Below are 48,885 nucleotides of genomic sequence, written 5' to 3'. Positions count from 1 at the left end.
ATAAATCATTAATCAAATGGTATTGCATAAGCAATAACCGATAAAAGTCAGAATAATGAATTTATTTCTGGCTCTTTTAATCTAGGTATAATTTCTTTATGTTTGGTTTAATCATCAATTGTTAAATTGCGTGTCGTTAAATCAAATGGTGTTAATTGATAGACATAATAGTTAAGCCAATTGCTGAACAATAAATAAGCGTGACTACGCCATGTAGCTTTAGGGGTTAAGTCTGGATTATTATGAGGAAAATAATTTTCTGGGATAGTTGGCTGAATGCCAGCTTTAAGATCACGGAAATATTCATTGGCTAAAGTAAATGAGTCATATTCAGGATGCCCGGTAACAAATGCCATCCGTTTATCTGCTGTTGCCATTAAATAAGGGCCGGTAATATCAGAATCTGCCAGTATTGAAAGATCGGTATAATTTTTTATTTTTTCAATCGGAAAATCTGCATACCTTGAATGAGGTGCTAAAAAAGAGTCATCGAATCCTCGGGTTAAAATGGCATTAGGTTGCAAAATCTGATGCTGATAAACCCCAGATAATTTATGTGATCGTGTAAATTTTGGTAAATCATAAAGTACATTCAATGCGGCTTGTACTGCCCAACACACAAACATGGTTGAGGTGACATGTTCTTTTGCCCATGTGATAATTTCAACTAATTTTGACCAATAGACTACATCCGTAAAGGCCACTTTTCCTAACGGTGCGCCAGTGATAATAAGCCCATCAAAATTTTGTTCACGTATATCGTCAAAATCACAATAGAAACTATTTAAATGCTCGACTGGTGTATTTTTCGATTCACGCTGATCAATACGTAATAGTTGAATATCGACTTGTAATGAGGAGTTAGAAAGTAGTCGTAAAAATTGGTTTTCTGTCTCTATTTTTTTAGGCATAAGATTAAGAAAGAGCAGTTTTAGCGGACGAATTTCTTGTGTATTTGCACGAGAAGATGTCATGATAAAAATATTTTCTTTACGAAGTACATCAACGGCTGGTAATGAATCAGGAATACAAATAGGCATAGCAAAAACTCCTAATAATCAACAATCTTTTAAAACTTAAAATAGACGTCTAGAAATCTGTATAGCTAAATATAAGATGTTTTAGATTATTTGTCGAGGTTTTTATTTTGATTAGCTAAATCCAATATCTCAAATAAAATCATGATACTACTATAAAAGAATAACGTTAAATTCGCATTGGTTTTTTTTAGATTGGATAATTAACAACAGTAAGGAAACAGTTAAAAAGCCCGTGTATCGGTGCGCCATGAGTCAGCGGTTAACGCTTCGCCAAAATAGCTATTAACGAGTTTTTGCGTGATATCACTAAGTGGCGAGGCTAACACTTCGGCGGTATTCCCGTATTCAACAAGTTCGCCTTTGTGCATCACTAAGATTTGATCACTAATATGCTTCATCATCCCTATATCTTGAGTCACATAAATATAAGAGATGTTATGCTCGGCTTGTAATGACAACATCAAATTAACAATCTGTGAACGCATCGAGATATCTAATGCGGCTAACGCTTCGTCTAAAATAATAACTTTCGGTTTTAGAATTAATGCTCTCGCTAGGGCGACCCGTTGTTTTTGCCCCGATGCCATCACCGCTGGATAATAAGAAGCATGTTCAGGCAGTAACCCAACTTGCTTTAATACGTCGCTTATCATTTTTTCACGTTCAAACGCATCGTAATGTGTATTGTGTTTGAGTGGAATTTCAAGCAATTGACCAATGCGAAGTCTTGGATCAAAAGAGCTTTCAACATGTTGAAAAATCATGCGAATAAGTTGACAACGGTAACTATAATCGCCGTATTCGACTTTTGTGCCATCAATCCAAATATCACCACTATCCGGTTTGACCATTCCAACTAACATTTTAGCTAATGTTGATTTGCCCGATCCATTCTGACCAATAATTGCCAAGGTTTTTCCTTCATTGATCGAAAAAGATATTGGTTTAACAGCATCAATGTATAGATGCCCCAAAAATCCTTTAGGAATTTTAAATTGCTTTGACAAATTACGCACTTTTAAAATTGGGTTCATGGTTTAGTCCTGGTATTGATACTTTTACTCATCAGTATTTAAAGGAAAATGACAAGCAACAAAGTGATCTTTAATTTGGATTAATTCGGGTGCTTGAATACATTTTTTTTGTGCATAAGGACAACGTGGGCCCAATCGACAGCCAATAGGTAAATGTTCAAGTGACGGAATAACACCCGGTAAGGTATTTAATGGGCTTTTATGTGGCATTGCCTTACCAAAATCTGGAATGGCGTAAATGAGCGCCTGTGTATAAGGGTGATAAGGCGATTTAATTAAATCTTCGCTATCCGCCACTTCAACCGTCTGTCCACAATACAATACATTAATTCGATCTGTCCACCTTGTAATCATTTGTAAATCATGACTGATAAGTAAAATCGTGGTGCCCATATTTTGATTCATGCTAGCCAGTAGCCTAAAAATTTGGGCTTCTGTCGTGGCTTCCATGGCATTAGTCGGCTCATCGGCAATGAGTAATTTAGGTTGATTGGCCAATGCAATGGCTATCATGACTTTTTGACATTCACCTTCCGTCAGTTCAAACGGATAAGACTTTAATATTTCTTTATGCTCTTTGATTCCAACCCGATGCAATAGTTCAATCGCACGATTTTTACGCCAAAATAGCCGTTGCCACCAATGACCTTTAAAGGTGCGTCTAGGTATTGCCTCGATCAGTTGTTGCCCAATTTTCATTGATGGATCTAAACATGATTGTGGTTCTTGGAATATCATGGAAATATTCGCACTAATAACTTTACGGCGTTGTTTAGGCGTAAGTTTTAATAAATCAATATTATTAAAATGAAAGCGATCTGCCGAAATTTTCCAATTGTGATTGGTGATCCCTAAAATCGCTTTGGCAATTAAGCTTTTACCAGAACCGGATTCGCCTACTAATCCTCGAATTTCACCTTCTGATAATCTAAGGTTAACCCTGTCGATAGCACGTAACAGACCGTCAGGAGTAATAAACTCAATCGTTAAATTACGAATATCTAACAATGCCATGATTAATGCCCTGCTCGTCGACCATTTAATCCAAAGTTTAATAAATAAACAAAGATAATGGTAGCTGAAACCGCAATTCCGGGGGATAAAAAGGCTAAATAATTGGTACCAATAATGTCTTTCATTTTAAACATCATCATCCCTAAATCGGGTCTGGAGGTATCGTTAGCAAATCCTAAAAAGGTGATGCTGGTAATGGCTAAGATAATTGAACTAAATAACGATACAATTTCAGTTAAATAGACCGGCAGAATATTAGGCAAAATATAGTGATTTAAAATCGTTATTTTGGATAAACCATCAAGCCGATAAGCCGTGATATAAGTTTTATTCCACTCCTTAATCACTCGTTGATGGATATTGTATATAAATCGTGGTGAATAAGATAACCCAATGATTAACAACATATTGGTTATGTCATCTTCAAATAACATACTGACAACGATAACCCCCAATAAAGGTGGTACGACCATAAAAAATCGGAAAATCAATAAAATAAAAGATCGTAGAAATGGAATAAAGAACATTAAATAATTAATTAATCCTGCAATCACAACAACATAAAATACCGCTTTTAGTGTCATCGATAAGGTTGAGCGATAACCAATTAATAAGTAATCAAAAATATCTTGTCCTTTAGCATTGGTGCCTAAAATGTGATTAATATCGCCATTCATAAACCATGCTGGCGGTAAGGAACTTGCATAAATAGGATCTAAATGGGCATGAAAAAACCACTTTGTTGAAACAGCAACAAAGACAATTGCCACAATGCCATAAAAGCCAACAATTGAATAAAGATTACTATGTAGCTTATTAAAACACAATGCCACGCTATTTAATAACCTTGTTACCTTAGACATGATGTTCCTTATGACGTAATGGATAAATAGCCACAGCGGTAATTTCGCCCAATAGTGTTAAAAAGCTTATCACCGTTCCACAAGCAAAAATAGCAATTGAGATAATGAAATAATTATGATGATGATAAGCACCCATGACCCATTGCCCTAATCCAACACGGTTAAATAATATTCCGACAATCATTGTTGAAAACAACAATGTAGTCGTATTATAAGTCAATTGAGGAATAGTTGCTGGAATGGTATTGGGCAATAAATGTCGACGTAAAATTTTTAAAGGTGACCTTTCTCGAATTGCAGCCATTTTTATGTAGTTCTGGCGTGAGGTATTTTTGACATTTTGGCTAATAAGCTGAATAGTTATAATGCTAGGCTGTATCGCAAGAATGATTATCGGAAGTTTTAAATATTGAAACTGCTCAATCAATAAATCTATTTTATTCTGTTTGTCAGACAGTAAAATCTCTAATAACGATGTACCAATAGCGGAGGAAGAGGTATCAAAATGTATTGATACAGACCAATTTGGAGAGACCCAAAACATAACAATCACAATTAGCATCACAATAGGACATGAATATAGTAATAAGCACCCTAACCGAATTGTGCTATTTAACCAATTAATATTACTTAGCCCTAAAAAGATACCCAACGGTAAACCAACAATTAGTGCTACCGCTAAGGCTAGAATACACAGTTCAATCGTCGCAGATAAAGTATAAAGAAACGAGACCTTTTCCCCTGAGGTTAATGTAAATTGTCCTTGCAATAATTGCCTAAAGAAAGAACTGTAAGCATCAACAATATGAAGATGATTAAACATAGAATGGGGCGAAAAATAGACAAGGCAAAAGCTGATCTGAGCCAAAATGCAGATAATTAATACAAAAGTGACTATTTTTTTCAAAATATAAATAATCATGTTTATCTTATCGCTTTTATTTGTCTAAGTAGGAACAGAAGTGGTCTGATGACCACCCTGTTTATAAATATCAGTTTTGAAACTATTATTCTGAAGGATAGGAAGGTTTACTTGCTTTAGCAAAGGCATGGTTTTGAGAGCTTAAACCGCCCGCTTCTCCTTTCCCTTCAAAGTGATAGTCTGATTCTTCCCGTAGTTTGAAACCAATTTCAGAATCTACATACTCTGGTGCAGGGGCTTTAGTCATTACTGACGAAGCGTGACCCGTAGCTTGAGACACATCAGTATTCACATCGTTATCATGACTTTCTTGTTCACTGTCTTTTGCAGCATCATGAACTTGAGTTGATGCAGAATTGATGGATACATCATTCAAATCAGCTGTGTCAATTGTCGGTTCAGAACGGGCTTCTGTCACTTCATTTTTAACGATAACAGGTAATAAAAGTGAAGGAATAACAGGAACCACATTACTTGGTTCATCTTGTGTGATTTGACTATAATCAATCGCAACCCGACCTAATGCCAATTCAAGAGATGCAGCAGCAAATTGTAACGGCATAGGTGATTTTTTAAGATCGCCACTTCGTACCCGTCGTTTATTACGTTGTCCATTCATACGTAGATGTCTGGAAGTGCGTCGTTGACGTTTTGGTTGTGACTCTAAAACAGGTGTTGTCTCAGCCTGTTCAGGCACTATCACCGGTAATAATAACGATGGAATAACAACACGCTCTTCATTGACTTGAATCGGTGCTTCACTATTTTTCACACGTACGCTTTTTGTCAATGAACGTTGTTGACGTCTTGGTTTCACTTCTTTTTGTTTCGGTGTGACCACTTCATTACTATTCGCTGTTTTTTCAGCTTTAGTAGCGTTTACCGTCGCCGAATGACTATTATTTTGCTTAGTACGACGACTGTTACTACGAGTTGTCTCTTTCACATCTTCTGTTGCTGCGCTGCTATTAGCATTTGCACCATTGCCATTACGACTATTACGCTGACGGCGACTATTCGATCGATTATTTTCACGTCTTTTAGTCGGTTTTGGTTTAACTTCTGGTTCAGGTTCACTTTTTTCAGCAACAAATAATTTGCGTAACTTACTAAATAATCCACTAAACAAGCCCCCAGATTTTTCAACTTTAGGCTCGCTCTTTTCTTTCGATGTCGTGTTCGCTTCGACTTTTGGCCCTGATAATACCGCTTGTTCAACGATGATTTCAGCCGCTGCGTCTTCTTCCTCTTCTTCCAATTCTCGGATTAATTTCGGTAAGTTATAACTCAGTACATCAGTCTCTTCGCCAACACGTTTACGAATCACTTTATAAAGTGGCGTTTCCATCTCTTCATCACCCACAATGACAATTTTTACATCAGGGTGCATTCTTTCGATATTATTAATCGCGCGACGTTTTTCATTTAATAAATAGCTGGCAATTGGCACTGGCACGATAACATCAATTTGGACAGTGTTATCTTTCATCGCTTCTTCTTGAATTAATCGAAGAATAGAAAGCGATAATGAATTATTATCACGAATCGTTCCCGTTCCTTGACAACGTGGACAAATGTGATGAGTCGCTTCACGCAAAGACGGACTTAATCGTTGGCGTGACATTTCAAGTAGACCAAATCGAGAAATTCGTGTTGTTTGAATACGTGCTCGGTCTGTTTTCATCGCCTCTTTTAAGCGATTTTCAACTTCACGTTGGTTACGAATTGGTGTCATATCGATAAAATCGATAACAATTAGACCACCTAAGTCACGTAAACGTAGTTGACGAGCAATTTCTTCAGCGGCCTCAAGATTAGTGTTAAAGGCTGTTTCTTCAATGTCACTGCCCCGTATCGATTTAGCGGAGTTAATATCGATTGCTGTTAATGCTTCGGTCGCATCAATTACAATAGAACCGCCGGAAGGTAAACGCACTTCACGTTGAAACGCAGATTCAATTTGACCTTCAATTTGAAAATGGTTGAATAGAGGTACATCCCCCTCATAAAGTTTTAGTCGATTAACGTATTCAACACGCCCCAAATCAACTAATCGTTTTTTAGCGATCTCAAGGACTTTCGGATTATCGATTAATATATCACCCACATCATCACGTAAATAATCACGAAATGCTCGGGTAATAATATCACTTTCCTTGTGGATTAAACTTGGTGCTGGATGATTCTTAGCTTCATTTTGAATCGCTGCCCAATAATTGACTAACGCATCTAAATCTTGTTGTAACTCTTCTTGGCTTTTACCAACACCCGCCGTTCTGGCAATTACGCCCATGCCTTTAGGCTTTTCAATAGCGTCAATAATACGTTTTAAATCTGCACGATCTTCACCTTCAATTCGGCGAGACACACCACCAGCACGTGGATCATTGGGCATTAAAACTAAATAACTACCGGCAAGACTAATATAAGTCGTTAACGCAGCACCTTTTTTGCCTCGAATCTCTTTTTCAATTTGAATGAGAACTTCTTGACCTTCTTCAAGATGTTTAATGGTGCGACGACCGGTCATATTGGATGGAAAATAACTATCGGCAATCTCTTTTAATGGTAAAAAACCATCTCGCTCTCCACCATATGAAACAAAAGCCGCCTCTAAACTTGGATTGATTTTAGTAATTTTACCTTTATAGATATTGGCCTTTTTCTGCTCATGCCCAAGACTTTCGATATCTAAATCATATAAGCGTTGGCCATCAACAAGCGCAACTCGCAGCTCTTCTTGCTGGGTTGCATTGATTAGCATTCTTTTCATTATTCTACACTCTTCATTAATCTTAATTAATTGTAGGTAGAATCGTATTATTGATAAATGCTTATTTTTTAACAATGATAAAAAAAGTACTTAATTCGATATTTCTATACAGTGTGCATTATTTTATTTGTGTTATTTTTGTTATTATTTTATGTGACACCGATTTCACATTGACTACATTAAAATAATATTTTAGGGGGATAACCGCTAAATTCAAAAGTACAAATGACACGCCGAATTATTCCTAAATATATAATTTATTGATATTATTTCAATGGTTAATTTGCAAACCTTCATTTTATTGGTTTTAGCAAATAAACTAAATCTTTATATGATTGTTTAAAATAAACATATTATCTAATTATCTTGATTCTACTTACGCTATTTTGTTTTGACAAACTGTAATGTCTAACGCCATTGCTGCATTACAAGGATAAAAATATCCCCCCTTATTATTCACGTTTCGGCAAAGGATAGCAAGAAAATTAAACTTCATATTTCATCGATAGTTAGATTAATATTTTGAGTTATTTACAAATAATATTTATCATTTCAATAAAATCATATTAGATATATTAAAAATTTATATTAACAACACTAAAAAGCCAAAATTGCTTTACAATTTTTTCTCATTTTTAGAAAACAAAAAATGGGCACTTACTTAGTAGTACCTAAAGGTAAGTTAATTTGTATAATAATGGACGAAATATAAAATAAATTCAAAAAAGAGATTTAACTTATTTATGAAATCACCCGAAAAAACAGCCTTACTTGATTTTACTTCTCGTTGGATGACTCAATTTGATTATGCCCCTAAAAGTGAAGAATTACATGCCATTCCTTCACCTTGTATACTAAAAACAGCGCAACTTGCAGTATATTGGCAACCTTTTTTATTAGAGCCGGCAAGAGATCTAACTATTGTCGAACAAGTCGTTAACATCAATCTGTGTCAAAGTGCTCATGTTTTTTATGGCACACAATATGCCGGAAATATAAGCGCAAACTTTGCTGATACTCATTTAGTATTACTACAAGCATGGAATGATGACGATTTCTCAAATTTAGAGCAGAACTTAATTGCCCATTTGTCGCAACAAAAAAGATTAAAACGAATACCAACTATTTTTATTGCCTCTACCGATGAAAGTACCGAAATTATCGCCATAAATAATTTAACTGGCGAAGTGGTTAAAGAAGATCTCATTAGTGGAGAACTGACGATATTAGCTGAAAATTTAACATCTTTTTTTAATAATCTTTCAATTTAATGTAAAAAAATAATTCATAAAAATTAACAAGATTATCGTCTAAACATTTATTCACAAATTGTCTGTATCGAAATTGTGTATTATAAAATATTATGTATATAATGCGATGAAAGTGATTAGACGAAATAGGTGAATTATGTTTGAAAGTTTAACAGCAGCACCGGCCGACCCGATACTTGGATTAGCCGATCTTTATAATAAAGATGAACGCACCAGTAAGATTAATTTAAGTGTCGGTGTCTATAAAGATGAAACCACCCAAACACCTATTTTAGAAAGCGTCAAAAAAGCCGAACAATTTTTATTAAATAACGAAACCACAAAAAGTTACTTAACCATTGACGGAATTAAAGAATTTAATATCGCCACACAAATCTTATTATTTGGTAACGAAAATGAACGAGCCAAAACGGCACAAGCACCAGGAGGCACCGGCGCTTTACGAATCATGGCCGATTTTTTAGCTCGCCGAACCAAAGTAAAACGTATTTGGGTCAGTAATCCTTCATGGCCAAATCATCGAAGTGTCTTCCAAACTGCTGGTCTTGAAGTGCGAGAATACCGTTATTATGATGCACAAACCCATAGCTTAGACTTTGATGGACTGATGCAAGATTTAAGTAAAATTGCAGCAGGTGAGGCGGTACTTTTTCACGGTTGCTGTCACAATCCAACCGGTATCGATCCAACTCCTGAACAATGGCAAGCCATTTCAGATTTAGCCCTAAAAAATGGTTGGTTACCGTTGTTTGATTTAGCTTATCAAGGATTGGGTCAAGGTATAGAAGAAGATGTGTATGGATTACGACTATTCACCGATCATCACCCAGAATTATTAATTGCTAGCTCATACTCTAAAAACTTTGGGCTATATAATGAACGAGTTGGTGCTTTTACCTTAATCGCTGCTGATACGGAGATTGCGGATCGGGCTTTTAGCCAAGTTAAAACCATTATTCGTGCCAATTATTCTAATCCACCCGCTCACGGCGCCAAAATTGTATCTTATATTTTAAATAACAAGGAATTAAAAGAAGAGTGGATCGATGAATTGACAAGTATGCGTCAACGTATTCATCGTATGCGCCAATTATTTGTCAAAACATTACAAGATAAAGGTGCAAATCAAGATTTTAGCTTCATCGCTAAACAAAACGGCATGTTTTCTTTCAGTGGATTAACAGAACAACAAGTACTGAAACTGCGTAACGACTACGGTATTTACATTGTGAACTCGGGAAGAATCAATGTCGCTGGCATGACCCTTGATAATATGTCACGCCTGTGTGAATCGATAGTTGAGGTGTTATAAGCCTATTTTATGAAGTCAATTTTTAGGCATTATTGTTGATTAACTGTTGTGTTACTTTGATAATGACAGCATGAGGGATTGATAATCAATCCCTCTGCATATTAAGGATATCACGACTTATCTGGTAAATTTTTTAAATAATAAACAGGCAAATACAATATCTAACACACACAGTGAAATCAGCACTAAAAACGAGCCTAAAACACCGCTTGAATCTAATCCTAAACTAAACAGATACGGATAGCCAAACACGCCAATAAAGTAGCTTAAACTAAAAATAGTTAAATAGATACTTCGCTTTTCAGCATCGATATCTTTAACCATTTGAGTTTGAATTAACGGATAAACCAAACCATAACTTATGCCTAATAATGACGACGGTACAATATAAAAAATATTATTTGTCGTAACCAAAAACAGACACAAAGCGATCAACATAATGAATAACAAGCCGATCATGGCTAACTGCTGTGACAGTTTTAAAATAAATTTAGCCAGATAGAATCGGGCAAATAATAATGAAAAAGTATAAGAAATATAAAATATCGAAAAGTTTAAATTCTTCTCTTTCGCAAACACAAATTGAAAGTTCATCATTGAAATGTAAATACAGGCGCCTAAAAAAACCATTATCAACGGAATGACCGCATTTGAAGTAACAATGGTTTTCATTACTGGCAAAATCGATAATTTACTGCTATTTTGCTCATTGGATAAGGTTACATTAAAAAATATCCCACCGGCTAACAAACTCAACAACACAGCAAACATAAACATATATTCAATAGCAATATTATAATCGAGCAGTGTTTTGACTATCACTGGCGATAATCCGGCACCTAACATATTAAATGCCGAAATAAACATAAAATGACGACTTAATTCGGCAGTATTACTGGTTGACGACACCATAATCGGCCCCAACGTATAAATAATCCCCCACCCTGCACCAAGCAACAAACCTGCAATATAAAGAAAAACACCACCTGTATACAAAATCAATGCGATAGCAAAGGCATAAATTAACGCCCCCATTGCAGCAATAACATTAGTAGAAACAGATTTCAACACATAAGGAATCGACAAAATCGACGCCACCACCCCAATGATCCCCATTGAAATAATTTCACTCGACATCACCAACGAAAGCTTTAAAGTGTCGGTTAAAAATAACGGCAGCGTTAACATCACGCCATACGCAAAAGAGGTCAAAAAAGAGCCTAAGCAGACTAATTTAAATAATTTATTATTCATCACTATTTATTCCTTTTTATTAAGCAGGCTCACGTTGTCCCCACGATGATAACATTAAAGAAATCAAGTATCGTGCATAATACGAATAAAAAATAAGAAATTTTGAAAAAATTCCCCTAGTTGAGTCTATTCATCAAAACGAAATAAACATTCAACAATTAACTTCTTCAATCGCCTGTGATCAAAACCCAACAACCTTAATTCTTTTTAGTTATATCCATAGTCCAAGAGGATATTAGACGCTGTTTGAATAATCTTTAATAATTGAATAATAAAACATTAATTAATCTTTGAGGATATTTCGGTGGCGTCACATGTTATTGATTATTTGATTTTAGGTAATAATTTTAGTACCAGTGAAATGCGAGCAATTTGGTCAGAACAAAATCGCTTAGAAAAGCAAGTTGATGTAGAAGTCGCACTAGCAAAAGCACAAGGAGAACTAGGTGTCATTCCTTGCGATGCTGCTGATGCAATCGTTGCTAAAGCCGATGCTTCGAAACTGTCCATTGAACAAATTGCCAAACAAGCTGCAGAAGCCAAGCACTCTTTAATGTCAACGATCAATGCGCTACAAGATCAAGTTGGCGATGCTGGTCAATTTATTCATTATGGTGCAACCACGCAAGATATTGTCGATACGGCAACCGTTTTACAACTTAAGCAATCATTTGCCATTATTGAACGTGATACCAAACTGGTGGCATGTGAATTAAAAAAGTTAGCTAAACAGTATCAATATTTACCTATGGTTGGACGTACTCATGGTATGCAGGCACTTCCTACTACTTTTGGGTTTAAACTTGCCGTTTGGTTAGATGAGTTTGTTCGCCATTTACAACGGCTAAGTGAAATTAAACAGCGGGTTTTAGTGGGTAATATCAGTGGTGCAATTTGTACTTATGCCGCCATGGGCAAATTAGGGGTACAAGTTGAAGCCAGAACATTAACTTTATTAGACCTCAATACACCCAACATTGGTTGGCAAGCTGCACGTGATCGGTTTTCCGAATATGCATCCGTCATTGCATTAATCAGTGGAACGCTGGGTAAAATGGGTAATGAGTTTTATAATTTAATGCGCACTGAAATTAACGAAGTTGAAGAGCCCTTTTCTGACGGAAAAATCGGTTCAACCACTATGCCTCATAAACGAAATCCAGCCGCATTAGAAGGCTTAGCTAGCTTAACCGCACCATTATTAAAAAGTGTCGCTTTAATTCATGAATCCATGAAAGTTGAACATGAGCGAGACGCCATGAGTTGGCGAGCCGAGTGGATAGCTCTTCCTGAAATTAATCTCTACCTTTCTTCACAACTACAAACGGCATTAGCTGTACTGCAAGGGTTAAAAGTCAATGCTGAACGCATGTTAACTAACTTAACCTTACAAAATGGTTTACTGCTGTCTGAAAAAGTGATGTTTGAAATAGGCAAGCGATTAGGCAAACAGACCGCTCATCGTTTGGTTTATCAAAGCGCCATGCAAGCTTTTGAGCAAAATAAAACCTTTAAAGCAGTGTTATTAGCTGATCCTATCTTGAATAAAGAGTTTACCGAAGATGAACTCGATAGTTGGTTAGAACCCGTTAATTATGTTGGTTTAGCACCTGAAAAAGTGGAACAAGTAATCCGGTATGCTGATCAAAGTGGAGTCTTAGTATGACGTTCCGCCTAATGACGCAAAATGATATCCCAGCTTATCAAACGCTATTGCATAATGCTTATCAAGCAACCCTACAACTTGGTATCCATTTTGCTGCTGCGACAGTTAATCAAAAACAAATTGCCGATCATATTGAATCAAATGCTGTTTATCTCTATGAAAAACAGGGTAAATTAATTTCAACATTAACGATTCGTTTTCCATGGGGCAATAATCCCGGGCCTTATGGATTACCGCATTTAGGTTGGTTTGCCACTGACCCACAATATAAAGGTCAAGGCTACGGTCATGCGTTATGGGATTTTGTTGAACAACAAATCTTAATTAAACAATTAAGACTTCCTGCGGCGACATTAGGAACAGCCGCAAATCATCCATGGTTAGCCACACTTTACATCAACAAAGGTTATAAACCTATTGGGCAAGCCGATTTAACCCCTGATCACACCACACTCTATTTTGAAAAAATTTTTAATTATAAAAACTACACTGAATGGAAAAAAAGGAATCACAAACAATGAAAACAATCAGAACTATTTTCTCTGCGATACTACTCGCCAGTTTAACATTATTATTCGGATGCGATACAAATAGCCAAGATTCGACCACAAAGCAGCCGATCATAAGAGTCGGTTCAACCGGTCAAAGTTATCCAAATGGATATAAACAACAAGATAAATTAATCGGATTTGATGTTGAACTGACAGAAGCCATTGCCAATGAACTGGGTTATCAAGTCGAATGGGTGGTCGCTGAATTTGGAGGATTAATGGGACAGTTTGATTCTGGACGTTTAGATACCATTGCCAATGCCGTTGCAATCACACCTGCTCGCCAAGCTAAGTATGATTTTTCTCAGCCATATAGTTTTTACGGTAGCCAGATCGTTACCCATCAAGAAAATAACGATATTAATACGTTATCTGATTTTAAAGGTAAAACCATTGCTGGCGTGTTAGGTTCAAATCATATCAATAATTTGAAAAAAGCCTTTCCAAATAATGAAGTGACGATTAAAACTTACGAAACCCGTGACGGAGCCATGTATGATACCGAATATCAACGGGTTGAAGGTTATGTTAATTCAAAACCCATCTTACTGGCTGAAATCAAACGTAAAAATCTTCCATTTAAATTAGTGGGCGAGCCAATAACGATTGAGCAAGTTGCTTTTCCATTTAGTAAAGATGAAAAAGGTCAAGCATTGCGTCAAAAGTTTAATCAAGCTTTGGACAAGTTACGCAATAACGGCACGTTAAAAAATCTTTCGATTAAATATTTTGGTGAAGATATTACCTCATGAACTTTAATGTAAACTATTTTTTAAGTGTGTTTCCTCAGATATTACCGTATCTACCGGTCACACTTTTTATTGCAGTTGTGTCAATTTTATTTGCTATGGTGTTAGGTTTGACTATCGCATTGTTACGTAACAATAAAATCATCATTGTTGACGCAATTTTTTCGCTGTTTATTTCGCTATTTCGTGGGATTCCCTCGGTCGTATTGCTCTTTATTATTTATTACGGTTTACCGCAGATCTTTCCTGTATTAAAGCACATGGGAGCAACAACCGCCGCTATTGTCTGCTTTAGCTTAAAATATTCTGCTTATCTAGCCGAAATTTTCCGTGCTGGTCTGGCGTCAGTCGACCCAGGACAAAAAGAGGCAGGACTAACCTCGGGACTAAGTACGATTCAGGTTTACCGAAACATTATTTTGCCACAAGCATTGGTCAATGCTTTGCCTAATACCGGTAACATGTTTATTTCATTACTCAAAGACTCGTCTGTCGCTTTTTTTGTTGGCGTACAAGAACTGCTAGCAGCAGGCAAAATGCTAACGGCGAGCTCCTTTCTCTATTTTGAAACCTATTTAGCGGTCGGCATTGTTTATTGGCTAACGGTTGTTGCTTATTCATGGATACAAAAACAGTTAGAACGTAAATTAAGCAAACCGTATTACCGTTAAGGAGCAAGCTCATGATTTCTGTATCACATCTGTCTAAACGGTTTGGTCATCATCAAGTATTAAAAGAGATAAACCTTCATGTAAAACAAGGTGAAGTTGTCGCCATTATTGGGCCTTCAGGCTCAGGTAAATCCACGTTATTACGTTGTCTGAATTTATTAGAAAAACTCAATACGGGTACAATTCGAATAGGTGATGTCATTCTGGATAGTGAACATTATCGTCATAAAGAAGAAGTCCAATTACGCAAACAATCAGCGATGGTATTTCAACACTATAATTTATTTAAAAACAAAACGGCGTTAGAGAACATTACTTATCCCTTGATTCTGGGTAAAAAGATCAATAAAAACGAAGCCAAACAACAAGCATTAACGCTACTAAAACGGGTTGGCATGTTACCTTATGCAGACCAATATCCAATAACATTATCCGGCGGGCAACAACAACGGGTGGCTATTGCCAGAGCATTAGCGGTTAGACCTAAAGTTCTATTATTTGATGAACCGACATCGGCACTCGATCCAGAGCGTGTACACGAGGTGCTGCAAGTCATGTTACAGCTTGCTAAAGAAAATATCACGATGATCATTGTTACTCACGAAATGGAATTTGCTAAATATGTTGCTGACCGAATCATTTTTATGGCAAATGGCGTCATTGTAGAAGAAGGCTATGCTAAAACTCTTATCGATCATCCACAAAACGAGTTAACTCAACGTTTTTTGCGTCAGCTAACTGATGATATTAATTTCGAAATTTAATAAAGAAAAAATTGTTCGCTCACTGAGCGCTTATATCGAGACAAGAAATTGGGGGATTTTGCATCGTTCCCCCCTATTTAGAATTCACGCAAAATTAAAAAAACACCTTATTAACAAGCTTTAACTTTTATTCTTTTTAGTGAATCCAGACTTTTCTACTATAACTGAACAATATAACGCTTTATAAAATCGCTGACATCTAACCCTTTTGCAAATGCTTGGATATCTTGGCTTAGCGCTATTGCAGTTGGTTGATCATCAATAGCGTTTACGAGTTTTGCTGTCATTTCATTTTGGCTGTATGGATTCTTTGGTGATCCTTTGGGAAAGTCTATGCGTTGGCTGATTTTTTGACCGTTATTGAGTAATATCTCAACCACCACATAACGACCATTATAGGCTTGGGGATGTGGTGCTAGGGTGATGTGATAACTGCGATGCATTTTTTGCATCAGTTGTTGAATGTTGTCAGCGATTGGCGTTGCCGAAAATGCCTTAAAATCAGTGGGTAAACCTAATAAAATTAAGGCCAAAATATATTCAGCTGAAAAGCGCCCTTGCTCAGCAAGCGTTGGCTGTTGATAAATTAATGCAGCATCACTCTTAGGTGGCGCAAAGTAAAGGGTAATGTTAGCCACATTCTCAACACGAAATTGCGGATGTTGAGAAAGTAATTGTCCGGCATCCGCGATATAGGCTCCAGCGGAACAAAAACTATAAGTTTTAAACCACAATCCAGGGTCAATTATCTTCCAAGGCTTTGCCCAACTGGTTAAATTCAACGCCCTATTCCCTTGTCCATACATGGCGAGAAATCCTAAATTTTCATCTAAAAAATTTTGATCTGCTTGTAGTCCTGCTCTTAACCAATCAACAGTTTGGATGGCATGTTGCGCAGCCAGTCCTGCATGTAAAAATTTTATGGGTGTGCCCATTAACAAGCGCATACCCGAAGCTTGGGTTGCTGCAAGTGCTAATGCTTGCGATAAAAAAGGTTCATCATACAAATAACAAATTGCGGCTGTGGCTGCTATGCCACCAAGCGTAATAGTGGCATGCCATCCTTTTTCATAATGTTGTGGATTGACGCTTTTACCCAGCAACGCCATGACTTCAAGACCAATAACATAAGCCGTTAAAAATCGCCGTCCATCAATCTGGAATGGCATATGATCTAATCGAATACTGGCAAACAGTGCCGATAAAATCACCGCTGAAGGATGGCCTCGTATATCTGAATGAACATCATCATAATCTAAACAGTGGGCTTGAAAACCATTGAATAATGCCGCTTGACGTGGTGTAGCTAACTTTTTTTGACCAATCAGCCAAGACCGCTCATGCCCCCCTTCTTCTTTTATCCAAGCGAGTAATCTTTGAACATTCATATCCTGACGAGCTTGTAAACAACATGCAAAATAATCGACGATGCCATTAATCGCATTATTAATAACAGTCGAATCACTAAGAATAGGCGTATTTTTAATTAACAAGCATAATTGTTGGTTTAAGTTCATCATATATTTACTCATCAAACTATCATAAATAGACTTGACCAAAATAGCGTAAAATCAGCGTTAAGTTAAAGATTATCTAGTTATATTTTAATAACTAAACTTAATACTGTTGCATCATGCAGTCGTCTTTTTCCCTTCATATAACTATTTTTGACTCATCATTAGTATGCTAATATAGATAACAAATGATTAACCTAAACTTTCACTTATCTAATTATGTCAACTTGTTATATTGCGTTAGGAAGTAACCTTGACGATCCTTTTGCTCAAGCAAATCGAGCAATAGCCGCTTTAACTCAATTGCCTCATACTCAACTGATTGAAGTCTCACCTTTTTACCGCAGTAAACCTTTAGGGCCACAAGATCAAAATGATTATCTCAACGCTGTGATTAAGTTAACAACGAGCCTTTCACCAATTGAATTATTAGATGCCTTACAATCGATTGAAAAATCACAAGGGCGAGTTCGCAAAGATAATCGTTGGGGAGCAAGAACTTTAGATTTGGATATTCTTTTATATGATGATTTGATTATCAATAGTGAACGATTAACCATACCGCATTACCACATGAAAAACCGAGAGTTTGTCCTTTATCCTCTCTTTGATATTGAGCCAGAACTCGTCTTTCCCGATAATGACAAATTGTCAGATCTTGTTGCTAAGTGTCCTAAAAATGACATGAAACAGTGGATAGCATAATTATATACATTAATACATATAGTTATGTTAATTTGCTCTAATTATGTAAAAAAAATCATAAAAAAATTTTGCCAATGGCTAATTTATTGCTATAGTTTAGCGCTTGCAAATAATCTGTACTTAAGGGGATTGCTGTGAAAAAGGAACAAAAAGTTAATACATCTTCTCTTAGCCTGCTTTCAATTGCTGGGCTTGAGCCTTATAAAGAGGCGAAAGGCGAGGAGTATATGAACCCTAAGCAATTGAAACATTTCAAACTTATCTTAGAAGCATGGCTTGCGCAATTACAAGGCGAAATGGGCAAAACAGTCTCGCACATGCAAGATGAGGCTGCAAATTTTCCAGATCCAGCTGACCGAGCAACTCAAGAAGAGGAGTTCAGTCTAGAGTTAAGAGCACGCGATAGAGAACGTAAACTGATCAAAAAAATTGAAAAGACATTAAAGAAAATTGAAACTGATGATTTTGGTTTTTGTGAATCTTGTGGCGTTGAGATTGGTATTCGTCGCCTTGAAGCTAGACCTACGGCGGATCTATGTATCGATTGTAAAACGTTAGCGGAACTTCGCGAAAAACAAATGGGAATGTAATTTTAATTACTTTCCTCAAACATTACACTACCAGATAAGCCCATGTGCTATATTGGTCGTTTTGCTCCCTCACCATCCGGACCATTACATTTTGGTTCGTTGGTGACGGCTCTCGGTAGCTATTTACAAGCTAAAGCTTATCAAGGTAAATGGTTAGTCCGTATTGAAGATATCGATCCACCACGCGAAGTCAAAGGCGCTTCCTCACTCATTTTAAAAACATTAGAAATATTCAATCTGTTTTGGGATGATGATGTTCTATACCAATCAACATGTAGTGAACGTTATCAATCGGTATTGCAATCATTACTATCCAAACAGCAAGCCTACTATTGCGATTGCTCGAGACAACGAATCCATCATCTTACCAATCATATTTATGATGGCTTTTGCCGTCAGCGAAATTTAACCCCGAACCACCAGCAGCATTTAGCCATTCGGTTAAAGCAAACCCATCCAATCTTTGAATTTGAAGATAACATTCTTGGATTACAAACAGTTGAACCAGCAAGTGCGCAAGAAGATTTTATTATTCACCGAAAAGATGGACTATTTGCTTATAATTTGGTCGTCGTTCTGGATGATCATCAGCAAGGCATTACCGAAATAGTTCGTGGTGCTGATTTGCTACCGGTTACCGCAAAACAGATATCACTTTATCAACAGTTAGGCTTTACCGCTCCAACCTATTGCCATTTACCACTGGTCTTAGATCATAATGGTAATAAACTGTCTAAACAAAATCATGCTAAACCAATCGAATTGGATAATCCAACCTCACTAACCATTCAAGCTCTGCAATTTTTAGGGCAACAGATACCACAAGATTGGCAAGATGCAACCCAACAACAATTGTTAGATTGGGCAATAGCACATTGGCAGCTTTCAACTATTCCGAAACAAAATGCAGTATTAACCACCAATGTAAGATAAATTAGGCACCATACCCACTTGATTATCGTGTAATCGATGTTTTTCTGGTTTGACTACCAATGAGGCAAGAATGCGTGATTTAAGTTGTGCTTTTTGGTCTGCACTGACCAACAAATCACGCAAATCAATCGCCGAATCACCAAACAGACAATAGTGTAACTGCCCAATTGATGACACTCGCAATCGATTGCAACTTTTACAAAAATCTTTTGAATATGGCATGATAAGACCGATTTTACCTTGATAATCATCATGTGCATAAACTTTTGCCGGCCCTGATAGAGCTTGCTTTGGTTGTAACTGCCAACCTTGCTCAATTAATTGACGTTCAATTGATTGACCGGCTAAGTGATAACGATAAAATAGATTACGACTTTCATTGGTTTCCATAAGCTCGATAAAACGCAACTCAACCGGTCTGTATTTAATCCAAGATAAATAGTCTGATAAATGGCTATTGAGATCTTTCATTAAAACAGTATTAATCTTCACTTTCGGTATGCCAATTTCTAACGTTTTTTCAATGCCAGCAATCAGCTCTTTCAGCTTATCTTGACCTGTGATTAGTTTGAATATATGGGGGGAAAAACTATCTATACTAATGTTGATTGAATTTAGACCGGCTTGATGCCAATGGTTGATATTTTTTAATAACCGTGTGCCATTGGTCGTGATTGCAAGCTCACAAATACTGGGATAAGCCGAAATAACCGACAAAATTTCGGTAAAATCTCGACGCAATGTCGGCTCCCCGCCCGTAAGTCGAATTTTATGAACACCAAGCTCAGCAAATGTTGACACAATATTATCAATTTCATTAAGCGATAAAAACTGGTGAAGCTTATTTGGATGATAACCATTGGGTAAACAATACTGACATTTAAAATTACATAGTTCGGTAATCGACAAACGCAGATATTGAAATCGACGCTGATAATTATCCACTAATTGCATATAAAAAAACACCTTATCCAAATCGGGAAGCATAGCCATTTCTGCGCTATACCGCGGCTAATTCACCATATGAAACAGGCCAAGGCAACACTTAGGTAAAAAAGCTTCAGAGTTTGGTTTAGTCTAACATAGACAATATTTTTTGACTATAATCAATTAATCAATTCGAACATTCTGAATAAAATTCTAAGGTTAAGTTGATTCATCACTGTTTTCACCATTCTTAACTATTTAGAATAACAATTACTGCTTTCTCAACGATTATTCGCTTTAAATTAATCATTTAGCACAACAATATTAATTGATTGATTTATTTACATCCAAATAAAGTCAGAGGTATATTAATATCAAATAAATTTAATTATGATAAATCAATCCTTTTGCTGTATTTCAATTATTCAATAGGATAATTACGATAAAATTGAAAAAAGCTCATTTTATAAACTTTACTTATTCAATCTGTTTGAGTATATAATAACTCCTTTGTCGATAAAACCGTCAAATGGAGGTTGTGATGATTACCACCCATATAAGTCCATTAGGATCTATGGATTTACTCGCTCAAGCTGAAGTGGATATTCTAAAGAGATCAGCAAATAGTGAATTATATCAATTATTTCGAAATTGCTCATTGGCAACACTGAATGCGGGTAGTAAAACCGATAATACGAAAGAGCTATTAGATAGGTTTCAATCGTTCGAAATTAATGTGATTAGTAAAGAACGAGGCGTTAAGCTAGAGCTCATCGATGCGCCGGAAAGTGCTTTTGTAGATAAACGCATCATCCGTTCAATTCAAGCTAACCTTTTTGCGGTGTTGCGCGATATTCTTTTTTTAAATAGTCAAATCAGTGCTGTTAAACAATTAGTGTCGAATGTCAACCTTGATAAAGATCATTCCTATTATATTACTAATCTGGTTTTTTCGATTTTACGTAATGCTAATGCGCTACATGTCGGCGAAGAGCCTAATCTTGTGGTTTGCTGGGGTGGTCACTCAATTAATGAAAACGAATATTATTATGCCCGTCAAGTCGGCATGCAGTTAGGGCTACGTGAGCTTAATATCTGCACTGGCTGTGGCCCCGGCATTATGGAAGCTCCCATGAAAGGCGCCGCTGTTGGTCATGCTCAGCAACGCTATAAAGATAGCCGTTTTATTGGGATGACTGAACCTTCAATTATTGCCGCTGAACCACCTAATGCCTTGGTCAATGAGCTTATCATCATGCCAGATATTGAAAAACGGCTTGAAGCTTTTGTCCGTATGGCACACGGTATTATTATCTTCCCCGGTGGTCCGGGTACTGCTGAGGAACTGCTCTATATTTTAGGCATTATGTTAAACCCAGCAAATAAAGATCAGACATTGCCACTTATCTTAACTGGCCCTAAAGAATGCGAAGGCTATTTTGCTGCCATCGATGGCTTTATTCGTCAAACCTTAGGCGAAGAAGCCACCAAGCTTTATCAAATTATTATTGATTCCCCAGAACAAGTTGCGCGTATTATGAAAAAAGGGGTTAAACATGTAAAATCCTCACGCTTAAAAACAGGTGATGCTTACGGTTTTAACTGGCTCCTTAAAATTGATGGTTCGTTACAACAACCTTTTGAACCCATTCATGAGAATATGGCTTCATTGAATTTACACAAAGATCAGCCTGTGGAATTATTAGCCGCTGATTTACGTCGTGCATTTTCGGGAATTGTTGCCGGTAATGTGAAGGAGTTTGGTATGAAACAAATTGCTGAACGAGGCCCTTATAAGTTACAAGGCGATAAGGAAATAATGAAACAGTTGGATGATTTATTACGTAGCTTTGTTAAACAAGATCGGATGAAATTACCGGGTGGAACGGCTTATCAACCTTGTTATGAGATATGTTATTAACACATCATCTAAAATAGCTTATTCAACTGTTATTTTGCCGGTATTTTTTATCGGCAAAATAACAGACGCATCAACCAATTAGCTATAAATCATTCAAAATATCTAAAGCTTCAGAAACTTTTTTGACACCAAAAACTTGCATATTTTCAGGTCTCTTTTTAGGCATATTGGCAATCGGTACGATCGCTTTTTTAAAGCCATGTTTTGCCGCTTCAGAAATCCGCTCTTGACCACTTGGCACAGGGCGAATCTCGCCACCTAGGCCAATCTCGCCAAAAATAACCACATCTTGTGGCAGTGGACGATTTCGAAAACTTGATACTAAGGCGGCAATCAAAGCTAAATCGGCACTGGTTTCAGTAACTTTTACACCACCGACGACATTAACGAAAATGTCTTGGTCAGCCATTTGTAATCCACCATGCCGATGCAAGACCGCCAGTAAAAGGGCTAATCGATTCTGATCAAGCCCAACTGTTACGCGTCTTGGATTCCCATACATTGAATGGTCTACCAGCGCTTGAATCTCAACCAATAATGGACGTGTCCCTTCCCATAACACCATCACCGAGCTACCGGGTAGCATTTCATCCCCACGACTTAAAAAAATCGCTGATGGATTACTGACTTCTTTCAATCCTTGCTCGGTCATCGCAAAAACACCTAATTCATTTACTGCACCAAACCGGTTTTTATGGCTACGCAACGTCCTAAATCTGGAATCCGCATCACCATCTAATAAAATTGAACAATCGATGCAGTGTTCAAGGACTTTAGGACCGGCAAGTGACCCATCTTTAGTAACATGTCCAACCATAATAATGGCTATGCCTTTGGTTTTAGCAAAACGAGTTAAATAAGCAGCGGTTTCCCGCACTTGAGCGACACTCCCCGGCGATGATTGAATGTCGGCAAGATGCATAACTTGAATGGAATCAATAACCATGAGTTTAGGTTGTGATTGTTCAGCCAGCAAACAGATCTGCTCAATACTGGTTTCTGACAGCATATTAATATTATTGGTAGGTAGTCCTAAGCGATGAGCACGCATAGCTACTTGCTGTAAGGACTCTTCGCCCGTCACATAAAGGGTGTTCATTTGCGTTGAAAGCTTACTCATGGTTTGTAATAACAGGGTACTTTTACCGGCACCCGGATTACCCCCAATGAGAATTGCACTACCAGGGACAACACCGCCCCCTAACACTCGGTCAAATTCGGAAAAGCCGGTAGAGAATCTAGGTAACGCTTCTAAACTGATTTCAGACAGTTTTTGAATTTTTGCCTGTCCAACGCCACTACCTGCATAACCGGTTAACCGATCATTGCGTGATGATGCACTTGCCAGCCTAACTTCGGTAATGGTATTCCAAGCATGACATGCACTACATTGACCTTGCCAACGAGGATAATCTGCACCACAATCATTACAAACAAAAGCACGTTTAACGGTTTTTGCCAACTTAATCTCCTAACCTTCACTTAATAAACTGGTCGATAAGATACACCATAATCCAGTTAAATCTGCATAATTAATGCTAATTCGTGCCTTTTCAACCACTTTAGGTTTACCATGATAAGCCACGCCAAGACCTGCAATTCGAATCATCATTAAATCATTCGCACCATCGCCAATAGCAACCGTTTGTTCAATGGGTATATCTAACGATGCAGCTAAATTCTGTAATGTTCGAGCTTTAAATTTGGCATCGACTATTTGACCCGTCACTTTACCGGTTAATTTATCATTTTTGATTTCTAACTCATTTGCATAAGCATCGACCAATTTTAATTTTTGTTTTAAATGGTCGGCAAAATAGGTAAATCCCCCTGATGCGATAGCGACATACCAATTTCTTTTTTGTAATTCTTTAACTAGATAAGTCAGTCCCGATGTCAAAGGTAATCCATTTTTTACTTGCTGTAAGAGTTCTTGAGGAGCCCCTTTCAAGGTTGCAACTCGCTTACGTAAGCTGGTCGCAAAGTCTAACTCGCCCCGCATAGCTTGCTCGGTAACAGCCGCTACTTGATGTCCAACACCATATAATTTGGCAAGTTCATCGATGCATTCAATTTTAATCGCCGTGGAATCCATATCCATAACAAGCAAACCCGGTGAGTGTAAGGTTGGTAAATTATCAATAGGTGATACATCAATGCCTAATGCTAGGGAAATAGATTTTGCCTTTTTAGGCATAACGCCAGCAATCCGGACAATTTGGTAAGTTTTAATTTTCCAAGAAGAAACTATCACCATTGGCATCGCCAACTGATTTTGGAATTTTGACAGTATCGTTTTATTTAATTTTTTACCATAGATGATCCAACCTGTTTTACCTGCATTATAGTCAAGAGGAACCACTTCACAACCATTCAAAGATAATGGTAAACCTTGCCAGTTTTGAATATTTTCGGGGAGATCACTATAGGTGAGAGTATAAGCCATTACAAATATCTTTATAACACAAAATAAACCGAGAATTTACCACATCTACTAAAAATTGTCCAAGTGAGCAATAATTATCCTATAATTTAATTTTATACTAGTATATAGTATTGAATAACGTGCATTTTATTAACTAAAAGGAAAGGAAATTACTATGACATTAATGATTTTAGGCCATCCCAATATGGCGCAATCCATTGCTAACAAAACAATTATTGAGACATTACAGCAAACTGTTACCGATCTTGAAATCCGAAATATACATCAACTTTACCCTAATTATCAAATCGATGTAGAACAAGAACAAGCCGCATTATTGAGACATGATCTTATTATTCTTCAATATCCTATGTATTGGTTTAATATGCCAGCTATATTAAAGTTATGGTTTGATGAAGTGTTGACTTACCAATTTGCTTATGGCTCACAAGGTGATAAATTAAAAGGTAAAAAGTTATTGCAGAGTTTAACAATAGGGCAAAAAAGTTACCAAGAATACGGTGAAAATTTAATTGACCACTTTCTTGAATCAGTAAAATTTTCGTCTCTGTATATACAAATGGAATATCTTCCACCAGCATTATTATATGGTGTATCACCATTTGATGATAAAACAGAAATAAAAACCAAAGCCTTAAAACATGGACAGGAATTAGCTGAATTGATAAAAAGTTACTGCTAATGACAAAATGTGATGATATAGCGTGAGGCAGACATCATCACATTAAACGTTCTGTTAGCTATGTTTGGTTAAAACCGCATAAAAAAACCCATCACCGCCGTTGTCGGTAGGTAAAAACTGTTTAACCTCGCCTTGCAATTTTGCATCACTATTTTCATGTAAAAAACGCTCAATTTGCAATCTATTCTCTTCTGGAAGAATTGAACAAGTCGCATAGACTAAAGTACCACCTGTTTTTAAATAAGACCAAATATTCGTTAAGATCGCATGTTGTAACTCAGTGAGTTGGGCTATATCACTATCACGACGTAACCATTTTATATCTGGATGACGCCGAATAACGCCCGTAGCTGAACATGGGGCATCAAGTAAAATCCGGTCAAATTGACGCCCTGCGCACCATTTTTCTGGCGTTAATCCATCACCGACTTTCACTTCAGCACATTGTTTTAAACGCGTTAAATTGTCATTAATCCGTTTAGCACGACTCGCATCAACATCAACCGCTAATACTTGAGCATTTGGGGCGACTTCTAAAATATGTGTAGTTTTACCACCAGGTGCGGCACACATATCTAAAATTTGCTCGCCATTTTGCGGGGCAAGTAGATAAGCCGCATATTGTGCAGACAAGTCTTGTACGGTCACCGCACCTTCAGAAAAATAAGGTAATTTGGTCACATTAACGGGCTGTAATAACCTAATGGCAGAAGGTATATCGGTAAAAACTTGCGATTCAATGCCTGCTTCGGTAAGCAGTTGTTGGTACTCACTCACTGAATAGTGATTAAGATTCACTCGCAACCACATCGGAGGTTTTTGATTATTAGCCGCTACAATTGCTTGCCACTGCTGTGGATAGGCTTGCTTAAGACGAGTTAGTAACCACGTCGGATGAAGTGTTCGGGCGGTGTCTTGTTTACTGTCTTGCGAAAATTTGTTTGTCAAAACAGCTTGTTGACGCAAAAATTCCCGCAACACACCATTAATTAATCCTTTGAGAGCAATTTTTTTTAATTCCTTAACCGCGTTAACTGTTTCTCCTACTGCTGCATGCTCCGGAATACGGGTATAGAGAACTTGGTAAACACCCACTAACAATAAATAGTGTAAAACTCTATTTTTACCAGTAAGCACTTTGTTCATCAAGCTATGAATATAGAAATTCAGTTCAGGTAATACCCGCATTACCCCGAAACAGATTTCTTGAACTAACGCTTTATCTTTATCGGCAATTTTAGGATTTAAAGTCATCAATGCAGAACTAAGCGATTGCCCTTCTTCCAACACATTAAAAATAGCCTGAGCACAAACCGCTCGGATATTTTGATATAACTTGTTATTCATAAGCAATGACAGCCTTTATTAATGTTATTACAGAATTAACGATCCAACCCAACCCGCAATAAATAAAGGGATATTAAAATGGGTGAATGTTGGAATAACACTATCACGAATATGATCATGCTGACCATCACTATTAAGCCCAGCTGACGTTGCTAAAATAGTATCAGAAGGCGGAGAACCAGCATCACCAATCGCCCCAGAAGCACCAATTAAACAAACTGTTGCAATAGGTGAAAAGCCAAGCTGAATACAAAGTGGGACATAGATTGCCGCAATAATAGGCACCGTCGAGAATGACGAACCGATACCTAACGTGATAACCAATCCGACTAACATCATCATAAATGAAGCAATAACTTTATTACCCGCGAATAAAGCAGCACTGTTAATCACTAACGGTTCAATATCATTTGTTTGTTTTAGCACTTCGGCAAAGCCTTGGGCAGAAATCATAACAAAACCAATCATGGCCATCATTTTAATGCCATCGGTAAAAACGCCGTCTGCTTCACCCCATTTAATGGTTCCCGAAACAATAAAGCAAATAAAACCAATTAGCGCCCCTAAAATCATTGAACCTGTATAAAGTTGGATAGCAAAAGAGAGAACAATCGCCAATAAAGACACAATAAGTGAACGCTTATTTACACTATTTACCGTTTCTAAATTCGTCTCTTCACGAATAATTTTATATTCTCTAGGTTTACGGTAACTGACAAAAATTGCCCAAAGTAGTCCAACAAACATCCCTAGCGCTGGTATCGCCATAGCATGCATTACATTCACATGACTAACATCCATGCCGGACGCAGTGATATTTTTTAATAAAATTTGATTTAAAAAGATATTACCAAAACCAACCGGTAAGAACATATAAGGTGTAATGAGTCCAAATGTCATTATACAGGCAATCATTCGTCTATCTAACTGTAATCGAGACATCACATATAATAGTGGTGGGATTAACAGTGGAATAAAAGCAATATGGATAGGTATGATATTTTGTGAAGAAATACTGACCAAAGCAATAATAATAATTAATAACCATTTTATGCGTTTTTTAGCACTGCTCGTTGTCAGCTGTTTAACCGCTTTATCAGCTAATAATTCTGGCAATCCCGATTTTGAAATTGCAACTGCAAAAGCGCCAAGCATAGCATAAGAAAGAGCGATATTTGCACCATTGCTAATACCTGTATTGAATGCATCAATGGTTTGTTTTAACGTTAAATGGCTAAATAAACCACCAACAAAGGCACCAATAATTAAGCTAATTACCACATGAACACGGCAAAGAGATAAAATTAACATACAAATTACCGCAATAACCACAGCGTTTATTGACGATAAAAGCTCAAAAACTGTATTCATAGATATATTCTCTTAAATAAACAAAGTTAATTATTTTAGTGGATGACTATAGAAAGTGCAATTGATAGTAAATGCTGACTTTTAACCATGATTATTCTAAAAATAGTTGACGTTTAAATGGATTTTAAGTGACAGATTAAAATAAAAAGCAAAATCAACACATTGCTCAATAAACTCCCCATATTTTTTATAACTGTCTGATTAATTTTTTATTGATAAAGATCTCATTTTGATAAAAATCCTTTTTTTATCCTTGCTAATTACAGAATAAATGGCTATTTTAAATAATAGATATTTTTAATAGAAATCATTATATTTATAGAAATATAATAATGAATCATAATGTGGCTTATTTAAAAATTACACTAATTTTATGCTTTAGATGAATTAAATTTTTAATTAAGGAGAAAGATATGTCTAACCGTCCAATTGGATTGGCAGCGTTAACTGTCTTAGATGTTTCACCTGCTAACCAAGTCCTCGTTGCAGCAGAAGCGGGTTATACTCATGTCGGTTTGAGGCTTATACCGGCTACGCCAACTGAACCGGTATATGCGACCGTCGGCGATACGCCATTGGTTCGAGAAATTGAACGCCGTTTAAAAGAGACAGGAATTAAGGTATTAGATATAGAAATCTTCCGTTTAAAACCCGATACCCGTGTCATTAACTTTTTACCCGTACTGGAAACGGGCGCAAGATTAGGTGCCAGTCAGGTACTTTTGGCGGGTAACGATCCCGATCAAAATCGACTAGCCGATAATTTTGCCCAGCTTTGTGACATTGCCGCTCCCCTTGGCATTGCCATCAATATCGAACCGATGCCATGGACAAACATCCCTGGCGTCAATGCCGGTGTTGAACTGCTAAAAAAAGCGAATCAAAACAATCAAGGTATGATAATTGATCCCCTGCATTTTGATCGAGGTCCAAATACCCTTGACGATTTGAAAAAAGTACCTAAAGATTGTTGGCGTTATATGCAACTGTGTGATGGTACTAAAGAAAAACCTCAAGACACAGAAGGACTACTTTATCAAGCCCGTAACTATCGTTTATCGCCGGGGCGTGGTGGTATTGACCTTGTATCTTTGTTGAAAGCTTTACCTGAAATGCCGATTTCAATTGAATGTTGTAATGACGAATTAGCTTTATCTAAATCCCCAATTGAACGCGCTAAAATGTATATTGAAGATACACGTGCATTATTAAAACGTGTTGCTGAACAATCTTAATTGTTAACGCTTTATTGAAAAAAAGCGTGTAGTGGAGAATTTTTAATGAGAAATAATATTGACGGCCATTATTTATTGATTGGTTTAATGGCTTATCCAATACGTCACAGTTTATCACCGCAAATGCAAAACACTATTTATTCAAAACTAAATATTCCTTATGTTTATTTGGCTTTTGAAGTTGATCAAGAAAAATTACCCGATGCAATAAAAGGTCTTCGTGCCTTAGGTTTGCGAGGTAGTGCGGTATCGATGCCCAATAAACAATTGGTTTGCCAATATCTTGATAAGTTAACACCTGCGGTTGAAATGAGTGGGGCTTGCAATACAATTTCGAATGATAACGGCATATTAACCGGTTATAACACCGACGGCATTGGCTATATGCGCATGTTGAAAGAAGCAGGCATTGATGTCATAGGTAAAAAAATGACGATTCTTGGCGCAGGCGGTGCAGCAACAGCTATTGTAGTACAAGCTGCGCTTGATGGTGTGAAAGAGATCGCCATCTTCAATCAGAAAGATGACTGCTATGCAAAAATTGAAGCAATTGCAAAAAAATTAAATGAAAACACGCCATGTAAAGTCAGTGTGACCGACCTTGCTGATAAAGAGCAACTCCGTCAAGCCATTGCCACCAGTGAAGTACTTTGTAACGCTACAGGTGTTGGAATGAAACCATTAGAAGGGCAAAGTTTAATTACCGATCCAACGATGTTAAGACCGGATCTTGTCGTAACAGACTGTATTTATAGCCCACGTAAGACCAAATTGCTTGAAATCGCAGAACAGCAAGGTTGTAAAACCTTAAATGGGATTGGCATGATGCTTTGGCAAGGTGCAGCGCAAATCAAAATTTGGACGGGTGAAGATGCACCTATTGAGTATGTAAAAGAAAAAATGGGATTTAATGATTAGTCGATAAGTAATCTTTTTACCTAATAATTCAATTAAAAATAAGTTAGCAGATTATTTTATGTTATTGTCTGATTTGAATCACACAATATAAGATTAATCATTATCAATATAATCTTTTACCAACAGGATATAAAATGAAAACAGTTACAACCAAAAATCTAGTTATAGGATCGGGTGCGCCGAAAATTATTGTCCCAATTGTTGGGAAAACTGAAACCGAACTACTTGATGAAGTCACACTTTTACAATCGATAGATTTTGACGTTTTGGAGTGGCGAGTGGATCACTTCACCCAAGTTGATAATATTGATGCTGTGAAAACTGTTGCTAAAAAAATTGCAACCTTATTACCGAGCAAACCTATTTTATTTACCTTTCGTACCGCTAATGAAGGTGGAGTAAAACCGTGGCCACTAACCGATTATCTTGAATTAAACAAAGAAATAGCTAAGAGTGGACTGGTCGACCTGATCGATGTTGAAGTCTTTATCGGCGATCAATACGTAAAAGAAATTATTAATGTAGCGCATCAACATAATGTATTGGTTGTCACATCCAACCATGACTTTGAAAAAACACCTGCGAAAAACGATATCATTTCTCGATTACGTAAAATGCAAGATTTAGGTGCTGATATTCCCAAAATTGCGGTTATGCCACAGACCACAGATGACGTCCTTACCTTATTAGCGGCAACCACAGAAATGAATGAAAAATATGCAACCAGACCCATCATTACCATGTCAATGGCAGGGCTGGGGGCAATTAGCCGAGTGGCAGGAACAACATTTGGTTCAGCAATGACATTTGGAGCAGCTAAAAATGCCTCAGCACCGGGGCAATTAGATGTCAAACAGTTACGTTATATTTTAGATGTGTTGTATCAAAGTAAACAGTAGGTTAAATAATTTGGTACTTACTTTGACATTAAGATTTAATCAAATATAAAGATATGCGAAGAAAGTATAAATAAAAGTTATCAAGTTGAATAATAGGAGTTTTTATGAGCCAAAGTTGGTTAGGATTAGAAAATGATGTTTGTGTCATCACAGGTGCAATTGGTGGCATGGGCTCCGAAATTTGCCGTGAATTTGCCAAACAAAAAGCGAATCTTGTACTTATCGATTTAGATGAAACAAAATGTCAACAACTTGCTAAATCGTTAAGTAATGAATACGGTATAAAAGCAATCGGTCTTGCCTGTAATACCACTAACGAAGCACAAGTAGATGCAGCGGTCGCAAAAGTAAAACAAGAATTTGGACGTTGTGATGTACTGGTTAATACTGCAGCAATTTTACGTTTTTGTCCGATTGAAGACCTTCCTCTTGATGAATGGAATACTACCGTTAATATTAACCTAACAGGATATTTCCTTATGTCTCAACGTTTTGGGCGTTTAATGATTGAGCAAAAATCAGGTCGTATGGTGCATATCTCAACGGTGGCGTCGCACACGCCTGAAACTTACAGTGGTGCTTACAGTTCAACCAAAGCTGGGGTTTCGATGATGTCTAAACAATTTGCTGCTGAATGGGGACAATTTGGTATTCGCAGTAATGCAGTCTGTCCATGTTTTGTCAAAACACCTTTATCAAAAAAATTCTATGAAGATAAAGAAGTTGAACAAGGTCGTACCCGTATGATTGCCAGCCGTCGTATTGGTGAAACCATCGATATTGCTAATGCTGTTTTATATTTGGCAAGTAAACGTTCTGATTATTCAAATGGTACTGAGCTTGTGGTTGATGGTGGTTACGAAGTAATGCTTGGAGATTTAGTCCCACGTCCAGGTGGTCGTCGCCAATTTGCAGAACAACAACATGCGGCTTCGAAAGCATCGAACAAATAAAAAATATCAGTCAATTAGGCTTATAGCTCACGACCGTGATCATGGTGGTTAATTGGCTTTTTAGGATTTGAAAACCACAATCAAAATAGAGAATAACCATAAGGAATATCGATGTGTGAGCTAAATATTATTGCAATACATGAGGTAAAACCAGAGTGGGTAAAAGAATATCAACAAGCTGCCCTAAAAGTGCGGAATGAAAGCAGAAAAGAAGCTGGTTGCATTCGTTATGAACTCAGTCTGGATACCAATAACCAACATATTTTTATTTTCTCTGAAATATGGGCAAACCAAGCTGCCATTGAGTTTCATAATACGACGGCTCATTTTATGGAATTTAAACAATTCTTAGAGAATAAATTAGTCGATAGAAAATGGTATAAAACGAAAAAATTCTAATTAAATAGATAACGATTTCTCATAATGGCTCGCGCTTAGTATAACGCGAGCCATTCTAGTTTTCATCTATTTATAGACAAAATGAATAAATTAAACTTAATCTATAAAATATCAGCATGAGTTAGCAATGGATTTATTATTAACTTTAACACATTTAGAAGACTATTTTGCAATGTTTGATAGAGAAATTATTTAAATAAAAAGGAGACAAATATGCCCAATTTTTCAGCTATATTTGAACCGTTTGTAATTAATAAAACAACTATACGCAACAGAATTGTCATGCCACCGATAGGGACTAACTTTGCCACATTACATGGCGAAATGGTGGATGACCATATTCAATACTATGAACAACGAGCAAAAGGCGGAACTGGGCTTATTATCCTTGAAAACGTATGTGTTGATTTTCCTTATGGTACTAACGGTACCACACAACTGAGAATCGACAACGATCAATACATTCCCGGATTGTATAAATTTACTGAACGTATGCACAAGCATGGGGCATCGGTCGCAGTACAAATTAATCATGCAGGCGCATCCGCTTACCCCGGTCGCTTAAATGGCTTGCAACCTATTTCTTCATCCAATATACCATCTAAAACAGGTGGCAATATTCCCAGACCAGCAACGATTGAAGAGCTTCATGATATTGTTAAACAATATGGACTAGCAGCTCACAGAGCCCAAAGAGCCGGTTTTGATGCTGTTGAAATTCATGCCGGACACTCGTATTTGCTGAGTCAATTTTTATCACCGCTGTATAACAACCGTACAGATGAATTTGGAGGCAGTATCGAAAACCGAGCACGATTAATTCGTCTGGTTATTGATGAAATGCGTAGCAAAGTCGGCCCTTTCTTTCCAATCCTTTTACGGATTAGTGCGGTCGATTTTGTAGATGGAGGAAATACTTTAGACGATACCTTAGCTATTTTAGAACACCTGAGTGAGGGTGTGGATGTTTTTGATGTATCTGCCGCCCAAAATGATACTATCCAATTTCAGATTGATCAGATGAATCTCCCAGACGGTTGGCGTTCTTACATGGCAAAAGCTGTGCGAGATAAATTTAATAAACCGACCATTGCGTCTGGTAACTTTCGAGACCCATCAATCATCGCCAAAACAATTGAAGAAGGGATTGCTGATTTTGTCGTTTTAGGACGAGGGCTAATTGCCGAACCTTATTGGGTTGAAAAAGTACAAAATAACGAAATCGACACATTAAGAAAATGTATTTCATGTAATATTGGTTGTGCAGATCATCGCATTGCGAGATCTAAACCAATTCGCTGTACAGTTAATCCGGATATTATCAGTTATGAAGACTATAAACGCTATCAGATCTCAACCCCGCTTAATGTTGTTGTAGTGGGAGGCGGAACGGCTGGACTTGAAGCCGCCTGCACAGCAGCAGAAGTCGGATGTAATGTTACATTATATGAAGAAAAGCCTTTTTTGGGTGGTCTGTCAATGATGATTTCTCGATTTCCATACAAACAACGTATCGCCGATTTGCCTAAATTTCTTATCAACCGTGCCAAAAGTTTAAAAAATCTCACAATCAATCTTAATACACGAGCAACGCCTGAAATAATCGAAAAATTACAACCCGATTTAGTGATCAGTGCAACCGGTTCAAAACCTTTATTACCCCCTATTAAAGGATTACACGATCAGCTTAGTGCACCAAACAGACAAGTATTTTCGATTTTTGACATCATGGAAGACTTCAATCAATTTACCGATATTGCCAATAAAAAAGTGGTTGTCATCGGTGGGGGAGCTGTCGGGCTGGATGTCGTTGAATATTTTTCTGAAAACAACGCCAAGGCGGTTTCCATTGTTGAAATGAAGCCTGCTATGGCTGAAGATTTGGATTATATTGGTCGTATTTCTATGATGACCATGCTCAAACATAATCAGGTTGATGTTCATCTTTCTACAACTTTACTGGAAGTCGCTGAAAATCACTTTTTAGTTAAAGATAAAGATGGTCACCAATTTAAATTAGAATTCGATTATGGTTTTGTCTGTTTAGGAATGCTAAGTGAAAACACCTTTAGCCAAGCTTTTTCTGAACATGCAACTAAAAATAACTATGTTTATCATAAAATTGGCGATTGTAAACAAGCTCGTAAACTTATCGATGGCATGCGTGAAGGACGAGATGTTATTACCCTGATCCAACGATTGGAGAGGATAAAAAACAAAGAGATTCGTGGAGTTGATATCAATAAACCTTTATAATGCTTTCAACTATCGTTATAAATAGAGTTATTTAACTCAAACTATATCGACGAAAGATTGTGCAAATTAGCTAACGTTTAAATGATAACAAGTATATACTTAGTGTTTTCTCTCTTATTTAAACAATAAGAGAGATTCACTATTATGATTTAAATACTAATTTCTGTATTAGCTTGATTAAGTATATTTCATTATTTAAGCCTATAATTAGCGAAATACGATGAGGTTTATTTTTATGTTTTCGTGGTGGACTAAAGTTTCTTTTTCACTAATCCAAATCCCAATTAAATTATTTGTTAAAAGTAAACCTATACCAGCAGATCCGGTTTCTGAATTAGGTCTTGATACGAATAAACCCATATTATATGTTTTGCCCTATAATTCTAAGATTGATCTTATGGTTGTTCGTTCTTTATGTTCCAAGTTCGGCTTACCTGATCCGCTAGAAGGCATCGATATTAATGGTAATATGGTTCCTTCATATATTTTTATTGATAAAGGCCCGGGTATTTTTGCCTCTAATCAACAAAAAACAAAAGCAATTGACATTTTAAGAGAATATATTTCTGCTCATCAAGAAAATCCCGAGTTGGATATTCAAATGTTACCGGTTTCGGTGATGTTCGGACGCAGTCCAGATAAAGAAGGCAAAAAAAGCCCTTCTCTACAAGTGCTGGGAGCAACTTATAAATTATATAAAATCATTGTTTCAGGTCGAGATTGCTATACCCGTTTTTCAAGAACCGTGTCATTAAAAGATATTGAAATCAATAATCAACAAAATATTTCGGTCTTAGCCCATAAGCTTGCTCGTGTTGCACGTATTCATTTTACCAAACAAAGAATGGCATCAGTGGGTCCTAAACTGCCTGTACGGCAACAAATGCTGAATAAATTATTAACTAATCCTAGCCTTTCTGATGCAATTCAAGAAGAAGCCAAAAGTAAAAATATTAGTCTTGATAAAGCGAAAAAAAATGCACTGGCAATGTTAAACGAAATTGCCGCTAATTTTTCTTATCGAATGCTAAGAATTACCGATATTGTTTTAACTTGGGCATGGAACAGACTTTACCAAGGTTTAAAAGTAACCAATGCCGATCCAGTTCGAGAACTGGCGCAAAATGGACATGAAATTGTTTATGCACCGTGTCATCGCAGTCACATGGATTATCTTTTATTATCTTATGTTCTTTATCGACAAGGATTAGTACCACCTCATATTGCTGCTGGTATCAACTTGAACTTCTGGCCTGCTGGTCCGATTTTTAGACGACTAGGTGCCTTCTTTATTCGTCGTTCGTTTAGAGGAAATAAACTTTATACTTCCGTTTTTCGTGAATATTTAGCTGAGTTATTTATTCGAGGCTATGCTGTTGAATATTTTATCGAAGGTGGGCGTTCACGTACAGGTAGATTGCTCGATCCGAAAACAGGCATGCTCATGATGACCATCCAAACGTTATTGCGTGGCGATGCAAGACCTATCACCGTTGTACCGGTTTATATTGGTTATGAACACGTTTTAGAAGTGGCGACTTATGCCAATGAATTACGCGGAGCAAAAAAAGAAAAAGAGAGTTTATGGCGTACGCTAAAAGCCTTTTTAAAATTAAAAAAATTAGGTTTTGGCTATGTTAATTTTGGTCAACCTATCCCACTGAACCAATTTTTAAATCAACAAATACCAGAATGGCGTGATGCAATTGAACCAACTGGCACCGCTCGCCCAAATTGGTTGACACCCACTACCAATGTGCTGGCAAAACAGATCATGGAGCGTATCAATGCCTCAGCAGCTATTAACGCCATGAACTTATGTTGCTCTATCTTATTGGCGGCGGATCAACGGGCATTAACTAAAGTTAAACTTATAGAACATATTAATTATCTTCTTACATTATTAAAAAATATTCCTTATTCTGATTTGATAACGATTCCCGCTCAAAGCGCAGATGAACTATTTGAACATGCTAAACAGATGGGTAAATTTGTTATCACAACCGATGAGGCTGGCGAAATTGTCGGTTTAACCACTGAACAAGCGGTTTTAATGACTTATTATCGTAATAATATTCAACATTTGCTGATCATTCCTGCAATCGTTGCCAGAATTCTTGTGAAGAATAATCGCATCTCCTCAGAAGCGGTTTTAGAACAGGTAAAATTGCTTTTCCCATTAATTAAATCTGAACTGTTTTTATATCATAATGAAGCGCAGTTAGTTGAATATGTAAACCAAATTATCGCCACCTATTGTGACTTAAATTTAATTAGTTGTACGTCAGATAAATTAGTGCTCAATTATGCAAAAATGTCGGGGTTACAATTAATTGCTTCGTCATCAAAAGATACCTTACAACGTTATGCGATTGCTTTTTCGCTTTTGCAAAAAGACCCTTCAATTAGTCGAGCTAATTTAGAAAAAGAAGGTCGATTAATTGCGGAAAGATTATCAGTATTACATGGAATCAATGCGCCAGAATTTTTTGATAAAGGGGTTTTTTCAACACTGGTTGCATCACTACGAGAACAAGGTTATCTGGATGATCAAGATAGTGCCAGTTTTCAAAAAATTGAAAACATGAATAATATCTTAAAACCTCTCATTACTCATCGAGTCTTGCAAACAATTGAGGAAATTAATCCTTAATCACGAGTTAGTATCGATAGAGTTTGCCCTTTTATCAGTGGCAAGCTCTATCATTATTGTTGAATATAGCAAAATCCACAATACCAATCGATTCACTTGATAGCTTGTATATTGATAATTATTTTAAGTTTTGTTAGGATGAGCTTTACGCAATTATTGCAAAGTGCTGTTAACAATTTTAGATAAAATTTAATAAAAATTATCGGATCTTTTCTTCTGATTTTTTGATCAAAGTCAAATTTTAACCATTGATATCTGTTTTTTCCTTTATTTCCAATTAATAAACGATTATTATGAATTATTATCCAATAGGGATATTAGTACCTACCAATATTATAAATTAAAATGTAATGTCAGCTTTTAAGGAGTTCATATGCTATTTAACCGTAGACAGTTCTTTAAGATCTGCGCTGGTGGCATGGCAGGAACAACAGTTGCCACGCTTGGACTTGCTCCCAATGTGGCGCTCGCACAAACTCGCCAATTCAAATTATTAAAATCGAAAGAAACCCGCAATAACTGTACCTACTGTTCGGTTGGCTGTGGAATGTTACTTTATAGTCGAGGAGATGGAGCTAAGAATGCCGAATCTTCTATTTTTCATGTAGAAGGCGATCCTGATCATCCAGTTAGTCGTGGCTCACTCTGCCCAAAAGGTGCTGGGGTGCTAGACTATATCAAAAGTGAACAACGTGTTAAATATCCCGAATATCGTGCTCCTGGCTCTGATCAATGGCAACGTATCAGTTGGGATGAAGCGATTGATCGTATTGCTCGATTGATGAAAGAAGACCGAGATAAAAACTTTATCGAAAAAAATGAACAAGGTACAACCGTGAATCGCTGGACATCAACCGGTTGGTTGGTTACTTCAGCTGCGAGTAATGAAACGGGTTGGCTAGCGTTCAAAATAGCTCGCTCATTAGGTATGCTAAGTCTTGAAACTCAAGCAAGGGTTTGTCATGGCCCGTCGGTATCTAGTCTTGCAGCAACGTATGGGCGTGGTGCGATGACAAATAACTGGAATGACATTAAAAATGCCAATGTCGTCATCGTTATGGGTGGAAATGCCGCTGAAGCTCATCCGGTTGGTTTTAAGTGGGCGATTGAAGCTAAAATCACAAATGGCGCTGAACTTATCGCTATTGATCCTCGTTTTCACCGCACGGCTTCGGTTGCCGATAAATATGTTCCGATTCGTGCAGGTTCAGATATTGCCTTCTTACTAGGTATTATTAATTATCTCATTACCCATAACGAAGTTAATTTTGAATATTTAGTCACACACAGTAACGCTAGCTTAATTGTGAGTGATGACTTTAATTTTGATGAAACTAGTGGTCTATTTAGTGGCTATAACGCTGATAATCGCCAATATGATCAAGCCAGTTGGACATATCAAAAAGATGAAAAGGGTTATGCGCTTCGAGATAAAACACTCACGCATCCACGATGTGTTTGGAATCTGTTAAAACAACATGTAAGTCGATATACACCAGAAATGGTAAACAAAGTTACCGGAAGCCCGATAGACGGATTTTTACATGTTTGTCGCTCTCTTGCCAGTACGAAAACCAATGACCGAGCAGCAACATTTTTATATGCTTTAGGTTGGACACAACATACTTATGGTACTCAAATTATTCGTACTGCTGCCATGATTCAACTTATTTTAGGTAATGTGGGTGTCATGGGTGGGGGAATTAATGCCTTACGTGGACACTCAAATATTCAAGGTTTAACCGATGTCGGACTCTTATCCAATCGTTTACCTGCATATTTGGATTTACCTAAAGACTCGCAAGTTTCGCTTGAACAGTATCTGGATGAAAAAACCCCTAAACCATTAGGCGCCAATGAGGTGAACTTCTGGGGTAACTATCCCAAATTCTTTATCAGTTTTATGAAAGCGATGTATGGTGATAAAGCGACTAAAGACAATCAGTGGGGATTTGATTGGTTACCTAAATGGGATAAAACTTACGATATCTTACGCTTTAGTAAAATGATGCGTGACGGTCAAGCCAATGGCTTTATTTGTCAAGGATTCAACCCACTCGCTGCCTTACCTGATAAAAATAGTATTCGTGAAGGTTTATCTAAACTCAAATTCTTGGTGAGCATTGACCCATTACCCACTGAAACAGCCGAATTTTGGAAAAACCATGGTGAGTCAAACGATGTCGATTCAAGCAAAATTCAAACCGAAGTCTTTCGATTACCGACTAACTGTTTCGCTGAAGAAAACGGTACGATTGTCAATTCATCACGTTTATTACAATGGCATTGGGCAGCAGCAAAGCCTCCTTATGAATCGCTATATGACCCCGAAATCATTTCACGTATCTTTCTAAGAATCAAAGAACTTTATGCTGAAGAAGGCGGTGCTTATCATGAACCAATTAATAATCTTTCTTGGGATTACCAAGATCCAGAAGGACCAGCAGCAGAAGAATTAGCCCAAGAGTGTAATGGTCGTGCTCTTGCTGACCTTACGGATACCAACGGTAATGTGATTCTGAAAAAAGGTCAATTATTAAGTGGTTTTTCTCAGCTTAAAGATGATGGTACCACCTCTTCAGGTATCTGGATATTCTGTGGTTCGTGGACTGAACAAGGTAATTTAATGGCAAGACGTGATCCAACAGATCCATCTGGTAAAGGTATCCATGCTGGTTGGGCATGGTCATGGCCAATGAATCGACGTGTACTCTATAATCGGGCATCGGCAGATGAACACGGCAATCCATGGGATCCAAACCGAGTATTGATAAAATGGAATGGTTCTCATTGGGATGGCAATGATGTTGCTGACTTTACCGCTACCTTGTCTCCAAGTTCTGGTGCAGGCGCCTTTATTATGAATAACGATGGTTTAGGTGGATTATTCTGCTTAAATCGTCTGGTTGATGGGCCTTTCCCTGAGCACTACGAACCATTTGAAACGCCAATTACCAATAATCCGTTGCATCCAGAACAAATCAATAATCCGGTTGCTCGAGCATTTAAAGAAGATTTAGCGCGTTTAGGTTCAGCAGATGAATTTCCTTATGTGGGAACAACATACAGTATTACAGAGCATTTCCACTTTTGGACACAACACGCAAGATTGGCCTCAATTACGCAACCAGAACAATTTATCGAACTAAGCGAAAATCTTGCCAATAAAAAAGGAATCAAATTAGGCGACACCGTTAAAGTGACTTCGTATCGAGGCTATATAAAAGCGAAAGCGGTAGTAACTAAACGCTTGCCTACGTTAACGGTAGACGGTAAAGAGATCGAAACCATTGGAATCCCAATTGTTTGGGGATTCACTGGACAAACTAAGAAAGGATTTTTGGTCAATGAATTAACTCCTCATTTAGGTGATGCAAATTCACAAACGCCAGAATATAAATCATTCTTAGTTAACATCGAAAAAGTTACCACCGTGGCATAGGCAGGAGGATTAATTATGTCATTACAAACTCAAGATATTATTCGTCGTTCTGCAACTAATGATTTAACGCCTGCGCCGCGAGCACGTGATTATCAACAGGAGGTGGCCAAATTAATTGATGTCACCACCTGTATTGGTTGTAAAGCATGCCAAGTCGCCTGTAGCGAATGGAATGACCTGCGAGCAGAAGTAGGCAATACGGTCGGTGTTTACGATAATCCCGCTGATTTGGAGCCTAAAGCATGGACGGTAATGCGCTATTCTGAAGTTGAAATTAACGGAAAATTTGAATGGCTAATTCGCAAAGATGGGTGTATGCACTGTTCTGAGCCTGGCTGTTTAAAATCTTGCCCTTCTGAAGGTGCTATCATTCAATATGCTAACGGAATAGTCGATTTTCAGTCGGAACATTGTATTGGTTGTGGCTATTGTGTAGCAGGTTGTCCGTTTAACATTCCTCGTATCAGTAACGAAGATAATCGAGCCTATAAATGTACCTTATGTGTTGATCGTGTTTCGGTTGGACAAGAGCCGGCTTGCGTTAAAACTTGCCCGACTGGTGCTATTCATTTCGGGACTAAACAAGATATGATTCGACATGCTGAGCACCGAATAGCCGATTTAAAAAAACGGGGGTTTGAACATGCAGGGCTTTATAATCCTCAAGCGGTCAATGGAACGCATGTCATGTATGTATTACATCACGCTGATCAACCCGATCTGTATCACGGTTTGCCAGATGAACCCCATATCAGTGAACTGGTTAGATTCTGGAAAGGCCCTTGGAAACCACTTTCAGCTGCCGCCTTTATTGCTACTTTTGGAGGATTACTTTTCCATTACATGGGCGTCGGTGCAATTGAAGTAGACGAAGAAGATATCGAACAGGAAAAACAAGCGGATAAACAAGCAAGAAAACGATTAGGATTACCTATTTTTGGTCGTAAAAATAGTGCCGACATACCACAAAAGGAGGAACATCATGAATAAAAAAGGAATGATTCTTAGAACACCACTTATTGTACGTTTTTGCCATTGGTGTATGGTGTGTCTTTTCATCTTAACGGCATTATCTGGTTTATCGTTATTTTTTCCGTCCATTAAACTATTTGGGCTTTTTCTTGGAACCCCTCAACTGGTTAGAGCGTTACATCCCCTAATTGGATGCATCGTCTTTATACTGCTGATGTTCATGTTTGTAAAGCTTGCTCATCATAATATCCCTAATAAAAATGATCTGTTATGGATCAAGAATTTTAAACACGTCATCATGGGCAAAGAAGAAGGTATACCCATTGGCAAATATAATGTTGGTCAGAAATTTTTATTTTGGTGTATCATGAGTTTAATCACTGTGTTATTCGTAACCGGTATGATTATGTGGCGAAGATATGTTTCAGATTATTTTTCAATTGAAATTGTTCGTATCGCAATCTTTTTCCACTCGTTTGCAGCTATTTGCTTAATCTTGCTCGCCATTGGTCATGCTTATATGGCTATCTGGGTTAAAGGTTCAATTAAAGGGATGATTACAGGGTATGTATCTCGAGCTTGGGCTCGAAAAAACCACTCTTCATGGTATGAAGAAGAAATGCAAAAAATCTATCAACAGGAACTGGAAGCAGATAAACCTTTAGACATGAAGCAAACAACAAAAGTCGAACAAAAAACAGCTTTATAGTTGTTTCTAAAATATATCTATTTTATCCGCTGATATTTATCAGCGGAATTATCTCAATCACTAAATCGATTATGGATAAAATAATCATGAATGGTAACCAATAATGAGTATAAAAATCATCCCACAAGTCCAGCTTGAAGAACAAAATATCAATTCCGTTATCAGACAAATTCCCTTACTTTTTTATCCTTCACCAACAACGCTCTATTTGCATCGAGCTAACAGGCTAAAAGAATTAGCAAAAAATAGTCCATTTAGTGATTATCTCTGTTTTTGTGCTCAATTAGCGCAAACGCAAGCAGACTTAGTTAGCCAAAAACCACTAAATAAAGAGCTATTCGAGCCATTAAATAATGATTTACCGCCACTGAGTATAGAAAACTTTTCATTACCCTACTCTTGGCAGGATTATTTAAAGGCGTTATTAAAATCATCATCAAATTTAACCGATCAGATTTCAATCGTGATTGAACAACTGAATAAAAACAGTATTGAGCAATTACAAAATAAAGCTTTGCATTTACTTAAAGGCGAATTCCACGCAGTTGATGGTAATGAAGCCGTATTTATTTGGTCTGCACTCTCTGTTTACTATAGCCAGCTAGCTAGCCAAATAAAAGGTAAAGCAGTATCCGAAAATAGTGATAAAAATTGGCTATGTCCCGTTTGTAATAGCATGCCGGTTGCCAGCGTCATTCAACTGGGTGGTCATAATGGACTGCGTTATTTACATTGTAGTTTATGTGAGAGTGAATGGTATGTGCCAAGAGTAAAATGTACCAGCTGTGATAATATGAAAAATATTGAATATTTTTCGCTAGATAGTGAATTGTCAGCGACTAAAACAGAATGTTGTGATGCTTGCCACTGCTATTTAAAAATCTTTGATCAGGATAAAGATCCGCATATTGAAGTTATTGCTGATGATATTGCCTCTTTAATACTTGATATCAAAACCGAAGAAGAAGGTTTTGCAAAAAGTGGTATCAATCCCTTTGTATTTGCACAATAAGAATTTAGCTTCGAATAAATTTAGAATTAACCTTGAATAGGTAACTGAACAATATTAGCAGCTATTTTTAGCTTTTTTTCATGAAAAGCAGGATAAAAAACCAATAATCTGATTATTATATTCTTAATTTGTTTGAAATTTTAGCGTATTTTTATATTAATCAGATGATGCCTCATCCTTTTAAAAAATAAGAATGACAAAAAAGTCCAATTACACCTTAACATTTTGGTTGAATCAGTTTAGAATAATACTATTGTACTAGTTTGCGAGTTTATTTTTATGAAACGCTTTTTTTTATTCAGTTGTTTGATGTTAATTACCCCTTTTGTGTGTATAGCCAATACGGTAAAAAGTGTTGCTATAACAGCAATTGTTGAACATCCATCACTAGATCAAATCCGAGATGGTGTAAAAGATGAATTAACAAGCAGTGGTTATCTATTAAATGAAAATTTAACGGTTAAGTACAAAAGCGCCCAAGGCAGTAGCGCGACTGCAGCACAAATTGCCAGACAATTTATTGCCGATAAACCCGATGTTATCGTCGCTATTGCAACTCCAAGTGCACAAGCAACAGCCGCAGTAACTAAACAAATCCCACTCGTATTTGCAGGAATTACCGATCCCATTGCCGCAAAGCTAGTTAAAAATTGGGAACCAACCAATACCAATATTACGGGTGTATCTGATTTTCAAGAGATTGGGCCTCAAATCGACTTTATGAAAAAAATTGTCCCGAATGTAAAATCGGTAGGATACATCTACAGTCCAAGTGAAATCAATTCCACTGTGGTAATGAAAAATTTGAAAGCACAACTTGCAGAACAAAATATTTCATTGGTTGCAGTGCCCGCACAACGAACTGCGGATATTTCCACTGCGGCAAATTCATTAAAAGGCAAAGTTGACTTGATTTATACGACAACCGATAACAATGTTGTATCTGCTTATGAATCATTAGTGAAATTTGCTAATGAAAACAAAATTCCTTTATTAGCATCTTTTCCTGATGCAATTGAAAGAGGCGCCGTTGCGGCTTATGGCATGAGTTATTATGATGTTGGTCGTCAATCAGGCAAACTTGTTGTTCGCATTTTGAATGGAGAAAAACCCGGCAGTATTGCGCCAGAAATTGGACAAGCATTACGACTGGTTATCAATATTGAAGCTGCGAAAAAACAAGGCGCAACATTATCGCCTGAAGTTATTCAGTCCGCTTATAAAGTCATTGGTGAATAACATAATCCCATTTATGCTTTGCTGAATCAATCAGCAGAGCATACCCCTATTATCAACAGAACTCGCTTACTCTCGAACGAATGATTATTTTCGTTTTTTTTATCTATAAAAGAAGCAAAATATACCCAATTTTTGTCGATTAAAAGTGCTTTACAATCACTAATCATAACAGATTGTAATTAAAAATTTACAGCTAAATAAAGTGATATTCCTAGAAAATTATTTAAATATGATTTATAGTAAACACATATTTATCTAAGTTGTAAAAAAATTATTACAAAGGTACCTATATGCGTAATCGTATTTGTAAACTTATTATGCTACTCTGTTTATCAACCCTTACTTTTTCATCGTTTGCTGATACAGCAAAGGAACAAAAGTATGTTGCTATTACAGCCATTGTTGAACATCCTGCATTAGATAATGTTCGAAGAGGGGTGGAAGATGAATTAAAAGATAATGGTTATATCAACGGTGAAAACTTAAAATTACAGTATGCCAGCGCTCAAGGCAGTAGTGCTAATGCTGTTCAAATCGCTAAACAATTTGCTGCCAATAAACCCGATGTGATTGTTGGAATCGCAACACCTAGCTCACAAGCTTTATTAGCGACGACTAAACGTATTCCAATCATTTTCACTGCTGTAACAGATCCCGTTGCCGCAAGATTAACCCCTAGTTGGGAAGCGTCAAAAACCAATGTAACCGGTGTTTCTGATGCACTACCGTTAGATGCGCAAATAGATATGATGTTAAAAATCAAACCAGATGCGAAAAACATTGGTTATGTCTATAGTCCTAGCGAAGTCAATTCAACTATTGTACTTAAACAATTACAATCAGCACTGGAAAAACGTGGTATGCAAATTATCGCGGCCCCTGCTCAACGTACTTCAGATATTTCTACAGCAGCAAGAAGTTTAAAAGGTAAAGTTGATCTGATTTATACCACTACCGATAACAATGTCGTTTCGGCTTACGAGTCTTTAGCAAAAGTCGCTAATGAAAGTAAAATACCTTTGTTAGCCTCCGATCCTGACTCAGCCGAACGTGGAGCCATCGCGGCCTTGGGAATGAGTTATTATGACTTAGGACGCCAAGCTGGTAAAATCGTTATCCGCATTCTTAATGGTGAAAAACCTGGCGATATTCCGCCACAAATAGGTAGCATTACACAGCTAACAATCAATAAAAAAGCGGCTGAGCGACAAGGCGTCGTATTATCTGAAGATGTATTGAAATCAGCAACGAAGATTGTTGAATAGTTTTTTAATTTTATCACAATACCGCTAATTTTAGCGGTTAATTTTAATAGGTTTTTTTCATGTCTTTTGAATTTTTAATAGGCTCGCTGGGAATTGGACTTATTTATGCCATTGTGAGCTTAGGTGTTTTTATATCTTTCCGTTTACTCGATTTTCCAGATCTAACAGCCGATGCCAGCTTCCCGTTAGGTGGCGCAGTATGTGGTTTATGTATTTATATTGGTATTGACCCTTGGATTGCCACACTTTTAGGTATGTTTGCGGGGTGTATCGCCGGTAGTTTGACTGGATTGCTTTATGTTAAGCTCAATATTTTGCAATTATTATCCAGTATTATTGTCATGATAGGTTTGTATTCAATCAATTTAAGGATATTAGGTCTTGGACGTTATATTACTCACGAAACAACTGAATATTCAGGATCACCGAATCTTGCGTTATTGGATGCGAAAACTATTTTTTCACCCTTTATTTCAGAAGACTACAGTAACCAATATATTGTTCAATCCGTTATGGTTTTTGGCTTTGTTGTTGTGGTTTGGTTATTGCTACATTTATTTTTAAACACCCAAATGGGATTGGCATTAAGAGCTACCGGTACAAACCAAAGAATGGCTAGATCTCAAGGTGTCCCAACGGGCAGCATCACCATTTTAGGTATGGCTATTTCCAATGGCTTAATCGCATTAGGTGGTTCATTATTTGTGCAAACCCAAGGCAGTGCTGATATTACCATCGGTGTGGGGACAATCGTTATTGGTCTTGCTTCTATTATCATTGGTGAAAGTATCTTCCCAACAAAACGTATATGGGCAATTATGCTGGCAGTTATTCTAGGTGCTATTCTTTATCGTTTATTCATAGCTGTTGCACTTAGTAATGAGTTTTTACACAAAATAGGCGTAGGCACGGAAGACTTAAATCTTATTACCGCAATATTGGTTGTACTTGCTCTTGTACTACCTAAGCAATTAAAAAAATACTCGAAAAAAAGAGGAAATAAACATGCTTAACGTTGAACAATTGCAATTAACTTTTAACCAAGGTACACCTATTGAAAATCACGTATTACGTGGCTTAAATTTAAATATAAAAGAAGGTGAGTTTGTTACGATTATTGGTAGTAATGGTGCGGGTAAAAGTTCGTTACTTAATATTATTAGCGGAGATTTACTTTGTGACTCAGGGCATGTCATCATCAATGGCAAAGATGTAACACGAGTTCCTGCCTGGAAAAGAGCAGGAATGGTTGCCAGAGTGTTTCAAGATCCGATGGTGGGAACCTGTGAAAATTTAACCATCGAAGAAAATCTTGCTATTGCTTATAATCGTGGACGTTGTTTTACATTACGCCCTGCACTTAATCGCAAAATTCAGTCCATATTTAAGGAAAAGCTTGCGACTTTAAATTTAGGTCTCGAAAATCGTTTATCCGATATGATGGGGTTACTTTCAGGAGGACAAAGACAAGCAATAAGTTTATTGATGTCGACCTTACAACCATCTAAAATTTTGTTACTCGATGAACACACCGCTGCACTTGATCCAAAAACAGCTCAATTCGTTCTAGATCTGACTAATGAAATAGTGGGCAAAAACCACTTAACGACCATGATGGTAACACATTCAATGAAACAAGCTCTAGAATACGGAAACAGGACCGTAATGCTTCATCAGGGACAAGTCGTACTTGATGTTTCTGGTGAACAACGTGATAAGATGACGGTAAATGACTTATTAGCTATGTTTGAAAAAACACGCGGTGAAAAAGTTACCGACGATGCCTTACTTTTAGGTTAATATTAACAAACAAGCAATATTCCTTATTAGGAGTATTGCTTTCTCTTTTTGTCTTTCCAATCAAACTCTCCAAACTTTAAGCTTTTTCAATTACTCACACAATGTTATCAAAGCATACGCTACTCAAAGATCACTTTTCCATATTAATGAATGGTCAATAATAAAGTACCTTAGCTTATGCTTTTTTTTAAATATTTAATCTACAGACATTAACTTCGATTCAATATTTTTCCAATAAAGAGCATAAATTTGACTCATTGTTATTATAGAGAGCACTTAACTAGACTATTGGCTAGATAGGTGTCAAACATTTAATGGAATTTTATAATCAACAGTCTAGTCTAAATAACAGATATGTTATTAGCATCAAACAAATTTATCACTCATTGGGCAGGTTAAATCTACAGATTAATATTTTTCATGCTATGAAAATTGAACTACGACATTACACTGAGATAACAATAGATATTTAATGGAATTTTGTAATCGACGACTTAATCTAGATAATAGACATGTTATTAACATCAAACAAACTTATTAACATTTGTAATAAGTATTAGGTAGATCCAATCTGCTGTTTGATATTATTCATGAGATACCGCTTTAAATGGTTTATTAAAAGCGATTAATAAGCTCATTTCCAGACTATATCCCTCTCTGCTCTTCTATTACGTTGATTTTAATTTCTTAAATCATAGATAGCAAAAAAGCCCAGCATCTCTGCTGGGCTCTCGCTCTTATTTAAAAGTCTGGCGGCACCCTACTCTCACATGGGTAATACCCACACTACCATCGGCACTACGGCGTTTCACT

At 37.0% G+C, this 48,885-nt stretch carries 40 protein-coding genes and 1 riboswitch; of the genes, 27 read left to right on the top strand and 13 right to left on the bottom strand.

Annotation, left to right across the window (positions count from 1 at the left end):
* Positions 1 to 107 precede the first annotated feature (107 nt).
* The 6 genes from metA to rne all read right to left on the bottom strand — a co-directional run bounded on the left by metA (position 108) and on the right by rne (position 7,646).
* On the bottom strand, positions 108 to 1,040 hold the full coding sequence (gene metA / locus ACGH4F_RS08785) for a homoserine O-acetyltransferase MetA (protein ID WP_220216007.1): 933 nt from the start codon (positions 1,038 to 1,040) through the stop codon (positions 108 to 110).
* 221 nt (positions 1,041 to 1,261) lie between these two features.
* Entirely contained in the window at positions 1,262 to 2,074 is an 813-nt protein-coding gene (locus ACGH4F_RS08780) for an ATP-binding cassette domain-containing protein (protein ID WP_220216008.1), read from the bottom strand.
* A gap of 24 nt (positions 2,075 to 2,098) precedes the next feature.
* Positions 2,099 to 3,088 carry a putrescine export ABC transporter ATP-binding protein SapD gene (gene sapD / locus ACGH4F_RS08775; RefSeq protein WP_065559789.1) on the bottom strand — a complete coding sequence of 330 codons (990 nt, stop codon included), beginning with the start codon at positions 3,086 to 3,088 and terminating at the stop codon, positions 2,099 to 2,101.
* A 2-nt stretch (positions 3,089 to 3,090) separates the two neighbouring features.
* Positions 3,091 to 3,951, bottom strand: coding sequence for an ABC transporter permease subunit (locus ACGH4F_RS08770; RefSeq protein ID WP_411590910.1), 861 nt, complete (start codon positions 3,949 to 3,951; stop codon positions 3,091 to 3,093).
* Positions 3,944 to 4,774, bottom strand: coding sequence for an ABC transporter permease subunit (locus tag ACGH4F_RS08765; RefSeq protein ID WP_411590908.1), 831 nt, complete (start codon positions 4,772 to 4,774; stop codon positions 3,944 to 3,946). The genes ACGH4F_RS08770 and ACGH4F_RS08765 overlap by 8 nt, the downstream gene beginning before the upstream one ends.
* Before the next feature lie 184 nt (positions 4,775 to 4,958).
* On the bottom strand, positions 4,959 to 7,646 hold the full coding sequence (gene rne / locus ACGH4F_RS08760; protein WP_411590907.1) for a ribonuclease E: 2,688 nt from the start codon (positions 7,644 to 7,646) through the stop codon (positions 4,959 to 4,961).
* A 743-nt stretch (positions 7,647 to 8,389) separates the two neighbouring features.
* Between rne and syd the strand changes: the two genes are divergently transcribed.
* Together syd and ACGH4F_RS08750 are read left to right on the top strand one after the other, a co-directional pair.
* The gene (gene syd / locus ACGH4F_RS08755; protein ID WP_411590905.1) at positions 8,390 to 8,917 is read left to right on the top strand and encodes a SecY-interacting protein; all 528 of its coding nucleotides are present in this window, start codon (positions 8,390 to 8,392) and stop codon (positions 8,915 to 8,917) included.
* A 136-nt stretch (positions 8,918 to 9,053) separates the two neighbouring features.
* The gene (locus ACGH4F_RS08750) at positions 9,054 to 10,229 is read left to right on the top strand and encodes an aromatic amino acid transaminase (protein WP_411590904.1); all 1,176 of its coding nucleotides are present in this window, start codon (positions 9,054 to 9,056) and stop codon (positions 10,227 to 10,229) included.
* Positions 10,230 to 10,346: 117 nt separating this feature from the next.
* Here ACGH4F_RS08750 and ACGH4F_RS08745 read toward each other — a convergent pair whose 3' ends face one another.
* A complete protein-coding gene (locus ACGH4F_RS08745) occupies positions 10,347 to 11,483 on the bottom strand; it encodes an MFS transporter (protein ID WP_267349604.1) in 1,137 nt (378 codons plus the stop codon).
* A 304-nt stretch (positions 11,484 to 11,787) separates the two neighbouring features.
* Here ACGH4F_RS08745 and purB point away from each other — a divergent pair, with 304 nt between their 5' ends.
* From purB to ACGH4F_RS08720, 5 genes are read left to right on the top strand one after another with little or no spacing between them, the layout of a single operon-like run.
* Positions 11,788 to 13,149 (top strand): adenylosuccinate lyase, encoded by a 1,362-nt coding sequence (gene purB, locus ACGH4F_RS08740; RefSeq protein ID WP_411590903.1) that lies wholly within the window; start codon positions 11,788 to 11,790, stop codon positions 13,147 to 13,149.
* Entirely contained in the window at positions 13,146 to 13,670 is a 525-nt protein-coding gene (locus ACGH4F_RS08735; RefSeq protein WP_220216017.1) for a GNAT family N-acetyltransferase, read from the top strand. The genes purB and ACGH4F_RS08735 overlap by 4 nt, the downstream gene beginning before the upstream one ends.
* Positions 13,667 to 14,452, top strand: coding sequence for an amino acid ABC transporter substrate-binding protein (locus ACGH4F_RS08730; protein ID WP_411590902.1), 786 nt, complete (start codon positions 13,667 to 13,669; stop codon positions 14,450 to 14,452). The genes ACGH4F_RS08735 and ACGH4F_RS08730 overlap by 4 nt, the downstream gene beginning before the upstream one ends.
* Positions 14,449 to 15,120, top strand: a complete 672-nt coding sequence (locus ACGH4F_RS08725; protein ID WP_411590900.1) for an amino acid ABC transporter permease — start codon at positions 14,449 to 14,451, stop codon at positions 15,118 to 15,120. The genes ACGH4F_RS08730 and ACGH4F_RS08725 overlap by 4 nt, the downstream gene beginning before the upstream one ends.
* An 11-nt stretch (positions 15,121 to 15,131) precedes the next feature.
* Positions 15,132 to 15,884 (top strand): amino acid ABC transporter ATP-binding protein, encoded by a 753-nt coding sequence (locus ACGH4F_RS08720; RefSeq protein WP_411590898.1) that lies wholly within the window; start codon positions 15,132 to 15,134, stop codon positions 15,882 to 15,884.
* Positions 15,885 to 16,042: 158 nt separating this feature from the next.
* Here ACGH4F_RS08720 and ACGH4F_RS08715 read toward each other — a convergent pair whose 3' ends face one another.
* Positions 16,043 to 17,404, bottom strand: a complete 1,362-nt coding sequence (locus ACGH4F_RS08715) for an MmgE/PrpD family protein (protein ID WP_411590897.1) — start codon at positions 17,402 to 17,404, stop codon at positions 16,043 to 16,045.
* Positions 17,405 to 17,617: 213 nt separating this feature from the next.
* On the opposite strand from ACGH4F_RS08715, the gene folK reads away from it, so the two are divergent.
* From folK to gluQRS, 3 genes are all read left to right on the top strand, one after another.
* Positions 17,618 to 18,103, top strand: a complete 486-nt coding sequence (gene folK / locus ACGH4F_RS08710; RefSeq protein WP_411590895.1) for a 2-amino-4-hydroxy-6-hydroxymethyldihydropteridine diphosphokinase — start codon at positions 17,618 to 17,620, stop codon at positions 18,101 to 18,103.
* 134 nt (positions 18,104 to 18,237) lie between these two features.
* Positions 18,238 to 18,693 carry an RNA polymerase-binding protein DksA gene (gene dksA, locus ACGH4F_RS08705; protein WP_065559802.1) on the top strand — a complete coding sequence of 152 codons (456 nt, stop codon included), beginning with the start codon at positions 18,238 to 18,240 and terminating at the stop codon, positions 18,691 to 18,693.
* 42 nt (positions 18,694 to 18,735) lie between these two features.
* On the top strand, positions 18,736 to 19,626 hold the full coding sequence (gene gluQRS, locus ACGH4F_RS08700) for a tRNA glutamyl-Q(34) synthetase GluQRS (protein ID WP_411590893.1): 891 nt from the start codon (positions 18,736 to 18,738) through the stop codon (positions 19,624 to 19,626).
* On the opposite strand, the gene moaA is transcribed toward gluQRS, so the two are convergent.
* Positions 19,606 to 20,580, bottom strand: coding sequence for a GTP 3',8-cyclase MoaA (gene moaA, locus ACGH4F_RS08695; RefSeq protein ID WP_411590891.1), 975 nt, complete (start codon positions 20,578 to 20,580; stop codon positions 19,606 to 19,608). The two genes, gluQRS and moaA, sit on opposite strands and share 21 nt — an antisense overlap.
* A riboswitch (molybdenum cofactor riboswitch) is annotated at positions 20,574 to 20,703 on the bottom strand. (Overlaps the previous gene by 7 nt.)
* Before the next feature lie 394 nt (positions 20,704 to 21,097).
* On the opposite strand from moaA, the gene ppnN reads away from it, so the two are divergent.
* Complete coding sequence (gene ppnN / locus ACGH4F_RS08690; RefSeq protein ID WP_411590912.1) at positions 21,098 to 22,474, top strand: nucleotide 5'-monophosphate nucleosidase PpnN; 1,377 nt, start codon at positions 21,098 to 21,100, stop codon at positions 22,472 to 22,474.
* 82 nt (positions 22,475 to 22,556) lie between these two features.
* Here the strand turns inward: ppnN and radA are convergent, their stop codons facing one another.
* Positions 22,557 to 23,936, bottom strand: coding sequence for a DNA repair protein RadA (gene radA, locus ACGH4F_RS08685; RefSeq protein WP_411590889.1), 1,380 nt, complete (start codon positions 23,934 to 23,936; stop codon positions 22,557 to 22,559).
* Between the two features lie 9 nt (positions 23,937 to 23,945).
* A complete protein-coding gene (serB, locus tag ACGH4F_RS08680) occupies positions 23,946 to 24,920 on the bottom strand; it encodes a phosphoserine phosphatase (RefSeq protein WP_267349584.1) in 975 nt (324 codons plus the stop codon).
* 154 nt (positions 24,921 to 25,074) lie between these two features.
* Between serB and ACGH4F_RS08675 the strand changes: the two genes are divergently transcribed.
* The gene (locus ACGH4F_RS08675) at positions 25,075 to 25,602 is read left to right on the top strand and encodes an NAD(P)H-dependent oxidoreductase (RefSeq protein ID WP_411590887.1); all 528 of its coding nucleotides are present in this window, start codon (positions 25,075 to 25,077) and stop codon (positions 25,600 to 25,602) included.
* A 54-nt stretch (positions 25,603 to 25,656) separates the two neighbouring features.
* On the opposite strand, the gene rsmB is transcribed toward ACGH4F_RS08675, so the two are convergent.
* Positions 25,657 to 26,949, bottom strand: a complete 1,293-nt coding sequence (gene rsmB / locus ACGH4F_RS08670; RefSeq protein WP_411590885.1) for a 16S rRNA (cytosine(967)-C(5))-methyltransferase RsmB — start codon at positions 26,947 to 26,949, stop codon at positions 25,657 to 25,659.
* A 27-nt stretch (positions 26,950 to 26,976) separates the two neighbouring features.
* A complete protein-coding gene (locus ACGH4F_RS08665) occupies positions 26,977 to 28,320 on the bottom strand; it encodes a Na+/H+ antiporter family protein (RefSeq protein WP_220216029.1) in 1,344 nt (447 codons plus the stop codon).
* A gap of 413 nt (positions 28,321 to 28,733) precedes the next feature.
* On the opposite strand from ACGH4F_RS08665, the gene ACGH4F_RS08660 reads away from it, so the two are divergent.
* The 15 genes from ACGH4F_RS08660 (at position 28,734) to ACGH4F_RS08590 (ending at position 48,072) form a co-directional block, all read left to right on the top strand.
* A complete protein-coding gene (locus ACGH4F_RS08660; RefSeq protein ID WP_220216030.1) occupies positions 28,734 to 29,555 on the top strand; it encodes a sugar phosphate isomerase/epimerase family protein in 822 nt (273 codons plus the stop codon).
* Between the two features lie 45 nt (positions 29,556 to 29,600).
* Positions 29,601 to 30,473 carry a shikimate dehydrogenase gene (locus ACGH4F_RS08655; protein ID WP_220216031.1) on the top strand — a complete coding sequence of 291 codons (873 nt, stop codon included), beginning with the start codon at positions 29,601 to 29,603 and terminating at the stop codon, positions 30,471 to 30,473.
* Positions 30,474 to 30,607: 134 nt separating this feature from the next.
* Positions 30,608 to 31,372: a type I 3-dehydroquinate dehydratase gene (gene aroD / locus ACGH4F_RS08650; protein ID WP_411590883.1), complete on the top strand. Its 765-nt coding sequence runs from the start codon at positions 30,608 to 30,610 to the stop codon at positions 31,370 to 31,372.
* Positions 31,373 to 31,476: 104 nt separating this feature from the next.
* The gene (locus ACGH4F_RS08645; RefSeq protein ID WP_220216033.1) at positions 31,477 to 32,325 is read left to right on the top strand and encodes an SDR family NAD(P)-dependent oxidoreductase; all 849 of its coding nucleotides are present in this window, start codon (positions 31,477 to 31,479) and stop codon (positions 32,323 to 32,325) included.
* Positions 32,326 to 32,436: 111 nt separating this feature from the next.
* Complete coding sequence (locus ACGH4F_RS08640; protein ID WP_267349572.1) at positions 32,437 to 32,724, top strand: putative quinol monooxygenase; 288 nt, start codon at positions 32,437 to 32,439, stop codon at positions 32,722 to 32,724.
* Between the two features lie 213 nt (positions 32,725 to 32,937).
* On the top strand, positions 32,938 to 34,980 hold the full coding sequence (locus ACGH4F_RS08635) for an FAD-dependent oxidoreductase (protein ID WP_294825769.1): 2,043 nt from the start codon (positions 32,938 to 32,940) through the stop codon (positions 34,978 to 34,980).
* A gap of 235 nt (positions 34,981 to 35,215) precedes the next feature.
* Complete coding sequence (gene plsB / locus ACGH4F_RS08630; protein WP_267349568.1) at positions 35,216 to 37,633, top strand: glycerol-3-phosphate 1-O-acyltransferase PlsB; 2,418 nt, start codon at positions 35,216 to 35,218, stop codon at positions 37,631 to 37,633.
* A gap of 373 nt (positions 37,634 to 38,006) precedes the next feature.
* Complete coding sequence (gene fdnG, locus ACGH4F_RS08625; RefSeq protein WP_267378954.1) at positions 38,007 to 41,075, top strand: formate dehydrogenase-N subunit alpha; 3,069 nt, start codon at positions 38,007 to 38,009, stop codon at positions 41,073 to 41,075.
* Between the two features lie 15 nt (positions 41,076 to 41,090).
* On the top strand, positions 41,091 to 42,065 hold the full coding sequence (gene fdxH / locus ACGH4F_RS08620) for a formate dehydrogenase subunit beta (protein ID WP_294825775.1): 975 nt from the start codon (positions 41,091 to 41,093) through the stop codon (positions 42,063 to 42,065).
* A complete protein-coding gene (locus ACGH4F_RS08615; RefSeq protein ID WP_411590881.1) occupies positions 42,058 to 42,756 on the top strand; it encodes a formate dehydrogenase subunit gamma in 699 nt (232 codons plus the stop codon). The genes fdxH and ACGH4F_RS08615 overlap by 8 nt, the downstream gene beginning before the upstream one ends.
* 103 nt (positions 42,757 to 42,859) lie before the next feature.
* Positions 42,860 to 43,768, top strand: a complete 909-nt coding sequence (gene fdhE, locus ACGH4F_RS08610; RefSeq protein ID WP_411590880.1) for a formate dehydrogenase accessory protein FdhE — start codon at positions 42,860 to 42,862, stop codon at positions 43,766 to 43,768.
* Between the two features lie 279 nt (positions 43,769 to 44,047).
* A complete protein-coding gene (locus ACGH4F_RS08605) occupies positions 44,048 to 45,007 on the top strand; it encodes an ABC transporter substrate-binding protein (RefSeq protein ID WP_267378947.1) in 960 nt (319 codons plus the stop codon).
* Between the two features lie 290 nt (positions 45,008 to 45,297).
* On the top strand, positions 45,298 to 46,272 hold the full coding sequence (locus tag ACGH4F_RS08600; RefSeq protein WP_267349559.1) for an ABC transporter substrate-binding protein: 975 nt from the start codon (positions 45,298 to 45,300) through the stop codon (positions 46,270 to 46,272).
* Between the two features lie 59 nt (positions 46,273 to 46,331).
* Positions 46,332 to 47,285, top strand: coding sequence for an ABC transporter permease (locus ACGH4F_RS08595; protein WP_267360713.1), 954 nt, complete (start codon positions 46,332 to 46,334; stop codon positions 47,283 to 47,285).
* Complete coding sequence (locus ACGH4F_RS08590) at positions 47,278 to 48,072, top strand: ABC transporter ATP-binding protein (protein ID WP_411590877.1); 795 nt, start codon at positions 47,278 to 47,280, stop codon at positions 48,070 to 48,072. Before ACGH4F_RS08595 ends, ACGH4F_RS08590 begins: the two co-directional genes overlap by 8 nt.
* Positions 48,073 to 48,885: the final 813 nt, after the last annotated feature.

Source organism: Gilliamella sp. CG35, assembly GCF_046635745.1.
In the GTDB taxonomy this organism is placed as follows: domain Bacteria; phylum Pseudomonadota; class Gammaproteobacteria; order Enterobacterales; family Orbaceae; genus Gilliamella; species Gilliamella apicola_I.
The sequence above is the reverse complement of the archived record's forward strand: the minus strand, read 5'-3'. Positions and strand labels throughout refer to the sequence as shown.

Bases quoted from the DNA above. Each gene is read 5' to 3' on its own strand.
- metA (WP_220216007.1), bottom strand. From the start codon at position 1,040: ATGCCTATTTGTATTCCTGATTCATTACCAGCCGTTGATGTACTTCGT.
- ACGH4F_RS08780 (WP_220216008.1), bottom strand. From the start codon at position 2,074: ATGAACCCAATTTTAAAAGTGCGTAATTTGTCAAAGCAATTTAAAATT.
- sapD (WP_065559789.1), bottom strand. From the start codon at position 3,088: ATGGCATTGTTAGATATTCGTAATTTAACGATTGAGTTTATTACTCCT.
- ACGH4F_RS08770 (WP_411590910.1), bottom strand. From the start codon at position 3,951: ATGTCTAAGGTAACAAGGTTATTAAATAGCGTGGCATTGTGTTTTAAT.
- ACGH4F_RS08765 (WP_411590908.1), bottom strand. From the start codon at position 4,774: ATGTTTAATCATCTTCATATTGTTGATGCTTACAGTTCTTTCTTTAGG.
- rne (WP_411590907.1), bottom strand. From the start codon at position 7,646: ATGAAAAGAATGCTAATCAATGCAACCCAGCAAGAAGAGCTGCGAGTT.
- syd (WP_411590905.1), top strand. From the start codon at position 8,390: ATGAAATCACCCGAAAAAACAGCCTTACTTGATTTTACTTCTCGTTGG.
- ACGH4F_RS08750 (WP_411590904.1), top strand. From the start codon at position 9,054: ATGTTTGAAAGTTTAACAGCAGCACCGGCCGACCCGATACTTGGATTA.
- ACGH4F_RS08745 (WP_267349604.1), bottom strand. From the start codon at position 11,483: ATGAATAATAAATTATTTAAATTAGTCTGCTTAGGCTCTTTTTTGACC.
- ACGH4F_RS08735 (WP_220216017.1), top strand. From the start codon at position 13,146: ATGACGTTCCGCCTAATGACGCAAAATGATATCCCAGCTTATCAAACG.
- ACGH4F_RS08730 (WP_411590902.1), top strand. From the start codon at position 13,667: ATGAAAACAATCAGAACTATTTTCTCTGCGATACTACTCGCCAGTTTA.
- ACGH4F_RS08725 (WP_411590900.1), top strand. From the start codon at position 14,449: ATGAACTTTAATGTAAACTATTTTTTAAGTGTGTTTCCTCAGATATTA.
- ACGH4F_RS08720 (WP_411590898.1), top strand. From the start codon at position 15,132: ATGATTTCTGTATCACATCTGTCTAAACGGTTTGGTCATCATCAAGTA.
- ACGH4F_RS08715 (WP_411590897.1), bottom strand. From the start codon at position 17,404: ATGATGAACTTAAACCAACAATTATGCTTGTTAATTAAAAATACGCCT.
- folK (WP_411590895.1), top strand. From the start codon at position 17,618: ATGTCAACTTGTTATATTGCGTTAGGAAGTAACCTTGACGATCCTTTT.
- gluQRS (WP_411590893.1), top strand. From the start codon at position 18,736: ATGTGCTATATTGGTCGTTTTGCTCCCTCACCATCCGGACCATTACAT.
- moaA (WP_411590891.1), bottom strand. From the start codon at position 20,580: ATGCAATTAGTGGATAATTATCAGCGTCGATTTCAATATCTGCGTTTG.
- serB (WP_267349584.1), bottom strand. From the start codon at position 24,920: ATGGCTTATACTCTCACCTATAGTGATCTCCCCGAAAATATTCAAAAC.
- ACGH4F_RS08675 (WP_411590887.1), top strand. From the start codon at position 25,075: ATGACATTAATGATTTTAGGCCATCCCAATATGGCGCAATCCATTGCT.
- rsmB (WP_411590885.1), bottom strand. From the start codon at position 26,949: ATGAATAACAAGTTATATCAAAATATCCGAGCGGTTTGTGCTCAGGCT.
- ACGH4F_RS08665 (WP_220216029.1), bottom strand. From the start codon at position 28,320: ATGAATACAGTTTTTGAGCTTTTATCGTCAATAAACGCTGTGGTTATT.
- ACGH4F_RS08660 (WP_220216030.1), top strand. From the start codon at position 28,734: ATGTCTAACCGTCCAATTGGATTGGCAGCGTTAACTGTCTTAGATGTT.
- ACGH4F_RS08655 (WP_220216031.1), top strand. From the start codon at position 29,601: ATGAGAAATAATATTGACGGCCATTATTTATTGATTGGTTTAATGGCT.
- aroD (WP_411590883.1), top strand. From the start codon at position 30,608: ATGAAAACAGTTACAACCAAAAATCTAGTTATAGGATCGGGTGCGCCG.
- ACGH4F_RS08645 (WP_220216033.1), top strand. From the start codon at position 31,477: ATGAGCCAAAGTTGGTTAGGATTAGAAAATGATGTTTGTGTCATCACA.
- ACGH4F_RS08640 (WP_267349572.1), top strand. From the start codon at position 32,437: ATGTGTGAGCTAAATATTATTGCAATACATGAGGTAAAACCAGAGTGG.
- ACGH4F_RS08635 (WP_294825769.1), top strand. From the start codon at position 32,938: ATGCCCAATTTTTCAGCTATATTTGAACCGTTTGTAATTAATAAAACA.
- plsB (WP_267349568.1), top strand. From the start codon at position 35,216: ATGTTTTCGTGGTGGACTAAAGTTTCTTTTTCACTAATCCAAATCCCA.
- fdnG (WP_267378954.1), top strand. From the start codon at position 38,007: ATGCTATTTAACCGTAGACAGTTCTTTAAGATCTGCGCTGGTGGCATG.
- fdxH (WP_294825775.1), top strand. From the start codon at position 41,091: ATGTCATTACAAACTCAAGATATTATTCGTCGTTCTGCAACTAATGAT.
- ACGH4F_RS08615 (WP_411590881.1), top strand. From the start codon at position 42,058: ATGAATAAAAAAGGAATGATTCTTAGAACACCACTTATTGTACGTTTT.
- fdhE (WP_411590880.1), top strand. From the start codon at position 42,860: ATGAGTATAAAAATCATCCCACAAGTCCAGCTTGAAGAACAAAATATC.
- ACGH4F_RS08605 (WP_267378947.1), top strand. From the start codon at position 44,048: ATGAAACGCTTTTTTTTATTCAGTTGTTTGATGTTAATTACCCCTTTT.
- ACGH4F_RS08600 (WP_267349559.1), top strand. From the start codon at position 45,298: ATGCGTAATCGTATTTGTAAACTTATTATGCTACTCTGTTTATCAACC.
- ACGH4F_RS08595 (WP_267360713.1), top strand. From the start codon at position 46,332: ATGTCTTTTGAATTTTTAATAGGCTCGCTGGGAATTGGACTTATTTAT.
- ACGH4F_RS08590 (WP_411590877.1), top strand. From the start codon at position 47,278: ATGCTTAACGTTGAACAATTGCAATTAACTTTTAACCAAGGTACACCT.